Origin of the sequence: Apilactobacillus micheneri, assembly GCF_002993975.1 — a bacterium.
GTDB lineage: Bacteria > Bacillota > Bacilli > Lactobacillales > Lactobacillaceae > Apilactobacillus > Apilactobacillus micheneri.
Map to the genome: position 1 here is coordinate 115,343 of NZ_POSO01000001.1, position 57,671 is coordinate 173,013.

At 30.8% G+C, this 57,671-nt stretch carries 50 protein-coding genes, 7 pseudogenes, 3 riboswitches and 1 other annotated feature (2 of these 61 running past the window's edge); of the genes and pseudogenes, 30 read left to right on the forward strand and 27 right to left on the reverse strand.

The window, feature by feature from the left end:
* Nucleotides 1-508 carry the 5' portion of a peptide ABC transporter substrate-binding protein gene (locus tag C7N41_RS00645; RefSeq protein WP_105963817.1) on the reverse strand. 1,121 nt of this gene lie to the left of the window's left edge, so 508 of the gene's 1,629 nt are visible here — the first part of the coding sequence; it begins with the start codon at nucleotides 506-508; the stop codon falls past the left edge of the window.
* 317 nt (nucleotides 509-825) lie between these two features.
* Here C7N41_RS00645 and hflX point away from each other — a divergent pair, with 317 nt between their 5' ends.
* Nucleotides 826-2,094, forward strand: a complete 1,269-nt coding sequence (gene hflX, locus C7N41_RS00650; RefSeq protein WP_105963818.1) for a GTPase HflX — start codon at nucleotides 826-828, stop codon at nucleotides 2,092-2,094.
* Nucleotides 2,095-2,136: 42 nt separating this feature from the next.
* Here hflX and C7N41_RS00655 read toward each other — a convergent pair whose 3' ends face one another.
* Nucleotides 2,137-3,156 carry a YeiH family protein gene (locus C7N41_RS00655; protein ID WP_404799005.1) on the reverse strand — a complete coding sequence of 340 codons (1,020 nt, stop codon included), beginning with the start codon at nucleotides 3,154-3,156 and terminating at the stop codon, nucleotides 2,137-2,139.
* A gap of 107 nt (nucleotides 3,157-3,263) precedes the next feature.
* Between C7N41_RS00655 and C7N41_RS00660 the strand changes: the two genes are divergently transcribed.
* Nucleotides 3,264-4,121, forward strand: coding sequence for a LysR family transcriptional regulator (locus tag C7N41_RS00660; RefSeq protein WP_105963820.1), 858 nt, complete (start codon nucleotides 3,264-3,266; stop codon nucleotides 4,119-4,121).
* A gap of 31 nt (nucleotides 4,122-4,152) precedes the next feature.
* Here the strand turns inward: C7N41_RS00660 and C7N41_RS07885 are convergent.
* The 3 genes and pseudogenes from C7N41_RS07885 to C7N41_RS00670 all read right to left on the reverse strand — a co-directional run.
* A pseudogene (locus C7N41_RS07885) lies at nucleotides 4,153-4,506 on the reverse strand (guanylate kinase); the annotation flags it as partial.
* 8 nt (nucleotides 4,507-4,514) lie between these two features.
* On the reverse strand, nucleotides 4,515-4,712 hold the full coding sequence (locus C7N41_RS07890; protein WP_318530553.1) for an AAA family ATPase: 198 nt from the start codon (nucleotides 4,710-4,712) through the stop codon (nucleotides 4,515-4,517).
* 1 nt (nucleotide 4,713) lies between these two features.
* On the reverse strand, nucleotides 4,714-5,130 hold the full coding sequence (locus tag C7N41_RS00670; RefSeq protein ID WP_105963821.1) for a bis(5'-nucleosyl)-tetraphosphatase: 417 nt from the start codon (nucleotides 5,128-5,130) through the stop codon (nucleotides 4,714-4,716).
* A gap of 146 nt (nucleotides 5,131-5,276) precedes the next feature.
* On the opposite strand from C7N41_RS00670, the pseudogene C7N41_RS00675 reads away from it, so the two are divergent.
* From C7N41_RS00675 to C7N41_RS00685, 3 genes and pseudogenes are all read left to right on the forward strand, one after another.
* A pseudogene (locus C7N41_RS00675) lies at nucleotides 5,277-7,696 on the forward strand (Xaa-Pro dipeptidyl-peptidase).
* Between the two features lie 36 nt (nucleotides 7,697-7,732).
* Nucleotides 7,733-8,644: a proline iminopeptidase-family hydrolase gene (locus C7N41_RS00680; protein WP_105963822.1), complete on the forward strand. Its 912-nt coding sequence runs from the start codon at nucleotides 7,733-7,735 to the stop codon at nucleotides 8,642-8,644.
* A 107-nt stretch (nucleotides 8,645-8,751) separates the two neighbouring features.
* Nucleotides 8,752-9,564 carry a hypothetical protein gene (locus C7N41_RS00685; RefSeq protein ID WP_105963823.1) on the forward strand — a complete coding sequence of 271 codons (813 nt, stop codon included), beginning with the start codon at nucleotides 8,752-8,754 and terminating at the stop codon, nucleotides 9,562-9,564.
* A 38-nt stretch (nucleotides 9,565-9,602) separates the two neighbouring features.
* On the opposite strand, the gene C7N41_RS00690 is transcribed toward C7N41_RS00685, so the two are convergent.
* Nucleotides 9,603-11,153: an ABC-F family ATP-binding cassette domain-containing protein gene (locus C7N41_RS00690; protein ID WP_105964070.1), complete on the reverse strand. Its 1,551-nt coding sequence runs from the start codon at nucleotides 11,151-11,153 to the stop codon at nucleotides 9,603-9,605.
* A 181-nt stretch (nucleotides 11,154-11,334) separates the two neighbouring features.
* On the opposite strand from C7N41_RS00690, the gene C7N41_RS00695 reads away from it, so the two are divergent.
* The 5 genes and pseudogenes from C7N41_RS00695 (at nucleotide 11,335) to C7N41_RS00715 (ending at nucleotide 16,569) form a co-directional block, all read left to right on the forward strand.
* On the forward strand, nucleotides 11,335-11,718 hold the full coding sequence (locus C7N41_RS00695; protein ID WP_105963824.1) for a VOC family protein: 384 nt from the start codon (nucleotides 11,335-11,337) through the stop codon (nucleotides 11,716-11,718).
* A gap of 171 nt (nucleotides 11,719-11,889) precedes the next feature.
* Nucleotides 11,890-13,514, forward strand: a pseudogene (locus C7N41_RS00700) (APC family permease).
* Nucleotides 13,515-13,917: 403 nt separating this feature from the next.
* Nucleotides 13,918-14,913, forward strand: a complete 996-nt coding sequence (trpX, locus tag C7N41_RS00705; protein ID WP_105963825.1) for a tryptophan ABC transporter substrate-binding protein — start codon at nucleotides 13,918-13,920, stop codon at nucleotides 14,911-14,913.
* Nucleotides 14,910-15,806, forward strand: coding sequence for an ABC transporter permease (locus tag C7N41_RS00710; protein ID WP_105963826.1), 897 nt, complete (start codon nucleotides 14,910-14,912; stop codon nucleotides 15,804-15,806). The genes trpX and C7N41_RS00710 overlap by 4 nt, the downstream gene beginning before the upstream one ends.
* On the forward strand, nucleotides 15,799-16,569 hold the full coding sequence (locus tag C7N41_RS00715; protein WP_105963827.1) for an ABC transporter ATP-binding protein: 771 nt from the start codon (nucleotides 15,799-15,801) through the stop codon (nucleotides 16,567-16,569). Before C7N41_RS00710 ends, C7N41_RS00715 begins: the two co-directional genes overlap by 8 nt.
* A 43-nt stretch (nucleotides 16,570-16,612) precedes the next feature.
* Here C7N41_RS00715 and C7N41_RS00720 read toward each other — a convergent pair whose 3' ends face one another.
* Entirely contained in the window at nucleotides 16,613-17,473 is an 861-nt protein-coding gene (locus tag C7N41_RS00720; RefSeq protein WP_105963828.1) for an NAD(P)-dependent oxidoreductase, read from the reverse strand.
* A gap of 157 nt (nucleotides 17,474-17,630) precedes the next feature.
* Between C7N41_RS00720 and C7N41_RS00725 the strand changes: the two genes are divergently transcribed.
* Nucleotides 17,631-18,161, forward strand: coding sequence for a hypothetical protein (locus C7N41_RS00725; protein ID WP_105963829.1), 531 nt, complete (start codon nucleotides 17,631-17,633; stop codon nucleotides 18,159-18,161).
* A 64-nt stretch (nucleotides 18,162-18,225) separates the two neighbouring features.
* On the opposite strand, the pseudogene C7N41_RS00730 reads toward C7N41_RS00725, so the two are convergent.
* Both C7N41_RS00730 and C7N41_RS00735 read right to left on the reverse strand, forming a co-directional pair.
* A pseudogene (locus C7N41_RS00730) lies at nucleotides 18,226-19,607 on the reverse strand (DHA2 family efflux MFS transporter permease subunit).
* 24 nt (nucleotides 19,608-19,631) lie between these two features.
* Nucleotides 19,632-20,033 (reverse strand): MarR family winged helix-turn-helix transcriptional regulator, encoded by a 402-nt coding sequence (locus tag C7N41_RS00735; protein WP_225362827.1) that lies wholly within the window; start codon nucleotides 20,031-20,033, stop codon nucleotides 19,632-19,634.
* A gap of 108 nt (nucleotides 20,034-20,141) precedes the next feature.
* Here C7N41_RS00735 and C7N41_RS00740 point away from each other — a divergent pair, with 108 nt between their 5' ends.
* The gene (locus C7N41_RS00740; protein WP_105963830.1) at nucleotides 20,142-20,651 is read left to right on the forward strand and encodes a YbhB/YbcL family Raf kinase inhibitor-like protein; all 510 of its coding nucleotides are present in this window, start codon (nucleotides 20,142-20,144) and stop codon (nucleotides 20,649-20,651) included.
* Nucleotides 20,652-20,688: 37 nt separating this feature from the next.
* On the opposite strand, the gene C7N41_RS00745 is transcribed toward C7N41_RS00740, so the two are convergent.
* The gene (locus C7N41_RS00745; protein ID WP_105963831.1) at nucleotides 20,689-21,015 is read right to left on the reverse strand and encodes a hypothetical protein; all 327 of its coding nucleotides are present in this window, start codon (nucleotides 21,013-21,015) and stop codon (nucleotides 20,689-20,691) included.
* A 121-nt stretch (nucleotides 21,016-21,136) separates the two neighbouring features.
* On the opposite strand from C7N41_RS00745, the gene C7N41_RS00750 reads away from it, so the two are divergent.
* Nucleotides 21,137-22,981: an FAD/NAD(P)-binding protein gene (locus tag C7N41_RS00750; protein WP_105963832.1), complete on the forward strand. Its 1,845-nt coding sequence runs from the start codon at nucleotides 21,137-21,139 to the stop codon at nucleotides 22,979-22,981.
* A 39-nt stretch (nucleotides 22,982-23,020) separates the two neighbouring features.
* On the opposite strand, the gene C7N41_RS00755 is transcribed toward C7N41_RS00750, so the two are convergent.
* Together C7N41_RS00755 and C7N41_RS00760 are read right to left on the reverse strand one after the other, a co-directional pair.
* Nucleotides 23,021-23,638: an LVIS_2131 family protein gene (locus C7N41_RS00755; protein ID WP_105963833.1), complete on the reverse strand. Its 618-nt coding sequence runs from the start codon at nucleotides 23,636-23,638 to the stop codon at nucleotides 23,021-23,023.
* Between the two features lie 119 nt (nucleotides 23,639-23,757).
* Nucleotides 23,758-24,744, reverse strand: coding sequence for a D-alanyl-D-alanine carboxypeptidase family protein (locus tag C7N41_RS00760; RefSeq protein WP_105963834.1), 987 nt, complete (start codon nucleotides 24,742-24,744; stop codon nucleotides 23,758-23,760).
* Between the two features lie 75 nt (nucleotides 24,745-24,819).
* Nucleotides 24,820-24,910: riboswitch (TPP riboswitch) on the forward strand.
* A gap of 84 nt (nucleotides 24,911-24,994) precedes the next feature.
* On the opposite strand from C7N41_RS00760, the gene C7N41_RS00765 reads away from it, so the two are divergent.
* The 4 genes from C7N41_RS00765 to C7N41_RS00780 all read left to right on the forward strand — a co-directional run bounded on the left by C7N41_RS00765 (nucleotide 24,995) and on the right by C7N41_RS00780 (nucleotide 27,869).
* Nucleotides 24,995-25,549 carry an ECF transporter S component gene (locus C7N41_RS00765; protein WP_105963835.1) on the forward strand — a complete coding sequence of 185 codons (555 nt, stop codon included), beginning with the start codon at nucleotides 24,995-24,997 and terminating at the stop codon, nucleotides 25,547-25,549.
* Nucleotides 25,550-25,564: 15 nt separating this feature from the next.
* Nucleotides 25,565-26,971 (forward strand): ATP-binding cassette domain-containing protein, encoded by a 1,407-nt coding sequence (locus tag C7N41_RS00770; RefSeq protein WP_105963836.1) that lies wholly within the window; start codon nucleotides 25,565-25,567, stop codon nucleotides 26,969-26,971.
* Complete coding sequence (locus tag C7N41_RS00775; protein ID WP_105963837.1) at nucleotides 26,972-27,613, forward strand: ABC transporter permease; 642 nt, start codon at nucleotides 26,972-26,974, stop codon at nucleotides 27,611-27,613.
* A gap of 73 nt (nucleotides 27,614-27,686) precedes the next feature.
* Nucleotides 27,687-27,869 carry an LBP_cg2779 family protein gene (locus C7N41_RS00780; RefSeq protein ID WP_105963838.1) on the forward strand — a complete coding sequence of 61 codons (183 nt, stop codon included), beginning with the start codon at nucleotides 27,687-27,689 and terminating at the stop codon, nucleotides 27,867-27,869.
* 48 nt (nucleotides 27,870-27,917) lie between these two features.
* Here C7N41_RS00780 and C7N41_RS00785 read toward each other — a convergent pair whose 3' ends face one another.
* Both C7N41_RS00785 and C7N41_RS00790 read right to left on the reverse strand, forming a co-directional pair.
* Nucleotides 27,918-29,081, reverse strand: a complete 1,164-nt coding sequence (locus C7N41_RS00785; RefSeq protein WP_105963839.1) for a hypothetical protein — start codon at nucleotides 29,079-29,081, stop codon at nucleotides 27,918-27,920.
* Between the two features lie 18 nt (nucleotides 29,082-29,099).
* Nucleotides 29,100-30,074 carry an asparaginase gene (locus C7N41_RS00790; protein ID WP_105963840.1) on the reverse strand — a complete coding sequence of 325 codons (975 nt, stop codon included), beginning with the start codon at nucleotides 30,072-30,074 and terminating at the stop codon, nucleotides 29,100-29,102.
* 123 nt (nucleotides 30,075-30,197) lie between these two features.
* A riboswitch (purine riboswitch) is annotated at nucleotides 30,198-30,297 on the forward strand.
* A 73-nt stretch (nucleotides 30,298-30,370) separates the two neighbouring features.
* On the opposite strand from C7N41_RS00790, the gene C7N41_RS00795 reads away from it, so the two are divergent.
* From C7N41_RS00795 to C7N41_RS00805, 3 genes are all read left to right on the forward strand, one after another.
* Nucleotides 30,371-31,681 carry a nucleobase:cation symporter-2 family protein gene (locus C7N41_RS00795; RefSeq protein WP_225362828.1) on the forward strand — a complete coding sequence of 437 codons (1,311 nt, stop codon included), beginning with the start codon at nucleotides 30,371-30,373 and terminating at the stop codon, nucleotides 31,679-31,681.
* 104 nt (nucleotides 31,682-31,785) lie between these two features.
* The gene (locus C7N41_RS00800) at nucleotides 31,786-32,121 is read left to right on the forward strand and encodes a hypothetical protein (RefSeq protein WP_105963841.1); all 336 of its coding nucleotides are present in this window, start codon (nucleotides 31,786-31,788) and stop codon (nucleotides 32,119-32,121) included.
* A gap of 89 nt (nucleotides 32,122-32,210) precedes the next feature.
* Nucleotides 32,211-32,900, forward strand: coding sequence for an aquaporin (locus C7N41_RS00805; protein ID WP_105963842.1), 690 nt, complete (start codon nucleotides 32,211-32,213; stop codon nucleotides 32,898-32,900).
* On the opposite strand, the gene C7N41_RS00810 is transcribed toward C7N41_RS00805, so the two are convergent.
* The 3 genes from C7N41_RS00810 to C7N41_RS00820 form a co-directional block, all read right to left on the reverse strand.
* Nucleotides 32,897-33,745, reverse strand: coding sequence for a DegV family protein (locus C7N41_RS00810; protein WP_105963843.1), 849 nt, complete (start codon nucleotides 33,743-33,745; stop codon nucleotides 32,897-32,899). The two genes, C7N41_RS00805 and C7N41_RS00810, sit on opposite strands and share 4 nt — an antisense overlap.
* A 133-nt stretch (nucleotides 33,746-33,878) precedes the next feature.
* Nucleotides 33,879-34,358, reverse strand: a complete 480-nt coding sequence (locus C7N41_RS00815) for a DUF2798 domain-containing protein (protein WP_105963844.1) — start codon at nucleotides 34,356-34,358, stop codon at nucleotides 33,879-33,881.
* An 86-nt stretch (nucleotides 34,359-34,444) separates the two neighbouring features.
* A complete protein-coding gene (locus C7N41_RS00820; RefSeq protein WP_105963845.1) occupies nucleotides 34,445-34,645 on the reverse strand; it encodes a hypothetical protein in 201 nt (66 codons plus the stop codon).
* Between the two features lie 41 nt (nucleotides 34,646-34,686).
* Between C7N41_RS00820 and C7N41_RS00825 the strand changes: the two genes are divergently transcribed.
* A complete protein-coding gene (locus C7N41_RS00825; RefSeq protein WP_105963846.1) occupies nucleotides 34,687-37,056 on the forward strand; it encodes an ATP-dependent DNA helicase in 2,370 nt (789 codons plus the stop codon).
* Between the two features lie 15 nt (nucleotides 37,057-37,071).
* Here the strand turns inward: C7N41_RS00825 and C7N41_RS00830 are convergent, their stop codons facing one another.
* Complete coding sequence (locus tag C7N41_RS00830; RefSeq protein WP_105963847.1) at nucleotides 37,072-38,109, reverse strand: lactonase family protein; 1,038 nt, start codon at nucleotides 38,107-38,109, stop codon at nucleotides 37,072-37,074.
* A gap of 156 nt (nucleotides 38,110-38,265) precedes the next feature.
* Nucleotides 38,266-38,499: a binding site (T-box leader), on the forward strand.
* Between the two features lie 42 nt (nucleotides 38,500-38,541).
* On the opposite strand from C7N41_RS00830, the gene C7N41_RS00835 reads away from it, so the two are divergent.
* The 4 genes and pseudogenes from C7N41_RS00835 (at nucleotide 38,542) to C7N41_RS00855 (ending at nucleotide 41,873) form a co-directional block, all read left to right on the forward strand.
* A complete protein-coding gene (locus C7N41_RS00835; RefSeq protein ID WP_105963848.1) occupies nucleotides 38,542-39,912 on the forward strand; it encodes an amino acid permease in 1,371 nt (456 codons plus the stop codon).
* 59 nt (nucleotides 39,913-39,971) lie between these two features.
* Nucleotides 39,972-40,831, forward strand: a pseudogene (mmuM, locus tag C7N41_RS07930) (homocysteine S-methyltransferase).
* A 57-nt stretch (nucleotides 40,832-40,888) separates the two neighbouring features.
* Entirely contained in the window at nucleotides 40,889-41,317 is a 429-nt protein-coding gene (locus C7N41_RS00850; RefSeq protein ID WP_105963850.1) for a hypothetical protein, read from the forward strand.
* A 106-nt stretch (nucleotides 41,318-41,423) separates the two neighbouring features.
* Nucleotides 41,424-41,873, forward strand: coding sequence for a Fur family transcriptional regulator (locus C7N41_RS00855; protein ID WP_105963851.1), 450 nt, complete (start codon nucleotides 41,424-41,426; stop codon nucleotides 41,871-41,873).
* A gap of 41 nt (nucleotides 41,874-41,914) precedes the next feature.
* Here the strand turns inward: C7N41_RS00855 and C7N41_RS00860 are convergent, their stop codons facing one another.
* From C7N41_RS00860 to lysA, 7 genes are read right to left on the reverse strand one after another with little or no spacing between them, the layout of a single operon-like run.
* Complete coding sequence (locus C7N41_RS00860) at nucleotides 41,915-42,994, reverse strand: aspartate-semialdehyde dehydrogenase (RefSeq protein ID WP_105963852.1); 1,080 nt, start codon at nucleotides 42,992-42,994, stop codon at nucleotides 41,915-41,917.
* 11 nt (nucleotides 42,995-43,005) lie between these two features.
* Nucleotides 43,006-44,184, reverse strand: a complete 1,179-nt coding sequence (locus C7N41_RS00865; protein WP_105963853.1) for an aminotransferase class I/II-fold pyridoxal phosphate-dependent enzyme — start codon at nucleotides 44,182-44,184, stop codon at nucleotides 43,006-43,008.
* A gap of 15 nt (nucleotides 44,185-44,199) precedes the next feature.
* Nucleotides 44,200-44,976 (reverse strand): 4-hydroxy-tetrahydrodipicolinate reductase, encoded by a 777-nt coding sequence (dapB, locus tag C7N41_RS00870; protein ID WP_105963854.1) that lies wholly within the window; start codon nucleotides 44,974-44,976, stop codon nucleotides 44,200-44,202.
* Nucleotides 44,973-45,887, reverse strand: coding sequence for a 4-hydroxy-tetrahydrodipicolinate synthase (gene dapA, locus C7N41_RS00875; RefSeq protein ID WP_105963855.1), 915 nt, complete (start codon nucleotides 45,885-45,887; stop codon nucleotides 44,973-44,975). The genes dapB and dapA overlap by 4 nt, the downstream gene beginning before the upstream one ends.
* 9 nt (nucleotides 45,888-45,896) lie before the next feature.
* Nucleotides 45,897-47,039, reverse strand: coding sequence for an N-acetyldiaminopimelate deacetylase (locus C7N41_RS00880; RefSeq protein ID WP_105963856.1), 1,143 nt, complete (start codon nucleotides 47,037-47,039; stop codon nucleotides 45,897-45,899).
* Between the two features lie 5 nt (nucleotides 47,040-47,044).
* The gene (gene dapD / locus C7N41_RS00885; protein ID WP_105963857.1) at nucleotides 47,045-47,749 is read right to left on the reverse strand and encodes a 2,3,4,5-tetrahydropyridine-2,6-dicarboxylate N-acetyltransferase; all 705 of its coding nucleotides are present in this window, start codon (nucleotides 47,747-47,749) and stop codon (nucleotides 47,045-47,047) included.
* A gap of 14 nt (nucleotides 47,750-47,763) precedes the next feature.
* Nucleotides 47,764-49,071, reverse strand: a complete 1,308-nt coding sequence (lysA, locus tag C7N41_RS00890; protein WP_105963858.1) for a diaminopimelate decarboxylase — start codon at nucleotides 49,069-49,071, stop codon at nucleotides 47,764-47,766.
* Between the two features lie 133 nt (nucleotides 49,072-49,204).
* Nucleotides 49,205-49,390: riboswitch (Lysine riboswitch) on the reverse strand.
* 184 nt (nucleotides 49,391-49,574) lie between these two features.
* On the opposite strand from lysA, the pseudogene C7N41_RS00900 reads away from it, so the two are divergent.
* From C7N41_RS00900 to C7N41_RS00910, 3 genes and pseudogenes are all read left to right on the forward strand, one after another.
* Nucleotides 49,575-50,932, forward strand: a pseudogene (locus C7N41_RS00900) (aspartate kinase).
* Nucleotides 50,933-50,944: 12 nt separating this feature from the next.
* Nucleotides 50,945-51,919 carry a diaminopimelate epimerase gene (gene dapF, locus C7N41_RS00905; protein WP_105963860.1) on the forward strand — a complete coding sequence of 325 codons (975 nt, stop codon included), beginning with the start codon at nucleotides 50,945-50,947 and terminating at the stop codon, nucleotides 51,917-51,919.
* Between the two features lie 95 nt (nucleotides 51,920-52,014).
* Complete coding sequence (locus C7N41_RS00910; protein WP_105963861.1) at nucleotides 52,015-53,421, forward strand: MFS transporter; 1,407 nt, start codon at nucleotides 52,015-52,017, stop codon at nucleotides 53,419-53,421.
* A 42-nt stretch (nucleotides 53,422-53,463) separates the two neighbouring features.
* Here C7N41_RS00910 and ppcA read toward each other — a convergent pair whose 3' ends face one another.
* Both ppcA and C7N41_RS00920 read right to left on the reverse strand, forming a co-directional pair.
* Nucleotides 53,464-54,975 carry a phosphoenolpyruvate carboxylase gene (gene ppcA, locus C7N41_RS00915; protein ID WP_105963862.1) on the reverse strand — a complete coding sequence of 504 codons (1,512 nt, stop codon included), beginning with the start codon at nucleotides 54,973-54,975 and terminating at the stop codon, nucleotides 53,464-53,466.
* Nucleotides 54,976-54,995: 20 nt separating this feature from the next.
* A pseudogene (locus C7N41_RS00920) lies at nucleotides 54,996-56,170 on the reverse strand (aminotransferase class I/II-fold pyridoxal phosphate-dependent enzyme).
* A 344-nt stretch (nucleotides 56,171-56,514) separates the two neighbouring features.
* Here C7N41_RS00920 and C7N41_RS00925 point away from each other — a divergent pair.
* Together C7N41_RS00925 and C7N41_RS00930 are read left to right on the forward strand one after the other, a co-directional pair.
* The gene (locus tag C7N41_RS00925) at nucleotides 56,515-57,201 is read left to right on the forward strand and encodes a VIT1/CCC1 transporter family protein (protein ID WP_105963863.1); all 687 of its coding nucleotides are present in this window, start codon (nucleotides 56,515-56,517) and stop codon (nucleotides 57,199-57,201) included.
* Nucleotides 57,202-57,216: 15 nt separating this feature from the next.
* On the forward strand, nucleotides 57,217-57,671 hold the 5' portion of the coding sequence (locus C7N41_RS00930; protein WP_105963864.1) for a VIT1/CCC1 transporter family protein. The gene runs 232 nt beyond the window's last position; the window shows 455 of its 687 coding nt (coding positions 1-455); the start codon lies at nucleotides 57,217-57,219; the stop codon falls past the right edge of the window.

The window sequence follows — 57,671 nt, forward strand, 5'->3', positions numbered from 1 at the left end:
ATTGTGGCTTAGTTAAGCTCACTATTAGTTTATAATTACCATCTGCTTTAACCCCTAGTGAAGATAATGAAGCTTTATTTTCACCAATTTGGCTAGCATTTTTTATATGATCAAATAAATATGAATATTGAGAAGCTGTTTTTGGATTAACCGTTCGTTGCCAAGCATATACAAAATTATTAGCAGTTACTGGTTTTCCGTTACTCCATTTAGAATGGCGTAAATTAAAGGTATAAGTTTTACCGTCTGGAGAAACTTGATAACTTTTAGCAACTCCTGGTTTCACTGTGTTATTTTTTGCAGCCATTAATAGGCCCTCATTACTATTATTTAAAGTCCCAAAAGAAACGTTATCGGTAGCTTTGGAAGCATCCAAGGTAGTTAAATTGGTTGGTTGTTGCCATTGCACTAATTTACTACTTGATTGTTGTTTATTACCACATGCTGAAAGTAAACATAACGATGAAACACTGACAGCACCAGCCATGATAGCTGATTTTATCTTCATAATTAATTACCCCCAATATAACTATATCTATATAAATTAATTTTTATAGATACATTAATAAAATGTTAACACTGCTTTATAATCCAAAGCAATAACTTTTATAATATTATTTTAATTTTATGCAAAAAATAGCGGCTACATGTAATATCTTATTACAAATGCCCTATTTTCAACCAAAGAATTTGGTTATAAATCATTAAAACGGCTAATTAATATTATTATTAAAAAATAAATTCTCATATTTTTATAATTTGTCATAAATAAATTAATTCAAGAATAGAAATGTTATAATATAGCAAATCAAGGAGGATGATCGAGTGGATAACAAGCAAACAACCGCAATCACAATCGGATTAAATTTAGATAATGAAGAATTCGATTATTCAATGGATGAACTAACAGCACTAGCAAATGCTAATAATATTGAGGTACTTTCTACATTAGTACAAAAATTAGACCATCCCGATTCAGCAACCTATTTTGGTAAAGGAAAAGTTGAGGAATTAGCAACTGATATTATTGATTACGATGCCGATATGATCATCGTTAATGACGAACTTTCACCTAGTCAATTAAGAAATTTAGAAAAGAAAACTAATACTAAAGTTATTGATCGTACTGGATTAATTTTAGAAATATTTGGTACTCGTGCTCAAACTCATGAAGCCAAACTACAAGTTCAATTAGCCAAATTAGAATACCAATTACCTAGATTGCACACTAGTGCCAGCCAACGCCTAGATCAACAAGGTGGCGGTGGTTTTGCCAACCGTGGTTCTGGTGAATCACAAATTGAATTAAACCGTCGTGCGATTGAAAGAGACGTTACTCATATTAAAAATGAGTTAAAAGCAATTCAAAAATCAGACAAAACACAACGTAAACAACGTGATTCAACTAATATTCCAACCGTTGCTTTAGTCGGATATACTAATGCTGGTAAATCAACTATTATGAATCAACTAGTTGGTCGTTACGGTGAAAATGTTGATAAACAAGTAATGGTTAAAAATATGCTATTTGCTACTTTAAATACAAGTGTCAGAAAAATAACCTTCCCAGATAATAAGGATATGTTGCTTTCCGATACTGTTGGTTTTGTTAGTAAGTTACCCCATCAATTAGTTCAGGCCTTTCGTTCTACTTTATCAGAAGCTGCTAACGCTGATTTATTGATTCAAGTAGTTGATGAATCTGATGAAAATAAAGAATTAATGATGGATACTACTATGAAGACTTTAAAAGAAATTGGTGTTGAAAACGTTCCAATGATTACAGTCTTCAATAAAGCTGACTTAGCTAATGAAAAACGTCCAGAACATGTAGGTGAAGATTTAATCATCTCAGCTAATGAAGATGATTCTATCGATGAATTAGTCAAAATAATTAAAAAGAACAGTTATTCTAATTATGCTGTTGCTGAATTCATAGTGCCATTTGATAAGGGTGAAATTATTAATTATTTAAATAATAATGCAAATGTATTGGCAACCGACTATCTTGCTGAAGGAACTAAAATTAAAGCTGAACTTCCAGCTTCACAAATGGACAGATTTAAAGATTATATTATTAAAAATGAAGATTAAAAAAATGCCGCTAAATAATTAGCGGCATTTTTATTTATTATTTTAAAAGAATATTTTACTAACAATAATGACAAATACTAATAAAATAACTGAACTTGTAAATGAAGCAACTAATGGCTTAACTCCACGGTTAAGTAAAACCTTAAAGTTAACGGTCATCCCTAATGCTGCCATAGCCATTCCTAAGAAAATATAAGCGGCATTTACTAAGATGGACAATAAGCCCGCACTAAAATGAGCATATGTCCCAATAATACTAGTTAGAATAAATCCGGCCATAAACCATGGAATTGGTAGTTTGCGTTTACCGCTAACTTCACCATTAGTAGTAGTTTTTTGATACCAGATTCCAATAATTAATGCAGCTGGTGCTAACATTAGTACTCGCGATAGCTTAGTGATAATTGCAATGTTTAAAGCAACTGGGCCATCAGAACTACCAGTTGCCACTGCATGCGCAATTTCATGTAAAGAGCCACCCGCCATCACACCAAATTGATCTGGTGCCATGTGTAATAATGGTTTAATGGCAATTTCAATTAAAGTAAAGACTGTTCCCATAATGGCAACAATAGCGACTGCAAGGACTTGATCTTCTTCTTTTTGTGCTTGTTTGTCTGAACTAACTTTAATTTGTGGTGAAATTCCCATAACCGCAGCAGCTCCACAAATACCTGTTCCACTAGCAGTTAAAATGGATAGCTCCTTATTCACCCCTAATTTACGATTAAGTAAATAAGTTCCAGTAATTGTTCCTAAGACTACTAAAATTGCTAATAAAATGGTTTTAATTCCTGAAGACATTAAAGTATTAAGGTTTAATTTAAAACCTAACAAAATAATTCCTAAACGTAGAAATTTATTAGAAATAAATCCAGCTTCAGCTTTTAACCCCCTAGTAATTTTAGGTTGAACTTGTAATAACATTCCAAAAATAAGTGCTAAAACCAATGAACCAATAATATTTAAATATGGCATGCCAGCTAAATATGTACCAATCATTGTACAAATAAATGTAATAATAATGGTTACCCAAAATTTAGGTGTAAATATAATTTTCAATCTAATTTCCCCCCTATTAACTTATGTTTTAAGTATATCGGTGTGTTAATATAAAATAAAATTATCATTTTTAATTATGATATTAATAATACTTATAAGGAAGAATCATGTTAGATCAACGATATATTACTTTTCAAATTTTATCTAAAACTAAATCGTACACAAAGACTGCAGAAAAATTGTTCATTACTCAGCCAGCAGTCACTCAACAAATTAAGAGTTTGGAAAATGAATTAAATTTAAAATTAGTTAATTATCAACAACCATTGTTACAAATTACTAAAGATGGCCAAAAATTGGCTGAATTTATTAATAATATTAATGTACAGAGTAATAAGTTCATTCATCAACTAAAAGAAACACCTAAAAAACGTAAATTAGTTTTTGGATCAACTAGATCTGTAGCAATTTTTATGACCCCCAATATAATTAAGAAATTGGAAAATCAATTTCACAATATTGAATGTGTTGTTACTAATACCAATGAAATATTAAAAATGATTGATAATGGTAAATTAGATTTTGCAATTTTAGAAGGTAATTTTAATAAACAAAAATATAGTTATCATGTTATTAAAGATGAACAATTTATTTGTGTTGCTGGGATTGATAATCCGCTAGCCAGTAATAAAACATTTAAGATTCAAGAACTATTAAAACAAAATTTATTGTTAAGAGAAATGGGGTCTGGTACTCGTTTCATCTTTGCCAACTGGTTGGAATCTTTAAACATTACCGAAAACGATTTTAATAAAGTAATTAATGTAAACGAACCCACTGTTATTAATAACCTATTACAAAATAATTTAGGTATTTCATTTATGTATAAGTCATTAGCTGAAAAAGAAATTAATGCTGGTCATTTAAAAGAAATTAAAATTAAAGGTTTAGATATTGTTAGACCCATTAACTTAGTTGCCTTAAAAAATAACTACTTTAATGAGCTAGTCAATTTAATAGAATAAAAAAGGAGTTATGTTTAAAACATAACTCCTTTTAAAATAGCTCATGCATTAATTTATCAACAGTATGCTTGGCAGTTTGCCAATTACTATTATCAATAATATGTACCGATGAACGTAATTCAATCGGAATCTTTAAATCACGTTCATACTCAGCACTACATAACCTTTGTTTAATTTTTTCTTTACTATCACCACGTTCAATCATCCGTTTTTTCAAACTATTATGATCATTAACTTGAATAAAGAAAATAATTGCTTGATTTCCTAATTTATTCAGATAAGTAATCGCACCTTGGGTATCCAAGACAATGGAAGCGATTGGATTATTATGCCAAGCTTTTTTTAATCCCTCATATGAAGAACCATATTTAGCATTAGCATATTCAACATGTTCTAAAAAGTGTTTTTTAGCGAAACTGGAATCACTTTCAAAATAATAATCAACATTGTTTTTTCATTCTTACGTGGAGATCTAGTAGTATGCGTGATTACTTTTCCCACATGGTATTGATCTACTAAATAGTTACGAACCGTGGTTTTACCACTACCAGTAGCTCCTGTAATTACAATTAATTTTTCTTTTCCTTCCATATTAAGACCACTTACTTGCTACATAGTCATTTGTTTTGTCTAAAATTTCTTTCAAATTATCATAAGTTAAAGTCTTACGAGCATCTGCATAATTTTGCCAAACATAATCACTAATTTCTTCTTTTTGTAAAGTTACTTTAGGATCTTCTACTTTAGATGTATAAAAAGTAACTATTTTATGATGCCCATTCTTCATATCATACTCAGCATCAACACTAAAATTAGTATCAATCGTTGCATCAATATTGGTTTCTTCTTTGATTTCTCTGACTGCAGCTTGTTCTAATGTTTCTTTGCCTTCGATATGACCTTTAGGAAAACCCCAAAAATCACTAGTTGCACTTTTTTCCAATAAATATTGTGGTTTGTTATCTACCATTTTATAAACAATTGCGCCACCATCAATTTCAGTAACCATAATCATGCCTCCATTAAGATTTATTATCTATTTATATTATATCATTTTGAAAATCAGGTCCTAAATAATTAACTATTGATTTTCTCCTCATTTTCTTCTAATTTACGATATAATGTAAAATATATATAAATTTTAGGAGGACTTTCATGAAAAATCATCAATACGCAATTGCCGACTACAATTTAAAAATTGTTAAGAAAGAACTAAGAGATATTCATTTCTTAGATGATTCAACTGACGACATCGATAATCCAGCTGAACTATTAAAAACTTTCTTGTTAAAATCATTTTTAGATCAACAAAGCTTGGCAATTAGAGGGCAAAAAATTGCAGGAATGTTAGCTAGCTTTGAAGAAAATGCATTAACATTTCTCGATAAAAATGCCCCTATTTCAAAAATTGGTTTTTACAATATCGCGCTACAACTATTACATTTTGAAGTTGGCGAAGATTTTTTAATTGATAATCCAATCACTAAAATGAAGACTCTTAATTTGCCTGTCGCTAATGTTCATGACAATATTAATTTATATGACACCATGACAGCATGGTATTTATTATTAAACACTCATAACAAGTATGGTACTACTTTTATTGATGACTTAGCATCTAAAGGTTATTTCGCACAAAATCTAAATAGTTTTAAAAAACCATTAATCTTTAATGGTAAGGCTATGCCAGTTTATGATACCAATAGTTTAATTCGTGAAGTGGTTTATGTAGAAGCCGATCAAGACAATGACCATGATGGTAATTTAGACTTATTAAAAACAGAAATTATCAGACCAAAAGAAAGTAATAAAAATAAAGTTCCTGTTATCTTCACTGCTAGTCCTTACAATCAAGGTACTAATGATAAAGATGGTGAACAATTAACACATAATGTTAATGTAAGTTTAAAACACAAAGAACCTAATAACTACTCATATTCAGATATTGAACATCATTCTAAAAAAGAAAAACTACCTGAACCTCGTCCAATTGAAGGTAAAACTAGAAAAGCAGAACAAACACTCGATCGTGAACAATCTTATACATTAAATGATTACTTTTTAGCACGTGGTTTTGCCGTCGTTTATTCTGCTGGAATTGGAACTTATGAATCAGATGGTTTTAGAACTACCGGTGATGATGATGAAACCTTATCAGCCACTGCTGTTATTGAATGGCTAAATGGAAAAAGGACTGCTTTTACTAATAAAACTGACAACAATCAAATTGAAGCTTATTGGTCCAACGGTAGTATTGCGATGTCTGGTCGCTCATATCTAGGAACTCTTCAAATTGCTGCTGCTACTACTGGTGTTGATGGCTTAAAAACTTGTATCGCTGAAGCTGCTATTTCTAATTGGTACGATTACTACCGTGAAAATGGATTAGTATTAGCTCCTGGTGGCTTTCAAGGTGAAGATGCTGATGTCTTAGCAGCTGAAACTTATAGTCGTAAACAACAAGCAACTGAATTTTATAAAAATAAAGATGCTTGGGAAAAGCAATTAAGTTCAATCACAGATGGTCAAGATCGTAATACTGGTAACTATAATGAATTTTGGGATGCTCGAAACTACTTAAAGAATGCTAAAAATATCAAAGCCGATATGTTCTTAATCCATGGTTTAAATGATGATAATGTTAAGCCTAAAAATGTGGAACAAATTTGGAACGCAATTAAACCATTAAATATCAATAAAAATTAATTTTGCATCAAGGAAAACATATCTACATTAATGCATTTCAATCAATTGATTTTACCGATATGATTAACTTATGGTTAACTTATAAATTATTAGATGTTGATAACAATGCTGATGAACTTATTCCAAACGTGCTAATCCAAGATAATGTTAAGGCTGAAACTTGGAATGCATTTGATGAATGGGAAAATCCTGATGATGTAAAAACTCTTCACCCTTCCAATAACAATGAATTAACTGATGAATTCGATCATGGACGTAAAGAGTTTAAAGATCAACTATCAGTTAATGACTTTGAAAAATATTGTTTGGATTACAAACAATGGCGTGATGATTTAGTATTAGACCATGAAAATAATCCTTTAACAAACAATCGAGTTATTTTTAAAACTACTCCTGCTAAAGAGGATTTCACAATTGATGGTAAAGTTAAAATATCATTAAATGCATCATCAACACAAAACTATGGAATGCTAAGTTGTATGTTAGTTGATTATGGTGAAGCATACCGTTTAACCGAATCACCAAAGAATCTGGGTCATCGTATTAATGAAGGCTATCTATGGCGTGAAGATTCCTTAAGAGAATTTAAAATACAAAATAAGAAAACTCCTTATAAAGAAATTGCAGAAGGTCACATTAATATGCAAAATCGTAAGAATAGCTATCATGTTGACGATATGGAAGCCAATGAATTTTATGATATGGAATTAGAATTACAACCTACTTTTTATCATGTTCCTGCGGGTCATCAATTAGGCTTAATTATTTTTGCAACTGACTTTGAAAATACTATTCGTGGTAATCAAGATCTTAAATACAGAATTAGTTTAGCTGAAACAGATATTAAATTGCCTATCCGTAAACAATAGTGTTAGGATATTAATTAAAAGAAATGAGGGATTGTCATGAAACAAAAGACTAAAATTATTACTTTAGATAGCGGATATCATTTATGGACTCACACCTCAGGTGAAGGTAAAATTAATTTACTTGCTCTCCATGGTGGCCCTGGTGGTACCCATGAATATTGGGAAAATACTGCTGACGAACTAAAGAAACAGGGATTAGATGTTTCAGTAACTTATTATGATCAATTAGGATCATGGTATTCAGATACTCCTGACTTTTCCGATCCTGAAGTTGCCAAAAAAGTTTTAACATATGATTACTTTTTAGATGAAATTGAAGAAGTTAGACAAAAACTTGGCTTAGATAATTTCTATCTAATTGGTCAATCTTGGGGTGGCCTATTAGTTCAACTATATGCTCAAAAATATGGTAAGCATTTAAAAGGTGCAATTATTTCATCAATGGTTGATGAAATTGATGATTATACTGCTCACTTAGATGAAATTCGTGAAAAAGAATTTGCCCCTGATGAACTAGCATTTATGAAAAAATGTGAAGCTAATAACGATTATGACAATGACCGTTATCAAAAAGATGTTGATAAATTAAATAAGGACTATATTGATCGTAAACAACCTTCAAAATTAGATCATTTAATTGGTCTTTCTAACACTGACATTTATAACGCATTCCAAGGTGACAATGAATTTGTTATTACTGGTAAGTTAGGTGAATGGCACAATACTAAGAACTTAAAAGATAATCATGTTCCTACCCTAGTTACTTTTGGTGAACATGAATCAATGCCTGTTGAAACTGGTAAAAGAATGGCTAAGATGATTCCAAATGCTCAATTTGTTTCTACTCCAAATGCTGGACATCATCATATGATCGATAATGCACCTGTTTATTATGATCATTTGGCAACTTTCATTCGTGAAGTTGAAAATAATACTTTTAATAAATAAAAATTAAAGCATAACTACTTAATTGTAGTTATGCTTTTTATTTTTTATGTTTATTTTAATCATTTAGTGGTATAACTAGATTTAGATATTTTAAGGAGTTTATGCTTATGAATAATCTTTATAATTTAGTTATTAATCGGACTAATAGTAATAGTTCTGAAAAATTCATCAATTTAATTCGTGAAGGTGCTATTTTACTAGTTACATTAGAAATATTGGGTTATCGAATTCCAACATTTCTATCTACATCTATGAACACCTTTTTATTAAATATTTTCTACTTATTAACCGACTATAAAGTCCCTTTCCTTTTAGTTATTGTTTGGCTATTTTCAATTGCTATATCAAAAATTTCTACTAATCATCATTATTTTGAAAACTTACATTATAATTTTTTACATCAAGTTACCAAAGTTTATAAATTCTATTGGATTATTATCTTTATTATTTGTCTTTTGGCTACCAATCTACAAAGTATGATTGATTTTCGCTTCTTATTAACAATTACTAAGAATACTAACCTTGTAACTCAATTTTTCCCAATTCTATTTAGAAATATTTTTTCTTTATTTTTATTAATTGCAAATATATATTGGTGTTTAATGTATTTCTGTAAAACTGATAATATCATTTCAGAGAAACATCCCCGCGAGAGTCATTTAGATTCAAAAGAATACATCAATTTAGCAAAACGTGAATTTACAATTAATGATAAACAAATATTCTTACAGATATTTGTTAAAAATAATGAATTAAAACCTTTAGATGATATCAAAGAATACTTCTTAATTAAAAAAGTAACTGATTTAAGATTAAAAAGACATAATTCTAAGATTACAATTATTAGCCAATTCCCTTCTTACAGTGATGCTAAAGCTTTTATGCATGACTATGCAGATGAACCTAAAAATTTCAAATAAAAAAGTGCACTTCTGAATGAAGTGCACTTTTTTATTATTTAATTACTTTGACCATTGGCTTTTTCAATTTCATCTTTATCACGTAAACTAAGTTTTTCAACATCTAATACCTTATCAACTAAGCCATTATAAAAACTAGTTTCATGAGATACGATAATTGCGTTACCAGGGAAATTATTAATTGCTTGTTTTAATGATTCCTTAGTTTCATCATCCAAATGATTAGTAGGTTCATCCATAATCAAGAAATTACTTGGTGTAAATTCTAGCATGGCTAATTTAACCTTAGTTTGTTCCCCACCTGATAATTCACCAATTGGTTTCATTGCATTTGCAGCATCTAAACCACATTTAGCTAATTTAGTACGAATTGGTTTTTGTTCCAACTTAGGGAATTTATTTTGAATAATTTGTAATGGGGTTTCTTTATCATTAGACCAGATTAAATCTTGACTAAAGTAACTAACTTTAGCAGATGGTGAAAAGTCCGCTTTACCACCCATTGGTTTTAATAAACCTAAGATTGATTTAATTAAAGTTGATTTACCAACCCCATTAAATCCTTCAAAACCAACTTTTTCATCAGTATTCACTGAGAAGCTAACTGGTTTTAATAATGGTTTATCGTATCCAACTGATAGTTCATCAACTACCAAGGCATTTTGTGAACCAGTATCTTCATATGGAAAGTTGAATGAAGCATGAATGTTAGTTGATGGTGGATCAACAACTTCCATATGTGATAGCATTTTTTCACGTGATTTAGCCATTGTTGATCTAGAACCAGCTTTATTTTTACGAATGAAAGCTTTGGCCTTTTCAATTTCAACTTGTTGTTTGTCATATTCTCTTTGTTGCACTTTTTCACGTTCATCACGTTGACGCATAGCTGCTTTAAAATCACCACGATATTTAGTAATTTTACCAAAAGCAATATTTACGATACAGTTAGTAACTTTTTCCAAGAATTCATAATCATGAGAAATTACCATAACTGCACCATCAAAATTATTTAGATAATCTTCCAACCATGAAATGTGCGCAGTATCCAAATAATTGGTTGGTTCATCAAGCAAAATAACATCTGGATTTTCTAAAATTAATTTAGCTAAAATAATCTTAGAACGTTGTCCTCCTGACATATGAGCGATTTGTTGATCACGCTTAACATCATCTAAACCTAAACCAGTGATTACTTGTTCAATTTCAGTTTCAATATCATAGAAGTTGTTAGCTTCTAGATTTTCTTGAATGCGACCTGCTTGTTCTAATAATTTATCATCAAAATTTTCAGCATATTTTTCATATAATTTTTGCATATGATTTGATTGTTCATATAAGCCTTTATAAGCAGTGTGTAAGAAATCAATTAATGTCATACCATCTTCGATATCAGCATATTGGTCTAAGTATCCTACACTAACGTTGTTTTGCCACTTAATTGATCCAGATACTGGTAATTCGACTCCAGTAATAATTTTAATAAGTGTACTTTTACCAACACCGTTTTGCCCAACAATCCCCATATGTTCACCTTTGTTTAAGGTGAAACTGGCTTCATCGTATAATTTCTTGTCAGCAAAGCCCATACTTATATCCTTAACATCAAGTAAAGCCACTATTTTTCACTCCCTATAATTTTTGTAATCGTACTTATACATACCTTTAAAAGTACCACACTAAAAAACGTTTAGTCAATTTCATTTCCAGATAAATTTGTTTATAATATTATAGTTAGGTTTAATATTAATTTTAGAAAGGAACTTAAAAATGAAAGTTAAAGATATTGATCATATCACCATATTTGTGGATGATTTAGAAAAATGCATGCGTTTTTATCATGAAGTATTTGATTTACCTATCCTAAAATTTGACGATAAGCAATTGGAATTTCAATTAGGTAAACAAAAATTAATTTTCTTACCTATTGTTTATGATGAAAAAAACAATCCCAAAAATCCAACCGCTGGTTCAGGTAAATTTTGTATTATTGCAAAAGATTCATTATCAGATATTACATCGCACCTAGCAAATTATGGTGTAGATATTATTGATGGTCCTAAAAAAGTACGTGGTGCTAATGGAGAAATGAATTCCATTTATGTTAATGATCCTGAAAATAATATCATTGAAATATGTGAATATAAAGACTAGTAATATTAAGTTAAATTAATAGTATTGATTATTAATTTAATTATTTGTAAATGCTTTGAAATGCTATTATTATAGTAAATGGGAGCTTAAAAGCTTATCACGCTGGTCTTTTATCAGTTTACACTGATAATTATTTTTGATAATATACTTAAAGACCATGAAAGGAGTATTATGAAAAAAAATAATAATTCAGGAAAGATAGGTTTATTTCAGATTGTAATGTTGGGACTTAGTTCCATTATTGGTTCAGGTTGGTTATTCGGATCTTGGGAGGCTTCTAAGGTTGCAGGACCAGCTGCTATTCTATCTTGGATCATTGGTGCCGTTGTTATTGGTGCGATTGCATTCAACTATATTGAACTTGGTTCTATGTTCCCAGAAAGTGGTGGAATGAGTAAATATGCTCAATACACCCACGGTTCTTTACTAGGATTTATAGCTGCTTGGGCTAACTGGGTATCATTGGTTACTTTGATTCCAATTGAAGCCGTTGCAGCGGTACAATACATGGGTTCTTGGCCTTGGAAATGGGCACATTGGACACATGGATTCTTGGTAAATGGTGAAATATCCAATACCGGTTTATTTGTCGTTTTTCTTTTCATATTAGTCTTTACACTATTAAACTATTGGTCTGTTAATTTATTAGCTCGATTCACTAGTTTTATTTCAATTTTCAAACTAGGAATTCCATTATTAACAATTATTATGTTATTAATGTCCGGTTTCCATTCAGGAAACTTTACTTCTCAAGGATTTATGCCTTATGGTAGTGCTGCTATTTTCTCAGCTACAACCGCTTCTGGTATTATTTTCTCATATAATGCATTCCAAGTTGTTATCAACATGGGTAAGGAAATTAAAAATCCTAAGAGAAATATTGCATTGGGAATTACAATTTCACTTGCAATTAGTATTGTAATTTATGTTCTATTACAATTCACATTTATTGGTACCATCGTACCTCAAGACTTAGCTAATGGTTGGCATGGAGTTGATTTCCAATCACCATTTGCTGACTTAGCTATCTTGCTAGGTATTCATTGGTTAGCCGTACTATTGTATTTTGATGCCTTTGTATCACCATTTGGTACCGGAGTTTCTTTCGTTGCTCAAACTGGTCGTACATTAGCAGCTATGGTGCAAAACGAACATATGCCTAAGTTTATTGGTAAAATCAATAAACGTTGGGGTGTCCCAAGAATGGCTATGGTTGTTAACCTTGTTATTAGTGTATTATTAGTAGCAATATTCAGAAGTTGGGGTACACTTGCTAGTGTTATTTCCACTTCTACTCTAATTGCTTACTTAACTGGTCCTGTTACTGTTACTGCACTAAGACAAATGGCACCAAACTTTAAACGTCCTATTCGTTTGAAGTTATTAAAAGTTATGGCTCCAGTAGCTTCGTACTTGCCAGTTTGGCAACTTACTGGGCAATGTGGCCAACAACTGTTAAAGTAATTCTTGTTATCTTACTAGGTTTACCATTCTACTTCTACTTTGAATGGAAAACTGGTTGGAAGAAAACTAGAAATCAATTTACTGGAAGTTTCTGGATGATTGGTTACTTAATTTTCATTTCAATCATTTCTTACATGGGATCAACACCATTTGGTGGTCAAAATTGGATTCCATATCCATTAGACTTTGTTGTTATCATTATTTCATCACTTGTATTCTACAAATGGGGAATTTCAAGTGCTATGGTAACTAAAGATCTTCACAATGCCAAAGAAGTAAATGATGAAATCAACTTAGAAGATTTCGAAGATGAAGACAACAAAGATAAATAAGACAAATAAAATAAATCTGCAAAAGAGTAAGTTATAATGCTTACTCTTTTTATTATGCTTGACTTTTATAAGTCTTAATTTTAAAATTAGTATTAATAAATGAAAGGAGAAAGAGACCATGAGAAATATTTTACAAAATTTATTATTAGTTTCTACTTGGCAAAGCTGGTGTTATTAAATCGCATTAATATATACAGATGCGATTTAATTAGATGTCTATATAATTAAGCGCATCTGTACCGGCTTCTTTCTCACGAATAATAAAAAGCCTGTGCGGAGTGAATTCAAAACACCACAGGTATTGCTAAAACTTTTAATTAAGCGGATGACCTGTAGTGTTTGGGTTATCCGCTTTTTTATTGGAATAATTTATTAATAACATCAAGTAAAGGAGTTTACATAAATGAAACGTTTATATTCAGCAATTATATTACTATGTTTAATACTGGCATTTGGTTATTACAAAGAACAACAACCAGTTAAAATTAGTCGAGATCATATTCCAGAAGTTGGCATTCTTCAATTAACTGAACACCCTGCTTTAGATGCCATTCACCATGGAATCATTCAAGGATTAAAGGAATCTGGTTTTAAACCTGGTAAAAATATTAAAATTGATTTTCAAAATGCCGAAAATGACCAAAGTAATTTAAAAACTATGAGTACTAAATTTGCTAACGAAAATGTTGATTTATCCATTGGAATTGCTACCCCTTCAGCACAAGTTTTAGCAAATACTGTTAAAAATAGACCATTAGTTTTAGGTGCTATCACTGATCCTAAATCAGCTGGATTAGTTGATTCTAATCAAAAAACGGGTAGAAATACTACTGGGGTATCTGACTTACCACCTATGAAACAACAAATAGATTTAATTAAACAAATCATGCCCCATATGAAAACCCTTGGTGTTATTTATACTTCTAGTGACGATTCAGCAACTAGTCAATATCAGAGATTTACTCAACTATGTAAACAAGAAGGTATTAGAGTTAAAGGATATTCTATTGCGAATACTAATGATTTAAATCAAGTGGCTACACAAATGGTACAAAATGTGGATGCTGTTTATGTTCCAAACGATAATACTGTGGCTTCAGCTATTCAAACTTTAGTGGCAGTAGCAAATAAACGTAATGTTCCAATCTTCCCTACTGCATCTAATGTTGTTAAAAACGGTGGATTGGCAACATATGGACTAAACCAATTTAAATTAGGTGTTGAAACTGGAAAAGTTACCGCACAAATTTTAAAAGGTAAAAATGCTTCTAACATGCCTATTAAAACATTAAGCCGTGGCGATTTAGCTATCAACTTAAATCAAGCTAAAAAGCTAGGCATCCATATCCCACAATCATTAATTCAAAAAGCTGAAAGACAAGGAGTGATCTACAAATGAGTTTAATAATTTCTGCAATCGGGCAAGGTCTATTATGGGCAGTTATTGGTGTCGGCCTTTATTTAACATTTAGAATTTTAGACTTCCCTGACATGACTGTTGAAGGAACATTCCCAATGGGAGCAGCTACTGCTGTGACCGCTATTGCACATGGTGTTTCACCTATTATCGCAACGCTGCTTGCATTCTTAGTTGGTTGTGTTGCTGGACTAGTAACGGGGCTTTTGTACACAAAAGCAAAGATTCCTGTATTATTAGCTGGTATTTTAGTAATGACTGCTTCTTATTCCATCGATTTAAGAATCATGGGTAAACCTAATCAATCATTACTTGGTATGCCTACATTATTAAGTGGTAAATTTTTCCAATCTTTACCACCATACTTTGACAGTGTTGCCTTAGGATTCATTGTTATTGTAATTGTCACAACAATTCTAGTTTACTTTTTACAAACAGACTTAGGACAAGCTTTTATCGCTACTGGTGATAATGAAAATATGGCTGAATCATTAGGTATCAATACCGATAATATGAAAATCATGGGTGTAAGTGTTTCAAATGGTCTAATTGCACTAGGTGGTGCGTTAGTCGCCCAAAATAACGGTTACTCAGATGTAAATATGGGAATTGGAATCATTGTAGTTGCCCTTGCATCAATTATCATTGGTGAAGTTATTTTTGGTGATTTAACCATGATTCAAAGATTAATTGCCGTCACTATTGGTAGTATTATCTATCGCTTGGTATTATTATTAGTTCTACAATTAGGCTTCAACGCTACTGATTTAAACTTAATTTCATCAATCTTATTAGCAATTTTCATGGGATTACCAGCATTAGAAAGTAAATTCCATTTAAAACATGTCTTGAAACGGGGGTTAAAAAATGACTAAACCAATCTTTCAATTAAAAAGCATTGTTAAAACAGTCAATGAAGGTACGCCAGAACAATTAAATATTTTAGATAATGTCAATTTAGATATTTATCCAGGAGATTTTATTACCATTTTGGGTTCTAATGGAGCCGGTAAATCGACCCTTTTTAATACGATTGGTGGTAATTTAAAACCTGATTCTGGACAAGTAATTTATAATGGTAAAGATATAACAAGAATGTCAGTTGTAAGAAGAACTGAATTTTTGAGCCGTGTTTTCCAAGATCCTAAATTAGGTACCGCTCCTCGAATGACCGTTGCTGAAAATTTATTATTAGCAGAAAAACGTGGTAAAAAACATTCATTAGTTCCCCGTAATCTTAAAAGTCAGATGCGTAAATTTAAAGAAATCACTGCTAAAATGAATAATAATTTAGACGATCGACTAGAAACTGCAACTGGTAATTTGTCTGGGGGGCAAAGACAAACTTTAAGTTTCTTAATGGCTACGATTAATAGACCTGGCATGTTATTATTAGATGAACATACGGCGGCATTAGATCCTAAAACTTCAGAACAATTAATGAATATTACTGATAATACTATTAATAAAGAAAAATTAACCTGTTTAATGATCACTCACCATCTAGATGATGCTATCAAATATGGAAATCGTTTATTAGTTCTACATCAAGGTAAAATATCATATGATATTTCTGGAGAAGAAAAGAAAAATTTAACTAAAGAAAAATTATTAACTTTCTTTAATGATATTCAATAAAAAATAGCTATATTGACTAACCCAGTCAGTATAGCTATTTTTATTATTTATATAATTTGATTAATCCTTGAGTTCCATCACTACCTAAATCCATCTGATCAACCATTTTTTCATATAATTGTTTAGCCAATTTAGTAGCTGGTAAATCTATATGCATTTCATTTGCACATTCCAAGGCAATACGTAAATCTTTCAGAAAGTGTTTAGCTGCAAAACCCGGTTTAAAATCATCTTTTAATACACGAGGACCATAATTTTCAAGGCTCCAGTTATCACCACCACCTTGGCTAACAATTTTGATTAATGATGATAAATCAAGGTCTGCATGTTTACCATAATCAAGCATTTCAGTTAGGCCTGTCATATTACCAGCAATCATGATTTGATTAGCCATTTTAGTATGTTGGCCCTTGCCGGCTGATCCAAATATTTGAATGTTACTACCCATGGAATTTAATACAGGTTTAACTTCATTAAAGATGGCTTGATCACCACCAACCATAAAAGTTAAGTTACCATTTTGGGCACCAACGTCACCTCCGGATACAGGTGCATCTAATGATTCAACACCTAATTTTTTACTTTCATTATATATTTTTTCATCAATTTTAGGTTTACTAGTAGTAGAATCAATTAAAATTTCACCTTTACTAGCACCTGCTAATAATCCATCATCACCAAAATAAACTTGCTCCACATCATTTGGAAATCCGACAATCGTAATTACAACATCAGAATTTTCAGCAACCAATTTAGGACTATCTTTCCAGTTTGCACCATTTTTAATTACAGTATCAGCATGAGCCTTAGTTCGATTAAAAACGTTCACTTCATAATTATTTTTAAGTAGGTTATTAATCATTCCAGTGCCCATAACACCAGTTCCTATAAAACCAATTTTCATACAATATGCCTTCTTTCTTTTATTTAGGTTAAATCTATCATTTTAATATTTCAAATAATGTGTTTAGGTTTCAATAATTATACGAAGATGGATAAACTTTGTTATAATATAAAATGTTGTAATTTATTTTACTTGAAATGGAGTGGAATATTCATATATGAATAATGACGAAAATAATCGCATTAAGAAATATGACTTTAATGAAGAAGAATATGGAAATAAAAAATCAACTTCTTCCAATGTCAGTATTTGGCCAATTATTATTTTTATCGTTGTAATCGCTGCCTTAATTATTGGTGGAGTAAAAGCAATAACCCATTTTACCTCCGGCAATAATAATCCAAAAACAGAATTAACATCTAACAAAAGGAATACTCAGAACACGACTAGCCAGGAAACTAATAACAAAACTTATAAAAAAGAAAATAGTAAACAAGGTTCTGATTCTGAGGCAAAAGATAATAAAGTTAATGACAGTAACGAAAATAATGCCGATAAGCAAAATGACAATAACCAGAATAATGATAGTAATGATGATATGTTTGCACAACCACATACCTTTAGTTCAGTAACAGATGCACAAAATTATGCTAAAGCTACACAAAGTAAGTGGTTAAACGATGGATATAAGACTTATACTGTCAGTTCTGATAGTCAAGGCTACTATACTTTAAAGTTTGTTAAATAAATGGAAATAAAAAATAACCTTAAATATTAGAAATCAATCTAATACTTAAGGTTATTTTTATTTATTATTTTGTTCTTCTTACGACTTTATTTAAAATAATTGCAGCTAATAATAACAATATAATTAATAAAATAAATCCATGTTCTGATCCAATTGCAGTACCTAATTGTTTGCTGTAATTTGGATTCATTTGGCTAATCGCAACTACTGCAGAAATAATAGAAGTACTAATAGCTCCAGATATTTGTTGAACTGTATTAAACACAGCATTCCCATCTGACTATCGTTAGCATCTAATGTGCTTAATCCACTAGTCATAATATTACCAAACGAAAGCCCTAGACATAGCATATAAACTAGGTAGAATACTAAAATCATCGTATTTGATAAATGAGTTCCAAAAATGGTAAACAATAGTAATCCAGCTAATCCGGCAAACATTCCAAATAAAATAGGTTTGTAAGCACCCACTTTATCCATAATCTTCCCAGACAATGGTGCAAATACAGCTCCTAAAGCAGCACCGGGTAACACAATTAATCCAGCAACAAATGCAGATTGATTATTTACTATCTGAACATAATTAGGAAGGATGAATGACATCCCTAAAGTAATAAATTGTAAGATAAAGAAAGCTATCACGTGACCAGAAAATTTAGTGTTTTTTAATATGGATAAATTAACAATTGGGTTATTGATATTAACTGAACGTTTGTATAAAACAATAACTGCAATCAAACCAATAATAATTGGTAATATTACTTTCAAGCTGAGAATACTACCGCTACCCATACTACTGAAACCATAAACAAGCCCAGCAAAGGTAATGACAATCAATAATAAGCTAGGCAAATCTAACTTAGTATGTTGAGGCTTACTTTTTTGTTCAATTGAAAAGCTACCCATTAGTAAAGAAATAATTAATATTGGTAATAAAATCAGAAAAATATAGCGCCAACCAATTGAAGAAACCACAATTCCACCAAAAGTAGGCCCAACTGCTGGTGCAATTGCTGTGATAAGGTTACCAACTCCCATCATCAAACCGATTTTCTTACTAGGAACTTGTTCCAATATGATATTAAACATCAATGGTAAAGCAATACCTGTCCCTAATCCTTGAATTACTCTTCCGATAATTAATAGCGCAAAACTAGGTGCTATTAAATCAATTAATACACCTATTATAAATAATACATTTGCCGTTATAAACAAAGATTTGGTTTTAAAAGTTCGTTTTAAAATGGCTGACAATGGAATAACAATTGAAACTATTAGTAAATACATAGTAGTCATCCATTGGACAGTACTTGTATTAATATTAAAATCATTCATTAAGGTTGGAAATGTAATGTTCATCGAAGTTTCAATGACCACACCACTAAATGACATAATTCCCGCTGCAATGACTGATAATAATACTTTTAAAGAAATTTTATCATTCATCTTTTTGATCCCCCATAATATAAATTATTTTTTTAATCCTTTAGTTAATTCATTTAAATCTTTATCAGAAAAATTATCATTAATTAATTTTTGATTTTGATTCATAAAATCATTGATTTTAGATTGTAGTTTTAATGATTTATCAGTAAGAATAACTTGTTTTTTTCTTGCATCTACAGAAGAAGGAATACGCTTAATTAATTGCTTCTTTTCCATCCTTTTTAGTAAAACTGAAGCAGTAGAACGTTGAATATAAAATTCTTCTTCAATATCTTTTTGAAATATTTCTTTTTGCTTGTTTAGTCTAAGAAAATCAATAATCGACATTTGAGTACTGGTTAAATCGTATTTTCTTGCCATGTTATCGAAATGTCTGACGAATTGAATAGATGCTACCTTTACTAAACGACCGATATCTTCTTTCAAATTAATTTCACCTCAATTTTAGTTAGCTAACTAACAATTATTATAAACGATTTGTTTTTATTTTCAAGATAAATTGGTTAAAATCAAGTTAAATGGAGGTTTTTATTTATGGATATTAATATTCCAATGAAAAATGGTAATTTATTAGATAAATATACTAAACATACAGATAACCAGTACAAAGAAAATGGAAGACCTTCAATATCATTCCCCGTTGATATTGATAATATTCCTGCCGATACTAAGTCATTAGCATTTTCCTTAACTGACTTAGATTCAATTCCAGTGTGTGGATTTGAATGGATTCACTGGATTGGTGCTAACATTGATCCTAAAATTAAACACATCCCAGAAAACGCTGCTAAAGATAATTCAATTGAATACGATCATGGATACAATAGTTTAGCCGGTGGTTTATTAAACATGAAAAATGATCCTATGAGTTTAGGTTATGTCGGCCCTACTCCACCTAATAAAAAACACAATTATACTTTTACAGTATATGCGTTGGATGAAAAAATAGATTTAAATAATGGTTTTTGGTATAACGAAATGATTCATAAAATGAATGGACATATCATCGAACAAGAAGTTTTAAATCTTCCAGTTGAAAACTAAAAAAATAAAAAACGGCTAGTTCATAACTAGTCGTTTTTTACATTTTAGCAATTTTAATTGCCTCGTCTTCTAATCTAAAGCAAAGGGCCATGGCATCTTTTTTAAAGTCTGAGATAAAATCTTTTTCTTTGGATTTGAATTCAGTAATCTTATCACCCGTTACACCAACAACGCTGATTGTATCCACATCCAAGCTACCAGTATCATAGTGACCCTCTTCAGCTTCGTCTAAATAATCTTGAAATAAATCACTAACTGCTTTAGTGATAATGTCATCTTCGCTTATATCTTCATGAACATCAATTTTTAAACGTGCCATTTTCAATTTTACTTCATCCATATTTTCTGGAATTGATTCGCTCATTTATAACACCATCCTCATTTATAATTTTATCACATTGCTAATAATTATTTTAAAATCAAAAATACAAATTTTAAATCATTTCATGTTAATATTGTTAATATAATAAAGGAGTGCTAAATATATGGATATAGCAATTATTGGAGCTGGTCCAAGAGGACTACTCTTATTAAATAATTTAATACAAAACAATAATCAACAATTAAATATTCATTTGTTTGATCGAAAAAACATTGGTGGTCGTGTTTGGAAAATAAATCAACCAATTGACTTAATTATGAACACCCCTGCTAATGAATTAACATTATTCAATGATGAACAAGCAAATAGCTATTCAATTGCTGATTGGATAAAATCAGATCAATCTAGCAAATTTATTCAATCATTAGATGAAAATAAATATCCAAATAAAAATGAATTGCTTAATGCAATTAATAATCTTCAAGAAAATAGTTATGTTCCTAGAGCAATTTGTGGAGTTTACTGCACTTGGTTCTTTGAGTTGTTAAAAAATAAGATTAGCAAAGATAACAATATTAATCTTTCATTGCATCTCAATCAAACAGTTAATGATATTCAAAAAGATAGTAAGCAATTCATTGTAAAATCACAGAAAGATTATACTGTTGATAAAGTTGTATTTAGTTTAGGACAACAAGAAAATCAGCTATCTAACACTGAAAAGTCTTTTAAAAAGTATGCTAATGAGAACAAGTTAACTTACATTCTCCCTGAATATGCAGATGAAGTTGATCTATCAAGCATTAATCATCAAAGTACCGTGATTATTCGTGGATTAGGGCTTAGCTTCAATGATTATGTAAGTCGTTTAACTAAAGAACGTGGTGGTAAATTTATCAAGGATGAAAATGGTAAATTAAGTTACCATAAATCTGGGAATGAACCAAAAATCTTTGCTGGATCAAGACGTGGCATTCCATACTATCCCAAAGCAATTAGTCAAAAACAATTTAATGAGAACTACCCTGCTTATTTCCTAACCAAAGATAATATTAATAAACATCTTAAAGATGGTAAATTGCCATTTGAAGCTTTTCAAAAGCTATTAAGATTAGATGTTGAATATCGCTATTATACATTTTTAATCCAAAAAGATTATCCTAAGATTAACTTAGAATCATTTCAAAATGAATTTTTAAATAGTGATAATCCAATTGAGGTGGTTAAAAAATCAGGATTATCGAGTGAAGCTATGTTCAATTGGGATTTAATTTTAAATCCTGTTGCTGGCATCAAAATTACTAACATGGAAGATTACCAAGACCATGTCAAAACATGGTTATCAACAGTAATCAATGATGCCAGATTAGGATCTAAGACAGGCCCTATTATTGGTGCACTGGAAATGTTAAGAGATTTAAGAAACAATATTAGATACGTTTTAGCTAATAATTTATTATCAAATGAAGATTATGTAAGTAAATATAAAGGACAATTTTCATCAAATATTAAATTCTTATCAATGGGTGCCCCAGTAATTAGAAGTGAAGAACTTTTAGCATTAATTAACGCTGGTATTGTTGAAATTTTACCTCCTCAAATGCAAGTTATTGGTGCTAACCATAAATTTATAACTCGTTCTGCATTCTATGGACACCAAATTATTCAAGGTGATGCCTTAATTGAGGCCAGAACAAATGCACCAAACCTCAATATTACAGATAATCCGTTATTAAATAATTTAAAGAAAAATAATATTATCAAACCACAAGTCATTAAATTAGCAGATGATGATGTTAATAATTCATCTATCGATATTAATGTTGAAAATGATCAAGTAAAAGGTGAACCTAATATGTTTACTTGGGGATTAAATACTGAAGGTTTGTATTTCGTTACAAGTGCTATTCCTAGACCTGGAGTTAAAGATGATATTTTAACTGCAGCTGACAATATCAGTAAAAATATTTTAAACTTTCCTGTTAAAAATCCAACTAAATATATGTAAAAATAGTCCAACAATCATTAGATTGTTGGACTATTTTAATTAATTTTTATAAATGAATGAGCTATCGGGCACTCTGATTAAAGTATATTCATGTGCTTGTCTACCTGCATGCATCCCTATACCATTCAAAAAGTTGTTTTTATAAGTAGCTTTAACTTTAATTACCCAAGCCTTTTGATAACGATCATCTAATTTTTTAATGCTTTGTTTTTTCCAATCAAAAGCAAAATTAGGAATATTAATTGCATTATTATCCCCCATTAAAACATTGGATGAATTACTAGAAACTTGATTTATTTTATTTTTAATTAAATATGAATAAGACTGATTCAAATTAGGAGTTTTTTGCGTTAATACTTTAACATAGTAAGAATTTTTACCATTGGTATCCAATACTAATGGATTATATTCTCTTTTAATTGAAACATCTTTAGCTCTAATATTTGAATTAAAAGTTTCAAATATCATGAAACCTAATCCCAAAAACAAAATAATAAGCTGTGCTAAAGTTTTGTACAAATGTTTCCATGAAAAGGAATAATTGTTGTTTAAAATGATTCTACTTCTTCTTACACCAATATTATGTACTACAAATGCAGCATAAATAATTAGAGCAATCCAAAAAATCAAACCAATTAAGTTCCAGCTCGATTTCATAAATCTTCTCCTTCTATAAAGTGAACTAAATAAAAACGTAAAATTACATAATAAGTATTCTACACTATATCAGTAAAATTACCAAATTATTATTATAGAAATTAGAAGTATTATCTTATTTATTTGTACAACGCAGAATTCTTGTATACAAATTTCATTAATTTAATAGTATTACTAAATTCATCATCATCATTCAAAGTAACTGTTACTAAGCGATCTTTGCCTTTTACTTTACCTGTACCAACAAAACATAATCCCGCAGAATCAGTATAACCAGTCTTTAGTCCGTCCACACCTAAACTAGGATCATAAAATTCTTTTCCGGGTAATAAGCCATTCTCATTATAAATAGTTTGGTCACCATCATAAGTGACAGCTTGGCTTGAATCATCAACAATGGATGGATATGCTTTTAAAATATAAACTGCAATTTTACCAATATCTTTTGCAGAGACCTCATTACCATCATTATCATTGCCAACTTGATTATAGCCATAATGCTTAAGGTCACTATTCTCCAAACCAGATGATGATACAAAATGTGCTTTCAATCCCCAAATTTTAGCTTGTTGATTCATCATATTAATAAACTTTTTATTACTACCTGCTACCCATTCACCCAGAGCAATTGCAGCATTATTAGAGGAGCGAATTAAAGCTGCCTTATAAAGTTCCTTAACTGTATACTTATGATTTTTCTTAAAATCAAAGCCACCTAAATCATAACTATGACTCATTCTAACTAAATTAGGATTAGTGGTATTAACAATTTGATTCCAGCCATTATTTTTTTGTGCTTTTTGAATTACCAAATATAAAGTCATTAATTTAGATAATGATGCGACTTTTTCTGGTTTGTTTTCATTATGTGCGTAAACTATTTGACCATTTTTGGCATCAATGGCTATCATAGCTTCTGGTTCACCTAAAAATTTGGGTTTTATTTTATGCGAAATTAAATTGTATTTAAAATCAATATTATGATTTTGATTCTCAATCTTATTAAAAGATTTTGTAAAAATTGAACCTTTACTAATAAATCCGAGACCTAGTATAAAGGCAATTATTATAGCAACAAAAAAGACTAATTTTTTTCTATTCATCATCGATTCTACTTTCTGTATATAAATATAGGTTGATTTTAGTTTAATTTAATTGTATAGTACTTATGAAATAAATATTATTAATGTTTGGGGTGCCATTTAGGCTGAGATAAACCCATTGTACCTGATTCAGGATAATCCCTGCGAAGGAAAACAATACCTTTTACCTTATATCGTTGTGCATTCAACAATAATTTAAAGGGCTCCAAACTTTTTGGGGCTCTTTTTTTATGCCCCCGGAAGGAGAAACAATATGCAAAAAACTTGGAATTTAAGAAATATTATATTACTAACCTTAATTTCTATTATATGCGGAATTATTTTCTTTGCTACTGGTTTTATATATAATTCTTTATCATTAATGTTAACCCCATTTGGTTTAGCACCATTTGCCAATGACATATTAATTGGTTTGTGGATTATGGCAGCCCCATTAGCTAGTTTTATTTTTAAGGCTCCTGGAGCATCCATATTATCAGAAGTTTTGGGATCAGTTGTAGAAATGTTTCTAGGTGGGCAATGGGGTGCCGCCACTATGATTGGTGGATTTATTCAAGGTATAGCCTCTGAATTGGGCTTTACTCTAACTAAATATAAACATTACGATTGGATTGGAATCATTAGCACCACTTTAACTACAACCATTATCACATTTATATGGGACTGCTTCAAAAATGGTTATAGCGCTTATAGTATTCATATGCTAATTTTATTATTCATCACTAGAATGATATCAATATTTATATTTGGTGGTATTTTAACCAAATTAGTTACTAACATGTTAACTAGAAGCAATGTAATTAAATAATAGGAGTAAAATAACTTGGCTACATTAACTATTAAGAATTTAAAATTTCATTATGCAAAAAATAAAATACCAATATTTAATGATGTAAATTTAAATTTTGCACCTAAAACACTTTCAATAATTCACGGACCTTCTGGTTGTGGTAAATCCACCTTGTTAAAGATCATTGCGAGACTATATCCAAAATATAATGAAGGTATTTCTTCTGGTAAAATATTTTTAAATCAAAAAGATATTAATTTAATTAATGAACTTTCATTTAGAAAACAAATTGCTATGATGTTTCAAAATCCCAATCAACAGTTTTGCATGCAAAACGGATATGACGAACTAATATTTACCATGGAAAATTTGCAATTACCAAAGGATAAAATCAGCAAAAGAATTAATGAAGCCATTCAATTTGGTAATACAAGTAATATTATATATCATCCCTTTGATACTTTATCAGGTGGTGAAAAGCAAAGAGTAGCATTATCCATAATATATGCAATAAATCCCAATATTATTTTATTGGATGAACCTTTTGCTAGCGTTGATTATGAAACTAGAAAAATATTGATTGGAAAATTAAATCAATTAAAAAATATGGGAAAAACGATTATCGTCGTTGACCATGATTTGTCTTTGTACGAAAAAATATTTGATAATTTAATTATATATAATAATAATACTTTTAAGTCTATTTCATATAAAGCATCTATTAGAAAGTTTGAAAAGTTTCAAATATCTCCTGCGATAAAATGTTCCATACCAAATAAGCAGCCTATTACCCTAGAGCTTAAAAATATATCTATAAATAATGGTGATAAAAAATTAATTCAGAACAATAGCATTAATTTCTATCAAGGATATACGACGCTAATTACTGGTAAGAATGGTTCTGGTAAAACATCATTATTTAACACTCTAATCAAAATGCACCCCTTTAATGGTGAAATTAGACTTAATCAAAAAAATATCAGAAAAATAAGAACTGCTAAATATTACAAAGACATTGGTATTATCTTTCAAGATTCAGACAAACAATTTATTAAATTAACTGTCAAAGAAGAAATTCAATTATCAATAAAAAAACATAATCATAAACTATTTTCCATGATAGAAATCGATAATTTCATCAAAAATTTGGGATTAGAATCCTTATTAGATCAAGTAGTATACTCGCTAAGTGAAGGTCAACAAAAAAAGTTGCAAATTCTATCAATGCTGATTATGGGTCATTCAGTTTTACTACTAGACGAACCCTTTAAGGGTGTGGATTTAAAATCAATTAAAGTTATAAACGACATGATAAAGTTGGCTAAAACAAGAGGGCAAACTCAAATAATTATTAGCCATCAAAGATATGAACTAAAAGAATTAGTAGACTTTCATGTAACCTTAAGCAATAGAAAATTGGAGTATAAGGAGTCTTTTTAAATGGATCCAGCGCTTAAATTAATCACTATATTAATAATTGCAATTGAGATATCATTTACGCAAAATTTGATATTAAATTTTATCATTATAATTGTTAGTTTATTAATACTAATCTTAAACAAGATCAGTTTAAAAAGTTTACTGTACATTTTTTTAGTACCTATAATTCCAGCAATTGGAATTTATGCTGCTCAACTAATAAATGGTAGTACAAATTATGGTATCATCCTTGCAACAAGGGTTTATGCATATGTCTTTTTAGGCACCACTTTTACTAAAACTGCATCGATTAAAGATTTGATTTTTACACTTGAACAAAATTTTAAGTTACCTGCTAAATTTGCATATGGAGTCCTAGGAGCATTTAATTTAACTGAAACTATCCGAAAAGAAATCAAACAAATTAAATTAGCCGCCGCAATGCGAAATGTTCATTTAACTTTCTTTTCCCCTACTTTATACTTTAAGAGTATTATGTCGGCATTGAACTGGTCTAATTTATTGGCTGAAGGCATGACATCTCATTTATTTGTTGAAGATAGTCCTAGAACTCACTTTAAAAATATCAATATCAATAAATTGGATTACGTCAAAATGATTATTATAATTTTTCTTGTTCAAATAGTGTTAATCAAATTTTGAAACTAAATTAATGTGTAAATTCATAATTACGTTATAATGAAATTAGATGCTAATTACATAGGGGGCATTTCAGATGGAACGTAAAATGAACAATATTTCTGAAGAAATCATTAATTATCAAAAGGATCATGATATCCCAGATACTTTATTAGCTTTTAAATTACATTTTAGTGTAGAAGAATTACACGATATTAAAAGTATGGAAAAATCACCAAACCAAGACGAAGTTAATATAATTAAACAAACTTTAGCTTAATCTGAAATTCATGAAAAAAGGTACTACGCATATGCGTAGTACCTTTTTTTACAAATCACCATTTAATTTTAATCGTCGTTCATCTAAATAAGCTTGAATATAATCAAATCCAATTTCAGCAATATCATTTACCGGAATCTCCTTATCATTAATAAAGAAAGTTCTAGTTTCATCTAACAAATTAAATTTAATATATTCATTCGTAATTAAAGAAGGATATCCTAAAAATACATTTCCATTTTTTAACTGTAGTCTAATTAAATGTTTCATCCTTAACGATTGATTTAACAATAATAATAAATTATTTTCGGTTATATCAAATTGACGATCCGCATTTAAAACCGGTTGTCTCTCAATTTTTTGCTTAATATTATTTTGAACCATCAATTGCATAATCTTTAAATAGTCAGTATTAATGGTGACACTATCAATAGCTAACATCCGCATTAATACATATCCACCAAATTGTCCTGCCATATCAACAACTTTTAGGATAATGCTATCCTCATTAATCATAATAACTTTTCCAACATAAAAGTAATTATGATTATATCTAGCATTAACTTCAATAAAACTTTGTTGATCAAAAGAATGCGTTAACATTTCAATAATGTGATTAATAGATTTAGCTGTGTGCGCAACAGAATCACTAGGGCTAACCTTATCAATAACTTTACTCATTGTTTCAAGTTCACGCCCTTGAAATTCTATTAATCTAATATTACTAAATGCAAAATTCTTTGAATAATTTTCAGACAATTTAAACTTATTAATGACTAAAAATTCAATGCCATCATTGTTAACTTTTTTGATAATTCCTGTATAAAATTTTTCTGAATCATTTTCTTGAATTAACATCATTTGTTTATCTAGATAGCTTTGAATTAAAATTTGTTGAAATAAGTTAATCTTACTAGCAAAATGCACTGGTTTTGGAGAAAATTGTAGTAAGTTATCGTTTTCGACCACTACCATTTTTTCTTCTATGCGATCTAAATCTTCGCTTTTATGCTCAATACTTTCAATTGAAAATAACTTAATTGCAACAAAGCCATCAGCCATTGCGGTTGATTCATAAGTTTTAACCAAAACTTCATGTTCATTATATCGGTCAATATAACCAGTATAAAAAATATCACCTGATACTAGATAAATATTAACTAACAAATGATTTAGGTATGCTTTCCTTATTTCTTCTAGTACATACTCCATATTTAAAAACCTCAAATTTTAAGAAATTGCGTTGCCCATAAAACGAGCTAATTCTTGGCCTGATTTACCAGCACTAAGGCCTACTATTAATTTAATTCTGGCCTTTTGGCCATTTAACCCATGACAAATAGTTAGTCCCATATCTTGCAGTTCAATTCCACCACCATGATAAGCGTAGATATCTTGAGCAACTCCATTAATACATCTTGATACTAAAATAATTGGAATGTGACGTTTTAATAATTTTTGTATTGCAGGTAAAGTTGCAGGTGGTAAATTACCAGCTCCAAGCCCTTCAATGACTAATCCCTTAGTTGTTTCATTATCTAAAGCCTCAAATAAAGTTCCATCCATGCCGGCAAAACCTTTAATTAAATAAACACCATCAACGACATTATTAATATCTACTACTTCACTTTGAATTAATTCTTGGAAAAATGATGGATGATGTTTACTAATAATTCCAATTGGCCCAAAAGTTGGGGTTCTAAAGGTTGCTACATTTGTAGTATGCGTCTTAGTTACATATCTAGCAGTATGAATTTCATCATTCATTACTACTAAGACACCCTTACCTTTTGCATCTTCACTGGCTGCAGTAGCTGCAGCATTCAATAAGTTATAAAGTCCATCAGATCCAATTTCGTTAGAAGAACGCATTGCACCTGTGACAACTACTGGCATATCATTTTTTAATGTTAAGTCTAAAAAGTATGCAGTCTCTTCCAAAGTATCAGTACCATGCGTAACAACTACACCATAGTATCCTTCATCTTCTGCTTCTTTAATACGTTTAACAATTTTCAACATTACTTTTGGTGTAATGTGTGGTGAAGGTAAGTTAAACAATTCTTCATTTACAATTTTAATATTACGACCTAATAAATTATCTTGATTCGCAATAGGATTCTTTTCATTTTGAACTACTTCTCCACTATCATCTTGAGACATAGAAATAGTTCCACCTGTATGGATTGCTAAGATTTTCTTCAAGACTAAATGCCTCCTAATAATATAGAAACTAATACTTTATATTGTACATTTAATTAATTACTATCACAATTATATAATATGGTAAGGTTGCTTTTTTAAATATTTTAATATATTATTTATTTTAATAATATATATTTTGTTGCCTATATAATTACTAAAATATGGTTAGTAAGTTTCTACCTGGAACCTTAAATTTCAGACTATAAGCGAAATGATCTAAATCCTTTTGCTTATGCATAGGGGTTTTTTTTTGCTTATTTACATATAGGTCAATAGTAAAATTTAGGAGGATTATTTTGAATAATAGTGAAAAAGGCTTAAAGCAAGTTTCACATTTAAAAGCCGCTATTTTAGGTCTACAACATTTATTAGCTATGTATTCTGGTGATATCATAGTGCCGTTATTAATTGGAGCATTTCTACATTTCAATGCTGCTCAAATGACTTACTTAGTTTCTGCAGATATTTTTATGTGTGGAATTGCCACCTTGCTTCAACTTAAACGCACCCCTATTACAGGAATTGGATTACCAGTTGTCTTAGGATGTGCAGTCCAAGTTATTACGCCACTTGAAACAATTGGCGGTACTCTGGGTGTTACCTATATTTATGGTGCAATTATTTGCTCTGGATTGTTTGTCTTCTTAATTTCTGGACTATTTTCAAAATTAAGAAGATTTTTCCCACCAGTTGTAACTGGATCATTGATTACAATTATTGGATTTTCATTAGTTCCAGTTGCCGTGCAAGATTTGGGTGGTGGTGATGCTAGTGCTAAAACATTTGCAAATGCTCAAAATCTAACTGTTGGTTTAGTTACAATGGTAGTTGTGTTACTAATTAATATTTTTGGTAAAGGCTTTTTAAGATCAATCTCAGTATTAGTTGGGATGATTGTTGGAACTGGTTTAGCTGGTGCTATGGGCATGATTTCATTAAGCTCAGTTTCAAGTGCTAGTTGGTTCAAATTACCACAGCCATTTTACTTTGGTACCCCTCACTTTAGTTGGTCAGCTATTTTAACAATGATTTTAGTATCATTAACTACAATGGTTGAATCTACTGGAGTATTTTTAGCTTTAGGTGATTTAACTGGTCGTAAATTAAGTAGTAAAGAATTAGCCAAAGGATATCGTGCAGAAGGAATTGCAGCTATGCTTGGTGGAATTTTTAATACTTTTCCATACTCAACATTCTCTGAAAATGTTGGAGTTGTCCAATTATCAGGAATCAAAACTAAGCGCCCTATTTACTATGCTGGTTTGTTCTTATTAATTTTAGGATTGTTACCTAAGGTTGGCGCTTTTGCTACTGTTGTACCAAGTTCAGTTCTTGGTGGTGCAATGATTGTAATGTTTGGAATGGTTGGAGTTCAGGGTATTAGAATTCTTCAACAAGTTGATTTCAATAAAAATGCTAACTTATTAATCGTTGCAATTGCCGTAGGATCAGGAATTGGTGTGACTGTTTATCCTCAAATATTTAGTTCATTCCCTAAAGCAGCACAAATTATCTTAGATAATGGGATTGTTGTTGGTGGATTCATGGCTGTACTACTAACTGTATTGTTCAGTATCAGTGGACAAATTAAATTAGATAAAGAATAATCAAAATAATCACTATACAAAATGTATAGTGATTATTTTTTTACAAACAACCTACTTGATAATAAATGAAAGCTAGAACTAGAATTAAGTATGAGGTGATTGAAATGACCAAAAAGAAAATACTTAATATGGAAGAAAAAATTATTCATGATATGGATGACTTTTTGGTAGAATATGGAGCTAAAAAATTAGGCAACGATGTTGATGTTGCTAATAAAATTTATGAAACTGGTAAAAGTAATATTAAAAACTTAGATAACTTATTCAATGATCAAGGATTTGGTAGAACTGAAAAGTTTTACAATATTGGTGTTGGATACTTAAACGACGTTTACGATCACAATAGTGAAATTGTAAATCAAAAGGCACCTGAAATTGCTAAAAAAGCTTTCAATTACTTAGGTAAAAATGAACAAGCATTAGATGCTTGGGAAGCATAAAAAAGCAAGCCTATATTTATGGCTTGCTTTTTTATGATAAATATTATTTAATTTTAATATAAAATATTTAGCAAAGGAGGAATCAATCAATGAAATCATTATTAGGAGAGTTTATCGGTACATATATTATGTTATCGCTTGGACTAGTAAGTAGTGTTGTAGTTAATTACTTCTTATTTCCAAAGCATCAAAACCGTTTCCTAACGGGATTTTATTGGGGACTTAGTATCCTAATTCCTTCATTCATAACAACTATTTTCTTTGGAACTGCTGGATTTAATCCTGTAGTTTCATTAACATTAGCTGTCAGCGGAAAAATAAGTTTCTGGATATTTGTTGGTGAAGTCATTACACAAATTTTTGGAGCTTGGTTAGCATCATTAACAGTTAAACTAGTTTGGTCTAAATGGCTTAGAAGCTTACCATTAAACCTTAACTTTTATGCCACTGTTCCAAGAAACATTAATAATTGGCGTGCTAATTTTGGATGGGAAATATTTGGTACATTTTTAATTGTGGTAAATACTCAAACATCATCTAATTTACAAAGTCCCTGGTGGATTAAGACTATTTGGTCATCCATCTTGATGACTATTATCATTTCGGTTATCGCACCAATTACTGGTGCTGCCTTTAACCCTACTCGTGATATTATCCCTCGTTTCTTCTTTTCAAGAACTTATGATAAAAGATTATCACAATGGAAATATTCGATTGTCCCACTATTAGGACCAATTATCGGTGGTATTTTAGGTATAATATTTAGCTTTTTCCTTTAAGACCATTTTTTGCAGGTCATAACAGCAAATGCATCGTTACCAGTATGTGTGGCAACAATCGCAGAAGTATATAACATTGAAATCTCAGCGTCTGGGAACATTTCTCCTAGGCGTTTTTTTATTACTAATGGGAAAGTATCATCACCTGTATAACTAATGCCAATAAATTCAAATTGTTCATCTTTTACACTTTCACAATATTTATCTAACCATTTAGTAAATGTTTTCTTCCCACGACCTTTAACTTGCAAATCCATGTCTTTGGGTAAAACTTCGAAAATAACATGAAGATTAATTAACTTTGAAATAATCCCCTTGGCTTTACTAATTCTACCGCCTCGAACCAGGTTTTCTAAAGTACTAGCACCAATATAAAGATTACTATTTTCAATCATTTTATCTACTGCTGCTGAAATTTCATCAAGATTATATTCATTTGAATTAGCTAACTTAGCAGCACTAGTTACAATATGACCTAAACTTTGATCAATAAAATGAGTATTAATAACTTTAACTGTCCCATCAGCAATTTGCGCTGCTTGTTGGGCAGCATGTACAGTTCCACTTAATAAATCTGTCATATGAATTGATAATACAGTATCCCCATTAGCGGTCAAACTGTTATATAATTCAACAAAATCACCAATTGATGGTTGACTAGTAATTGGGAAATCACCTTTGGGATTATCTTCAAGATTTTTAATTAATTTTTTACCATTGATATCAATATCATCCTTAAATGATTGCTCACCAATGCTTACATTAAGAGGAATAACTTTAATTCCTAATTCTTCAACTATTTTATCTGGAATTAATGCTGTTGAATCAGTTACAATTTTAATCATTTTAATTCTCCTTTAGCTTACGTATTCATATATCACTATGATAAAGGTATTTAAATATTTTTTCACTATCTTTTTATAAGTATCAATCTAAAATAAAAAGAATAGACAGCTAAAGATAGCCATCTATTCTTAATTAAACTTCGCTAGAATTGCTACTGGATTGAATTTTGTTTAGTCCCATACGACTAATAGGACCAACAATAATTAATTGTAATGGTAAAGCAACGATTAAATTAAAAATCCATGCATGTGCATAAATTCCAAAAGAAATATTTCCTAAACCAAATGTTACAATAATCCCAAATAGTGACATTAATGTTACCATTCCTAAGACCATTAGACATGAAATCCATAAAGCAATCTTAATTGGTGTTGCTTCCCATTCAGGTTTAAAAATAAATTTAAAAAAGACTCCTTTAACGATTGGTCCTACTAATACTAAGTCCAAAATAGCAGCAATAATTAACGCTAATGGGTAACCTTTTAGAACATCTAAAATAAAACCTGAATTAACACCACTTGCAATAGCAATATTATATGCTTCCATAACGATAACCATCATTCCAGCCATCATTCCAGTAAACATTAATTCTTCTTTAAAATTTCTTGGCATTAATACAATCTCCTTATTAAAATAGTACTGTTATCAACAATTTCAACCATACCATGCTAAAAAATTCTTCGTAAGTTACAATTATGTTACAAATTCCACATGTCTTTAATAATTTGCGTTTGCATAAATTTACATATTAATTCCACCATTTGATCTGGCATGTAAGTACCAGCATCTAATGTTGCTGCTTGCTGATTAATTTGAGTAATCATTAAACCACTATGCTCAATTTTTATATTATATTTTGCAAATACTAAAACTAATTTTTTTAATTCATTTTCATTCATACATAAAACTACTTTCATAATTTATTTTTCAGAGGTGATTTATCATTAATAAAATTGGTGTCCGTGACTTAGTAGAATTCACTCTTAAAAGTGGTGATTTAAATAGTAAGCTAAATAGTAATAATACTGCTCAACAAGGAGCTAAAATTCATCGTAAACTACAGAAAAAACATGGCAAAGAATACCAAGCTGAAGTACCCCTTACCAAAAATATCAAAATGAATAATATTAATTTTCAAATTGATGGTCGCATTGACGGTCTTATTTTAAAAGAAAATCAGGCTGAAATTGAAGAAATCAAAACTTCAGATATTATCTTTGAAGATTTACCTAATAGTATTTTGCAACTTTATTGGGGACAAGCACAAGCTTATGCTTATTTATTAATGGATGCGAATCCTAAGATTAAAAAAGCTACACTTAAATTAACATATGTACAGACCCCTGACGAACAAATAACAGTAAAGTTTAAAGAAATTGGTCAAGCTGAGTCTAAGCAATTCTTTCAATCATTAATTAATGAATATGAAGAATGGCTAAAATTACGTAGTGATATTGTCGACAAACGTAATAAATCAGCTCAAGCAATGAAATTTCCCTTTACAAGTTTTCGTAAAGGTCAACGTGAATTATCTGCGGCTGTTTATAAAACCATTGCATTCAATAAACATTTATTTGCCCAAGCTCCTACTGGAACTGGTAAGACCATTTCCACATTATTTCCAGCCATTAAAGGTATGGGTGAAAAATTATGTAATCGTATTTTTTATTTAACCGCTAAACAAAGTACCCAAAATATCGCTGAAAATACAATGAATTTGATGGAAAAGAAAGACTTATATATCAAAAGTATTACCGTAACATCAAAAGAAAAGATTACTTTTGATGAAGAAAAAGAGTTAAAACCTGAGGATAATCCTTATATGGTTGGATATTATGACCGCTTAAAACCGGCTATGAAAAAAGTATTGGAAAATGAAAATCAAATAACCAGAAATGTTGTGCAAAAATATGCAAAAAAATACACGCTAGATCCATTTGAATTTTCATTAGATTTAAGTCTCTTTTGTGACGTTATTATTGGCGACTATAATTACTTATTTGATCCACAAGTATATCTACAAAGATTTTTCGCAGTAGAAGATTCAAATAACGTATTTTTAATTGATGAAGCTCATAATTTAGTAGATCGCTCTCGTGATATGTATTCTGCTGAATTGAGTGACAGTAAATTAAATGAATTAATAAAAATGAGCAAAAATAATCCTGATATTAATGATAAGTTGCATCGGGCCCTAAAGTCCTTTAAACAGTCTTTTAATATTAATACTAAAGTGCTAAAGGATAATAATGTTGATCAAATAAACATCACAGAACCACTAGATGCATTTAACAAACAAGTAAACAAATTAGTAGATAAAATTCATGCTTGGCTAAAGAAAGATCATCCAGAAGATAAGTTAAATGATGAGGTTTTGGAATATTATTTTAAGTTACTGCATTATCAAAAAATCAATGAATATTATGACGACACTTATAAAACTAGAATTTATCATGATTATAATAACAATACTATAATCAAACTTTTCTGTATGGATCCCAGTCCTCATTTAAGTGAATCATTACAATTAGGTGGCAGTGCAATTTTATTTTCTGCAACCCTATCACCTATGAATTATTACCAAAGAGTATTAGGTCATGAAGATGATAGTTTAGCCTTTGAAATTGAATCGCCATTTCCGATTAATAATCAACAATTAATTAGCACTAATTATATCGAAACTACTTATAAACAAAGAAATAATAGTATCAACTTAATCATCGAAAGCATATTCGACATGATCAGCAGCAAAAAAGGTCATTATATTATTTTTGCCCCATCAAATAAATATTTATTAATGATTGTCGAAGCCTTTGAAAAAAGATATCCTCACATACAAACAATTGTACAAAAAGCATCGATGGATGATGAAGAAAGACAATCATTTATTGATCAATTTAAAAATGATAAGAACGAAAACTTAGTTGGTTTTGCCTTATTGGGTGGTATTTTTAGTGAAGGAATCGACCTAAAATATGATGCTCTAATTGGGGTAGGAATTGTTTCTGTCGGGCTGCCCGGATTAAGTGCCGAAAATAATTTAATTAGAGATTATTTCGATAAAGAAAATGGCCACGGCTTTGAATATGCTTATCAACTTCCTGGATTAAATAATGTGATGCAGGCAGCCGGCAGATTAATTAGAACTAACCATGATTTAGGAAATATTATGCTTATGGATCGTAGATTTAGTCAGCAAAGATATCAAAAATTTTTCCCTAACAATTGGAATGTAAAAATTTCTTATAATAAAAATAATACTAAAACCTTAATAGATAATTTCTGGAATAATAAAAATAACGCACTTTAAAGTGCGTTATTTTTATTAATATTCTTGAGCTACACAAACGCCTTCTGGAACCATAAAGTCTTTTTGAATAACTGATAATTTACCAGATTCCTTATCACGAGCATATAATGTAGCATTATCACTATTTTGATTAACAGCAATTACGAAACTTTCATCTGAATTGAAGTTAAAGTCACGTGGAAAATCGCCTTCAGTTGGTATTAATTGAACACGTGCAACTTTGTCGTTATCTTTGGCTTCAAAAACAGCTAAACTATTATTTCCACGGTTTGAAACATAGATAAAACGGCCATCTTCAGACATTCTAATAGCAGCAGATCCATTATGATCAGCCCAATCATGAGGAATCGTATCTACAATATGTTTAACTTCAAATGAGCCATTTTCAGCATCGTATCTTAGAACCGCTAACTTACTACTTAATTCTCCTACCAAGTAAGCAAGATGTTTCTTTGGATCAAATACAATATGTCTTGGACCAAATCCTGGTTCCATGTGTAAACATGAAACTTCAGTTAAACTACCATCTTCATCATTAATATCATAAACGTAAACACGATCTTGTCCTAAGTCAACAACAACTAAACGATTATCTGGAGTTAAATCTGCATAATGAGGATGTGCCCCATTTTGTTGCTCAGGTCTTGGACCAACATGTCCTTCATGAACAACTTTATTTTGAAAATCAATTGAACCATCTGATTCAATTTTATATACCATTACTTCACCTGTATGATAATTAGCAGTATATACAAATTGACGTTGTTCATCAACAGTAATGTAAGCCGGATTAGTGGCTTCATTAATACAACGATTAATTTCTGTAGTTGGACGAGTAGAAGCATCTAAAGCCATTGCTCCACCAGCACCGTTTTCAGCTTTATCAACTGAATAAATTTTATTATCCTTTGACATAGCTACATATGTAGGATTTCTACCTTTAGCAACGAATTGTAAATTCTTTAATTCTTTTTTGTCAGTGTCTAAATCAATTTCATAAACACCTTTACTAAGTTTCGTAGTATACGTTCCAATTAAGAACTTTTCAATCATGTTAAAATCTCACTTTCAACTAGAATTATATTATTATAATGTATACTTCTATTATACATATTTTTATATCAATCAGAAATGGTTTGATAATCTTATTATCTATTTTATGTTGACTATTCATAAATTACAATTATAATTATTAATAATTGATTAAATAATTAAGTTTTGATGAGAAAAGTAGTTAATTAATAATTTTTTAGAAAGTTCATGGTTGATGAAAATGAGCAAATTATTATTAATGAAAATGGTCTCTGAACTTTTATGGGTGATATTTAACTCATAGCGGTAAGTGCCCGATATAGCACAAAGGAATATGTAAGAAGTTCTGGATAAGGTAGTCTAAAATAAGGCTATAAATTAAGGTGGTACAGCGAAGCATTCGCCCTTTTCAATAAGGGACGGATGCTTTTTTATTTTAAAGGAGTGATGAAAATGAGCAAACAAAAGTTATCTAAAGATTTGCAAAGTCGACACTTAATTACTATGTCATTAGGTGGAGTTATTGGTACTGGTATTTTTATGAGTACTGGATATTCAATACAGTTTGCTGGGCCCATTGGCACCATTATTGCTTACATTATTGGATCATTATTAGTGTGTATGGTAATGGCATGTTTGGGCGAACTATCGGTGCATGATCCTAGTACAGGAGCATTTCATACTTATGCTAGTAAATATATTAGTCCAGCAATGGGGTTTGTTGTCGCTTGGATGTATTGGCTAACTTGGACAATTGCATTAGGTTCTGAATTCATTGCTCTTTCTACCATTGCTAAACAATATATTACATTTATTCCTGTTTGGGGATATAGTTTAATTTTTGCCATTATTATTTTATTGTTAAACATCGTTAATATGAATTTATTTGCTAAAAGTGAACTTTACATGTCATTAATCAAAGTAATCGCATTAGCCCTATTTTTAATTATTAGTGTTTTAATAATTTTTAAGATTCTACCTTTTCACCACCAAAACTTTACTCCATTTTTTGGTCAATTATCCAAAAATGGGATTTTCCCAAATGGAATCTCACCAGTGATTTCAATTATCTTATCAGCTAATTTTACTTTTTCAGGAACTGAAATGATTGCTGTAGGTGCTGGTGAAAGTAAAAATCCTAAAAAATCAGTACCTAAAGCTATTCGAAAAACACTAATTACTCTAATTGTATTATTTATTGGCACTATTATTGCACTGGGATCAATTTTACCTCAGAGTTCTTCTTCGTTATCACAAAGTCCATTCGTGACTATTTTACAATCAATCAATATTCCTTATGCATCAGATATTATGAATATTATTTTATTTATCACTATTTTTTCAGGTGCAAATTCAGGTGTTTATGCTGCTTCTAGAATGATTTGGTCATTAGCTGAAAAGAAAACGTTACCCAAAAAATTATCCAGATTAAGTAAAAATGGCATTCCGATATATGGACTGAGTTTAACTATTTTAGGTGGATTCCTAGCATTGTTTTCCAGTATTTATGCACCTAATACTGTTTACTTAGCATTAACAGCTATTTCGGCATTTGCAGTTGTCATAGTTTGGCTAATTATCGGTTGGGCCCAATTAAATTTTCGTAAACAATTTATTAAAAATGGACATTCAACAATTGAATTATCTTATAAAGCCCCATTTTATCCAATTTTGCCATGGTTAGTAATTGTCATCTGTTCATTATCACTTATTGGAATTGCTTTTGATCCTAACCAAAGGATTGCAATTATAATTGGGATTCCTTTCTCAATTATTTGCTATGTATCTTATAAAATATTTTACTCAAGAAAGGATGCTGAATAAAAATGAATAACTTTACAGAATGGTCAAATCAACAAAAACGAATCTTAATTGATAGTTCAATGTCAACCGGTCTAGAAGAACGTGGCTTAAAGCTTAATGGCAAATTATGGACAGCTAAAGCATTAAAAAATCATAGTGATTTAATTAAAGATGTTCATAAATCGTATTTTGATGCTGGTTCTTCAATGACTACAATTGATACCTACCAAGCCAGTGTTAGTGGATTAATGAAAAATGCTGGCTATAGTCATACAGAAGCTCGTAAATTGATTAAAAAGGCTTTTGATGTTGCTAAAGATGCTCAAAAGCTTTCAAGAAATCATCCAACTTGGTTGCAGCTGGAATTGGTCCATATGGAGCATGTTTGGCTAATGGCTCAGAATATACTGGTAACTATCATTTAACTGAAAACGAATATATACAATTTCATAAAGAAAGAATTGAAATATTGGTAAACGCTGGAGTTGATGTTTTATTGTTAGAAACTTTACCTAATTTTCAAGAAATAAAAGCATTGGTTAAATTTACCAAACAATTTAATATTCCATCAATAGTCGCTTGTTCTATGAAAGATGCTACACATTTAGCAGATGGAACTAATTTTAAATTTGTACAATCATTCTTAGAAAAACAAGCCAATGTGATTGCCTATGGATTAAATTGTACTGACCCTCGAATCGTAACAAATGCATTAAAGGCAATCATTCATAATGAGCCTGCACACAAAGATCTAATCGCTTTTCCCAATTCTGGTGCTCATTACAATCCAAAGATTAAAGAATGGGATAATCAAGGAATTAGCATTGAAGAATTTAATAAACTCGTTCAAGAATGGCTAAATATCGGATTAAAATATATTGGAGGATGTTGTTGTATGTCTGAACAACAGACTGCTTCTATCAATGAACATTTCTTTTAAAAACAATTTTTATGGAATATAATTAAGCTATGAACTTAATAAAGGAGATTAATTAATATGAAAAGTTTTGAAGGCATACACCCAATTTTAACTAACCATTTAAGGTTAGATTGGTTAACAGAATTTAAACTACAGGATGTTATTGATTTTCAAAAAAAATTTGATAAAGATGCTGATATTAAATCAACTGGCGATTTTATCAATGAGGCCATGAAAGATGTTATGAGACAAAAAGCCCTTTTATGGGGAATTGAAAATAAAGAAACTCATGAATTTATGGGTATGGGTGGTATTGCTAATATTAGCGAGGACGATACTGCCCCTACTATTTATATTCAAGCTATTGATAGCATGGACACTGGTTTAGAATTAGAATTAATCAATCGTATTCATATATTAGCTAAAAACTACTGGCCTACTGCTAAATTCAGTTATAACGTTTATCCATCTAATGCAGAAATTGAACGTCATCTAAAACTTTACTAATTTCAGCTTTATTTAATAGCTATTTGTTTGATTTATTATATAATTAATTTTATTATTAAGATAATAATAATTCTAAACTAGCTTATTATTTAAGGAGGGATATTAGATGCCCAATGAAACATATCAAAAAGCTTTAGATACTTTGCGGGAAAGTAAGATTCGAATTACTCCCCAAAGACAAATAATTTTAAAGTACTTGATTAATCATGATAATCATCCTTCTGTAGATACTATTTATGAAGCATTAAAAAAGGAATTCTCTAATCTGAGTGTTGCCACTATTTATAATAGTTTACAACTATTCGAAAAATTGGGAATTATTATTGAACTACCAGCTGAAGATGGTGGTATTCGTTATGATTTCTTTGGCAATCCACATTTCCATGCAATTTGTGAAAACTGCGGTAAAATTATTGATGTAGAATATCCAGATTATAAGAGTTTAGAACAATCATTAAGTAAAACTACAGAAGAACAAACTGGATTCAAAGTTAGACAAAGTCATGTTGAAGTTTATGGCTTATGTAAAGAATGCCAAGCAAAACTAAGCAAATAAAAATAGTCATCAGATAAATTCTGATGACTATTTTTATTTAATTAGCCTTGATAATGATCTTTAGGTACTCTAACCAAATCTTCATCAACTAAGCGTTCTGCATTTTCAACCGTATTCCAAGCAGCTCCTTTTAGGAGGTTATCTGCAACAACCCACATATTAAAACATCCCTTATTTTCTTGGTCGGGACGAATTCTTCCAGCGAAAGTTTCACGCTTACCTTCAGCGTTTAATGGTTGAGGATATACTTGATGATCTGGGTCATCTTGTAAAGTTACTCCTGCAGCATCACTAATCGTCTTTTTAATATCATCTGCACTAGCATTCTTATCTTCAACTTCGAAGTACACAGATTCACCATGTGAAATAGGCACTGGAACACGAACACAAGTAGCAGTAACTTTTAAATCAGTTGCATTCATATCATTAAGCATAATCTTCTTAGTTTCATGAATCATTTTCCATTCTTCATGTGTATATCCTTCATCTTCAAAAACATCAATTTGAGGAAGTAAGTTAAATGCTAATGGATAGTGTTTCTTATCACCGGCTGTTGGTAAAATATCAGCAGACATTTGTTTACCATCTAGGTAATCCTTTGCTTGTTGATAAAATTCATTTAAAGCAGATTGACCAGCTCCAGAAGCAGCTTGATATGTAGAAACAATAACTTGCTTTAAACCATACTTCTTAAACACTGGAGCTAAAGCTACTACCATTTGAATAGTAGAACAGTTAGGATTGGCAATAATCCCTTTATGATTCTTCAATTGTTCCGGATTAACTTCAGGTACAACCAATGGTACTTCTGGATCCATTCTAAATGCACTTGTATTATCAACACAGACAGCTCCACGCTTAACAGCTTCTGGTAAGAATTTTTTAGAAGCAGCTCCTCCAGCTGAAGCTAATACTAAATCAACATTATCAAATGAATCATTTGTAGTTTCTTCAACTGTTATTTTTTCGCCCTTAAATTCCATTTGCTTCCCAGCAGAATGAGCTGAAGCTAATAGTTTTAATGATTTAACTGGAACAGTTGAATTAGCTAATTGATCCACCATTCTCATTCCAACAGCACCAGTTGCACCTAAAATTGCTACATTGTATTCCTTCATTATAATTACCTTCTTTAATTATTTAAAAATTGTTCGATTCTATTCATTGATTCTCTGATATTTTCATCTGAAGCAGCATAAGATAAGCGAATGTATCCTTGGCCACCCTTACCAAAACAGCTTCCTGGAATTACTCCAACTTTAGCTTGTTTAGCCAAAGATAAAGCAAATTTGGTATCGTCTTTACCAAAACGGTCAGGGATTTTAACAAATACATAGAATGCCCCACTAGGCATTGCCATTTCAAAACCAAAACTAGTTAATTTTTCACTAATAAAGTCGCGACGACGTTTATAAATATCACGCATTTTTTTAGGATCTTTTAAACCATTTTTAAGCGCTTCATAAGCAGCTATTTGAGTTACGTCTGGTGGACATGTAACCATAAATGCATGTACCATTAATAACTTCTTAATAAATGCATGGGGTCCACAAACATAACCAACTCGCCAACCAGTCATAGCATGTGATTTAGATAAACCATTAATATAAATAGTTTGTTCCGGAAGAAAGCTAGCTAAGGACTTATGCTTAACATCATATGTTAGTTCACAATAAATCTCATCAGTAATTGCAAAAACATTATATTGTTGAATAACATCTGCCAGTGACTTAACTTCATCCGGTGAGTATTCAATACCAGTAGGATTTCCTGGATAGTTAAGTAATACTGCTTTAACTTGATTACCATATCTATCCAATACTGCTTTTAATTGATCTGGTTGCAACTTAAATCCATTATTTGAAGTATCTAAATCAATGGCTTTACCACCTAATAAAGAAATAATGGGTTCATATAGTGAAAACAAAGGTGTAGGTAAGATCACTGCATCCCCTGGATTAAGCAATGTTTCAAAGGTAGCATAAATCGCTTCAGTAGCACCAATGGTAACTACAATTTCATCTTCTGCATTATAATTTAATTCATAGTTTTTAAACAAATAGTTATGAATGGCTTTACGTAATTGTAATTTACCTGCCTGATTTGAATAATGAGAATCATCAGCATCAATGCTCTTTTTAGCAGCATCCTTAATGTGATCAGGAGTATTTAAGTCCGGTTCACCAATCGTTAGTTTAATAATATCTTTTATTTTAGAAATTTGGGTATCAAATCCTCTAATGTTAGAAGGTTGAATTGAATTCAAACGTTGATTATAAGTTTGCGTTAATCCCACAGATAATTCCGGCATTTTGTATCATCTTTTCTATAGAATATTTTCTAGTCCAATTACTAAGTGGTCTAAGTCACTAACTTTTTGAATTGCAACTTTAACCCCTTTCATAAATGAACCGCGATCAAATGAATCTTGACGAAGAGTTAAGGCTTCGCCAGCCCCACCAAATAAGACTTGTTCATGGGCAACATATCCTGGCAAACGCACTGCATGAACATGCACACCATCATATGTACCACCACGTGAACCAGATAAATTATCTTTAGTTTCGTCATCACTAACTGCACTATTATCACGATTTTGACCAATAATTTTGGCTGTATTTAAAGCAGTTCCCGATGGTGCATCTTTTTTGTCTTGGTGGTGCATTTCAATTACTTCAGCATCAGGAAAGTATTTAGCAGCTTCACCAGCAAATTTCATTAATAGAACCGCTGATAAGCCAAAATTAGGTGCAATAATACCACCGACCTGTTTATCCTTGGATAAGCTAATTAGTTCTTTTTGGTGTTCATCACTCATTCCACTAGTACCAATTACTGGATGGATGTTATGTTCAATAGCAAATTTAGTATTTTCATAAACCGCATCAGGTTGAGTAAAGTCTACCCAAACATCGAAATTATCAGTAATTTGATTTAATGAATTATAAATATTAACTTCATTGGACAAATTATATTTAGCATGATCTTCAGTACAATGTGGTGCATAAACACCACTCAACTGCATATCATCATTATTATTTATTAAATTAATTGCTTTTTGTCCCATTGATCCAGTAAAACCAGCTAATAAAATTTTAATCATAGTTTTAACTCCTTTGGTAAAGAATTTAATAATGCATCATGACTTAAGCCTAAATCATCGGCTAAATGTTGTTTTTCTTCATTATTTAATGAAAGAATTGGTAAACGACAAGCACCCACTTGATATCCTTGCGCACTCATAACTGCTTTTACAGGTGATGGTGATGGATACATAAACAATGCTGACATCTTTGGCGTTAATTTTCTTTGCATCGCACCAGCAGCTTTATAATTACCAGAATCTAAATCATCATACATTTCACGCATTGCATTTCCATAAATATGAGATGCAACTGAAATAACTCCATTTGCACCAATTGACTTAGCAAATAATGCTTGTGCATCTTCACCGGTATAGATATTGAAATTATCATCAGTATGTTCAACTAGATATTCCAAATCTTCCATTGAAGTACATTGTTTTACTCCCACAATGTTTTCATTGTGAGACAATTCAATCACTGTTTCATTACTCATAGTGACACCAGTTCTACCAGGAATATTATAAATAATAATTGGTACATTAGATTGCTTAGCAACTTCTTCAAAATGAGCCTTCATACAACGCTGATTAGGTTTATTATAATAAGGAACAACTACTAAAGCGGCATCAATACCATTAATCATACTAACTTCCTTAGTAAAATCGATGGTTTCTTGAGTGTTATTACTACCAGTTCCCGCAATAATTGAACCGCGACCGTCAACAATGTCAACAAAGCGACGATATAGTTCAATTTTCTCGTCATGAGTTAATGTAGGAGTTTCTCCAGTAGTACCACCAATAACAAATCCTCGACTACCTGTATTTAAACAATGATCAGTAATTGATTTTAAGGTATCAAAATCAATTTTGCCGTCATTATCAAAGGGCGTAATAATTGCCGTCATTAAATCTACATTTTCAAACATAATTATCACCTATTCTTTCATTCGATTTTCTAAGAAACTAGTAATTGCATTAACCCCTTTATCAATCGCACTTTCATCAGGAGTTAAAGTGGCTGTATGCAATGATGAATCATCACCCACTCCGAGCCAAAACATCGTTCCTGGAATCTGAGATAATAAGTAACCAAAATCTTCTCCAGTCATCGCTGGCTTGGTTTCAATAAAATCAACATCTGAATTATTTTTCATAAAATGAATAAAGTCTTTAGTTAATGCTGAATTATTTTCCACTGGATAATAACCACCTTGATTTAACTCTAAATCAACTTTACAGTTATAGCTCAATTCAATGCCATGACAAATATCTTTTAATCTTTGATCAATTAATTCAATCATTGATTGGGTTAATCCTCGAATAGTGCCTTCAATTCTGGCATGGCCAGCAATTACATTTCGAATAGTTCCAGCCTCAATTTTTCCCAAAGTGATAACTCCGCTTTGAATGGGATCAATGCTCCGAGAAATAATGGTTTGCACTTGATTAATTAATTGAGCGGCTGCTACTACCATGTCATTAGCATTTTGAGGATAAGCAGCATGACCACCCTTACCAGTTAAATCAATATTAATTTCAGTAGTACCAGCAAATAAAGTCCCCATTCGACATCCGATAGATCCAGCCGGTAAGCTAGGATTGTCATGTAAGCCATAAAATTCATCAATCTTGAATGTTCCGCTAAATGCATTCGCTTCATATGCTAAACGGCCACCACTTTCACTTTCTTCAGCTGGTTGAAAGAAAAATACTAAATTATCTTTAGGCTGATGTTCAGTAAAATAATGTAAAATACCTAAAGCAACCGTCATATGTACATCATGTCCACAGGCATGCATAATACCTGGATGAGTTGATGAAAATGGCAAATTAGTTTTTTCTTCTATTGGTAATGCATCAATATCAGTTCGATAACCAATAGTTCGTTTAGGATTACTCCCCTGAATTCTTACCAAAATAGCAGTAGGTAAAGCTTCGATGCCACTAATAGTTACATTTTCTTGATTAAAACTTCCTATTATATGCAATAAATAATCGTGAGTTTGATTTTCATGTAATGCTAATTCAGGAATCTGATGCAAATGACGCCTAATATCGATTAAATTAATTTCAGCCATTTAAATCACAACTTTCTTAAATCATCTTCAAGACTAGTTTTAGATTGAGTTTTAGCATCAACGTCTTTAATTTTACGAGCTGGAGTACCAGCAACCATTGTATATGGAGCAACGTCTGAAGTAACAATTGCACCAGCTGCTACAACTGCACCTTTCCCAACATGGACACCTTCAATAACTACTGCATTAGCACCAATTAAAACATCATCATCTATTTGAACTGGCTTAGCTGATGCTGGTTCAATTACCCCAGCCAATACAGCACCGGCACCAATATGAGAATGGTTACCAACAAGGGCACGTCCCCCCATTACAACTCCCATATCAATCATGGAACCTTCACCAATTTCACAACCAATATTTATAATTGCTCCCATCATAACGACTGCATTATCAGCAATCTTTACTTGATCACGAATAACTGCACCCGGTTCGATTCGTGCATTTACATTCTTTAAGTCTAATAAAGGCACTGCGGAATTGCGGGCATTATTTTCAATTTCATAATCTTCAATCAAAGCAGATTTAAGCAATGGCTCTACATCTTTCCAATCACCAAAAATGGTAGCTGTGTGTTGTTCTTTAAAAACTTTAATTGAATTTGGAAAATCAATTTTGTCCATTTGGCCACTAATATAAACTTTAACTGGAGTTTTCTTTTCTGCATTTCCAATATAATTAATAATTTCGTGTGCATCTAAATTTGCCATTTTTATGTCTCCTTTTATTTCAATTGATTATCTAGCGCATATAAATCTGTATAATTTTGACGTCGAGTGACTAATTGTGCTTTACCATTTTCAACAAAAACAATTGCTGGTTTAGGATTCAAATTATAATTAGATGCCATGGAATAACCATAAGCACCAGTATCCAACATTACAATTACATCCCCTGGTTTTGTTGATGGTAATGGTTGATCTTTAATTAAAACATCCCCTGATTCACAATACTTACCAACCAGATGAACATTTTCAATTGCACTACGTAATGGATGATCAGCCATTACTGCTTCATATTTAGCGTCATACAACATTGGTCTAATGTTGTCACCCATACCACCATCAACTGAAACATATGATTTAATACCGGGAACATCTTTTCTAGAACCAATGCGATATAGATTATATCCGGCATTTCCAACAATTGAACGCCCTGGTTCAATCCAAATAGCTGGCATCTTTAAACCCTCAGCTTTAGTTCTATCCTTAACAGTCTCAACAATCTTTTGAACGAAAGCTTCTGGTTTTAATGGATCATCTGCATCTGTATATTGAATTCCAAAGCCACCACCAACATTAATCACTTGAGCTTCATATCCATATTCTTGTTTCCATTCAGCCGCTAAATCAACTAGCTTACTAGCAGCCATCTCAAAACCCTTTAATTCAAAAACTTGTGAACCAATATGTGCATGAATCCCCAATAAATGCATTGATTTATTGGCATGCACAATTTCAAAAGCTTTTTTAGCTTCGCCAGATTCTAAATCAAAACCAAATTTACTATCAGTTTGACCAGTTTGAATAAATTCATGTGTATGTGCTGAAATGCCAGGTGTAATTCTTAACATGACATCGCAATTAGTGTTAATATCAGTCAACAATTGATTTAATAAGTTAATTTCATGAAAATTATCTAACATGATTACGCCGACATGATTTTCCAAAGCCATTCTTAATTCATCTTTAGATTTATTGTTACCATGAAAACTAATTCTGCTTGCTGGAAAACCTGCATGTAATGCCGTTGCTAATTCTCCACCTGAAACTACGTCAATATGGCCTTGTTCTTGATTAACTAATTGATACATTGCTGTATTTGCAAAAGCCTTACTGGCATAACAAACAGCATAATCAGTATTACTTTGTTCAAAAACAGCCTTAAATTTTCTAAATTGTGATCTAATCTTTCCATTGTCATATACAACTAGTGGAGTCCCAAATTGATTTGCTAAATCAATGGCATCACACCCACCAATTTCTAAATGACCTGCTTCATTAATATTTTGCTTTGTTATTTGTTTCGTCATAATAAACATGCCCTTCTATCGAATGTATTCGTTCGATTTCGGCCAATTGAAAACAAAAAGGATTCCTTTGCATGAATGTGGTTACACTCGTACAAAAGAATCCAAATTTAATGTTCTTCTCATTTTCGGTTTCAATTGTCGAAAGCGCTCCACAAGAAATATTTTCTTGTGACAGTCCATGATCTATTAAATCATGTCCCAGCAAATAACTACCCACAAGTAATCTTTGCTTCGGCAACCTTGCCTTTCAACAAACTTTAAAAATCATTGTAGTGACTGAGTTTATCTAATATTCTCGGTTGCGACCTCTTCGATTAGTTACATAATAAAACTATTTACCTACTTAAGTCAACTACTTTTTCTAACATATTTTTTTATATTTTTTATTTACTATATATACATTTTAAAAATGCATCCATCAAATAAATATGCTGCTTGTCTAATTTTATTTTAATGTTAGAATGCAAATTAATTAGAAAGATTAAATTGTGAGATGATATTAGATGACAAAGTTAATAAAATTTGGTGGCAGTTCACTAGCTAATGGTGATCAATATAAAAAAGTAATTAATATAATCAAAAAAGATAAAACACGACAAATCATCGTCTTATCAGCTCCTGGTAAAAGATTTGATGATGATATTAAAGTAACCGATTTATTAATTCAATATGCAAAAGCTGTGATTAATAAACAAGATTATAAAGATATCTTAAATAATATTATTGGACGATATAAAGATATTGCTGATACATATGATATTAGTGATGATGAATTTGCTCCAATTGTAAGTATTTTTAATAATCTACCTAAACAAAAATATCCTAATAACGAATATTTATTGGCGGCTTTTAAAGCACACGGTGAAAGAATGAATGCTAAATTAATGTCAATTGTGCTAAATCACTTAAACATTAAAGCTAAGTTCGTGGATCCTAAAGAATTGGGAATTGTTGTTTCCAAAGATGATCCTAATGCTGCCGATGTGCTCAAAGAAACATATGAAAATTTGGGGCACTTTGGTTATGGTAATGAAAAATTAGTTATTCCTGGTTTCTTTGGATATACAAAAGATGGAAATATGGCAACTTTTGCACGTGGTGGTTCAGATATCACTGGATCCATTATTGCAAATGGATTAAACATCCCTATGTATGAAAATTTTACTGATGTTAGTTCAATTTATTCCGCTAATCCAAAAATTATCAATCACCCTGCTCCAATTAAAAAGATGACTTATCGTGAAATGCGTGAACTTGCATATGCTGGTTTTTCTGTTTTTAATGATGAAGCTATTATCCTGCAATTAAGGGGAATGTAACCATTAACGTTAAAAATACTAATATGCCAGATGAACCTGGAACATTAATTGTGCCAGAAGGTTCATTTCAACCTGAGCATCCTATTACCGGAGTGTCATCATCGAAACATTTTTCAGCACTTTATTTACACAAATACTTGCTAAATAAAGAAGTTGGAATAACTTTAAAATTATTGCAAATTTTTCAAAAATATAATATTTCATACGAACATATGCCATCTGGAATCGATGACTTAACCGTTATTTTTAATAAAGAAAGTTTAGACAAAATTACAATTAAAAGCTTATGTAAAGAAATTCAAGAAAGTATCAAACCTGATAAATTAAATTGGATTGACGATTATGCTATTATCATGGTGGTTGGTGAAGGTATGCGTGATGCTGCAACTACTATTAGTGACATTATTGATCCAATCACTAATGAAAACATCCCTATCCACATGATTAACCAAGGTGCTTCTCAAATTTCTATCATGATTGGGACTAGAGAAGCTAATGCTAATCAAGCTGTTAAAAGTATCTACAATGAATTCTTTGAATAAGGAGTAATTAATATGATTAATTTGTTTTATGTCCATGGTTCTGAAAACCATTTTTATATTTTAGATCAAACATTACTCAATAATAAGCTTAATGATAATGAACTAATAAAACTAACAAGATTAATAACTAGTACAGATAATGATTTACATCCGGCAGATGGTTTATTAGTGGTTGATGAATCAAGTCATCAAGATGCTTTAGCTCAAATGAGAGTAATCAATGCTGATGGTAGTGAAGCCTCAATGTGTGGTAATGGCTTAAGATGTGTAGCTAGATATTTAGCTAATAAATACCATAAAGATAGCTTTAAAGTAGAAACTAAATCAGCTGATTTGCTAGTAAACCGACATGCAGACTTAGCGCATAATGTTGCTGCTTTTAGTGTCGAAATATCACCGGTTTATTTTGATGGTAAATATTTTCCATTTCAAAATTTAAATACTACTAGCATTTTAAACACTGCATTACCACAATTAAGTGACCATTTAAGATTTACTGCAATTGCAGTTCCTAATCCACACCTAATTAGTTTTGTAGAAAATGATCATGATTTAAATGAAACTTTAGGAGCAATTGGTAAAAAATTGAATGACCCTAACCCTTATTTTACTGATGGTGTTAATGTCAATTTTGCTAAAATATTAAGTCGCAATAAGTTATTTGTACATACTTATGAGCGTGGTGTCGGTTTTACAAATGCTTGTGGAACTGGAATGTCAGCAACTTCATTAGCGTTTGCAATTAATTTCCCTAATTTAGTAAATACAAAAGAACCTATTGATGTATATAATCCTGGTGGAATGGTACAAACTAAAGTTCATAACACGCCTAATAGCCAGTGGATTGAACTAATTGGTAATGCCACTTTTGTTGGAAAATTATCAATTTCAGAAGAAAATTTACATGCTGCTAAAATTGATAATATTAACTTTACCGATACTGGTGAAGAATTAGATTATCAAAAATTTGTTGATTCAATCAAATAAAAAAAGGCATTCACTCAAAGTGGATGCCTTTTTAGTTAATGCAACTACATTTTATCTGATACAATATTAAATAAATAACTTAAGGGAGTGAAAATATGAAGCATAAACAGATGCTTATTATTTTATCCGTAGCAATTGTTTCATTTTTAGGAACTGTGGATATGAGTATTGTAAACACCGCATTACCGCAAATTTCTAAAGATTTGAACGTGCCAATGAATCAAGCAGAATGGATTTCATCAGCATACTTAGTTCTAATATGTATGTCATTGATTCTTTTTGGTAAACTTGGTGACCAATTAAGTAAGGCTAAAATTTTTCAACTTGGAACTTTAGTTTTTACAATTAGTTCATTAGCTTGTGGAATTAGTATGAACCTAGTTGTCTTGTTAATTGCTCGTTGTCTACAAGGATTAGGTGCCTCCATGACTATGGCAACCAATTTAGGTATTATTACTGAATCAGTGCCATTTAGTTCACGTGGTAAAGCATTAGGTATTAATACCACAATTGGCCAATTAGGATACATCGCTGGTCCGGCAGTGGCTGGAATCATCTTGTCAGTGGCTAGTTGGAACTGGATCTTTTTATTCAATGTACCAATTGGAATTGCAGCTTTTATCTTTGGTGAATTTGTTTATAGTAAACCTGATAAAAGTAAACCTAAACTTAAATTAAATATTGATTATTTAGGTTTTATAACATTAGCACTGGCTATTGGTCTATTCTTTGTGGCAATTTTCACCGGCCAAGAAATTGGTTTTAGTAATTTAGGAGTGATTATTGCATTCATTATTACTGCTATTTTAATTATTGGCTTTATCAGAATTGAGTTAAAAGTTTCAGAACCAATTTTAGATTTATCTTTATTTAAAAATCCTGGTTTTACAATCAGTATTATTTCTTTAATGTTCATGTATATTATTATTTACTTTAATAACGTGTTATTGCCATTTTATATTCAAGATAATCTGAAATTCTCACCTTCACAAACTGGTTTCATGATGAGTGTGCTACCAGTTGTAAATGTATTTACAGCTTATTTAGGTGGTGTGCTTTGTGATAAGTATGGTGCTGTTAAAATGTCATTTAGAGCATCCATTATCTTTGTGATTGCAGAAACCATCTTTGCAGTTGTTCAACCAACTTGGCCAATAGCAATGCTGTTATTTGGTTTTATGGTATTTGCTACAGCTAATGGATTATTCCAAAATAATCCAATGGTAATGGAAAACGCCAGCAAGGAACAACAAGGTGTTGCCGGATCAGTTCTCGCATTAAGTCGTAATATCGGCTTTACCGTTGGATTATCTCTATCAACATCGTTGTTATATACTGGAATGAGTTTTAAAGCTAATCGCTCAATCACGACTTACCCATTTGGACATGATGATTGGTTCTTATTTGGAATGCATTTTACTTACTGGATAGCTGCTTTAATTATGATGGCAGTTACGATAATGCTAGTTTGGTTAATGCACCATCGTAAAAATGTAAAATAAAAGAGAAAACCACTACTAAAATTAATTAGTAGTGGTTTTTTATTAACCTAAGAAATGTCTTAACTTAGCCATTTTTTCAATTAAAATATTACGAACTTCTGCATCATCAATTCGAACTAAATCATTCGCTAATTTAGCATGTTCTACTTCATCTTCATTAGTTGGTCCGGCCGTAATTCCAAAGATATCTTGAATGGCATCAACATCTTCTTTTACGCCTTGCCAATTACTATTTTGTTTAATTAATGAATCTAAAGCATCTGTACTAAAGTATTTTAATACATGTTTAAAATCATTTTTAATATTTGGATAGTATTGAGTTAAAGTTTTAAATTCTGCTTTATCTAATTTTTTCAAAATACGACCAGTTCCAAGCACTTCTGGTGGCACTCCAACTGAATATAATGATCCGGTAAATGTAATTGCACGGGGCATTTTATAACCATCAACGTCACGAGAATATCCAATAATTCCAACGTGTTGGTGACGATCACGACGCTTTGGAAAGGCATCAAATACGGATTGTAAATCATTTATCAATGGGTCCAATGTTTTATGATATTCAGCTGCTGCTTTGTCAGCAACATCCAATAAAGTTTTTTGATCATCGTCATTAATAATCTTAAATGCATTATGTTGTAGTCCATCACGCAATTTAGCAATTGCTGGTTTAACGACTGATTCTAGTGGATAGTCATATCTAAATGCTGATTGAATGGTTGCTGTTTTCAATCCAGGAAATTCTTCTAGATAACGATCGACTAACTTAGGAGATAATCCACCTCTAAAAATAGTACTACCAGTACCAGCAATTGGATAAATATCAATTCCAGATTCAGTTGAAAATTCACCTAATTTGGTCAAAGCTAATTTATTTCCAATAATACTGTTTAAGAAACCATTTGATAGTGCTGAATCAGAACCAGCTAAAAATACACGCATATATTTTAAATCTTCACCAAAGTTTTTCTTATAAAGTTCTACATATTTTTGCAAAATTTTAGGTGCATTATATTGAGCTTCAAAGCTTTCGAATAATGGAATCATTCTTAAACGATCAGTATTTTTGTGACCATTACCAAATTCTTGGTCTTTAAAATGAGCTAAACTAGAAAATTTTTCTTCCATTTTTAATAATTGATCAGCAGTTCTAGCCATTGGTAAGATTGCTTCAAATAGTGGACGATTTTTAAAATTCAAATCATCAGCAAAATCCTCAGCTAACAAAATGGTTGTCATGGCCTGCATGAGACTATAACCTTTTTCCTCCCAAATATTAGGCAATCTAAAAGTAAGAAACTTGTCATTACCTAATGGATGTTGCTTAAAGTATTCATAATGTTCTGAATATAATCGATCAATTACTGAGGAATCAGCATATTTACCTTCCCAATCCCACATATATTCATCAGCATCCAAAACAGCATAATTTTGATATGCTTCATTAATTTCATTAAATGCTGAAACAAATGGTTCGCCATCCTTTTTAAAAAATGGAACGTTAGCGTTATCTGGGTGTTGAGTGCCCATAATGTTTGGTATTCTTCTATCCATAATATTTACCCCCAAATAATCTAGTTTAAATATGCTTTTAGTCTTTTTAGTGCTTCATTAATAGTTGCATCAGATGCGGCATAGGAAAATCTAATATGCCCTTCACCACCAGGTCCAAACGCACTTCCTGGAATTACACCAACTTTAGCTTTTTGAGCTAAATCTAATGCAAATGCTTCATCATCTTGACCAAATTGTTCTGGAATTTTGGCAAACATATAAAAAGCACCTTTAGGTTGTGGCATATCAAAACCTAATTCAGTTAATCCCTTTTGCAAATGTCACGACGTTTTTGATAAATTTTGGTCATTTCAACTGGATCTTGCATTCCATTTTTTAACGCCTCTGCTGCTGCAATTTGTGCAGAATTAGTAGTGGCTGTAACTAAAAATGCATGCACCATTGATAACTTCTTAATAATTGGACTAGGACCACAAATATAACCCACTCGATAGCCTGTCATAGCATGTGATTTTGATAATCCACTAATATATAGCGTTTGTTCTGGTAACATTTCAGCAATCGAATAGTGTTTTACATTATAAGTAATATCGCTATAAATTTCATCAGAAACAACAAATAATTTACGTTCTTTAATAACATTAGCTAATTTTTGTAAATCATCCTTTGAATATTCCACTCCAGTTGGATTACCAGGATAGTTTAATAAAACGGCTTTGACTGATGAGCCTTCTTTATCTAATGTTTCTTTTAATTTTTCTGGACTTAAAACAAAGTCATTGTCAGAAGTATCCACTTTAATAGGAGTTGCTCCTAAAATCTTAATAATAGGAAAATACAAAGCAAATGTTGGCGTAGGAACAATTACTTTATCACCCTTATTTAAAATAGTTTGAAAAGCTGCATAAATTGCTTCAGTAGCTCCTACAGTGACAACAACTTCAGATTCAGCATCATAATTTAAATTATGCATTTTATTTAAATAATTAGAAATTGCATCTCTTAATTCTGGCTTACCAGTTTGAGTGGCATAATGAGAATCATTATTCATGATGCTATCGGCACCCGCTTTTTTAACATGTTCAGGAGTATTTAAATCAGGTTCTCCAATTGTTAATTTAATAATTCCATCAATATTAGAAATCTTTTTATCAAAACTTCTAATTCCAGAAGGCGCTAATGAATCTAAACTTTTATTGTATACATTGTTTAATGATGAAGCTAATTTTGGCATTACTTTTCCCCCTAAATTAACAAAAAGAGACCCTTGTTTTTTGCATAAAAACAACGGGTCTCTTTTCAAATAACAATTCACATTTTAATGTTAATAAAATCATAGTATAACTTATTAATAAAATCAACATTGTTTTATAACCATATTATCATCAACAATTTAGTTTTCATTATTATGCCTTATTGTATGGGGATTTTAACTAATTTCACACTTCTTTTTCGGTTTGCCTAACTTTTTCTTTCAATATACAATATTTTATAAAGGCTTTACAAGATTGTAATTTAATAATATAGTTATAATTGTTATCAATTAATAATCATTATAAACTAAAGGGTGAATATTTAATGAAAAATAAAAAAAGTTTAGCTCAAAAAATAAACGTTATTAGAGCTAGTGTGATGGGTTCTAATGATGGCATCCTTTCAGTCGCTGGAATTGTCATCGGAGTTGCTGGAGCAACTACTAATACTTTTTCAATTTTCATTTCAGGAATTGCTGGAATGATTGCTGGAACTGTTTCAATGGCAATGGGTGAATATGTATCTGTTAATACCGAAAGTGATTCTCAAAAACGAGCTGTTATGAACGAAAAATATGCTTTAAAAAATAACTATGATGAGGAATTTAATTTCGTCAAGAATAAGTACATGCAAAGTGGTATTTCTGAAGCACTATCTAATAAAGCAACTAAAGAAATGATGAACAAAGATTCTTTAGTTACAACTGTTCGTGAAAAATATGGCTTTGTTGTTAACAATTTTACTAGTCCATATGATGCAGCTATTGCATCAATGATTTCATTTCCAATTGGATCCATACTACCATTGTTAGCTATTTCATTATTTCCATCAGGAATAAATATTATTGCTACCTTTATTGCGGTAATCATTGCTCTTGCAATTACTGGTTATATTGCAGCTATTCTAAGTCATGCTAATAAAATTAGGTCAATGATCAGAAATGTTACATCTGGAATGTTAACAATGATTGTTACATATTTGATTGGTTTATTAGTCGGAATGTTTAGTTAATAGGAGTAATTTAATATGAAAAATAAAAAACAAACTATGAACGAAAAGTTAAACACCCTAAGAGCTGGTGTTTTAGGATCAAATGATGGAATCTTAACAGTTGTTGGAGTTTTATTCTCAGTGGCTGTTGCTACCCCCAATATATTTACTATTTTTATTGCTGGTCTTTCTGACTTGTTAGCATGTGCTTTTTCAATGGCTTCTGGTGAATATGCGTCAGTTAGTTCGCAAAGAGATGCTGAAAGTGCTGCTGTAAAAGTTGAACAAAAATTATTAGAAGAAGATATCGATAGTGAGATCAATGATGTTAAACAATACTATCTAAAAAGAGGTATTAGTGACGAAACATCTACTGAAATTGCTAAAGAATTAATTGCTAAAAAACCATTAGATACGGTAGTTAATACCAAATATGGTATCCAATTAGGTCATTACATGAGTCCATGGAATGCCGCTTTTTCGTCACTAAT

Bases quoted from the DNA above. Each gene is read 5' to 3' on its own strand.
- C7N41_RS00830 (WP_105963847.1), bottom strand. From the start codon at position 38,109: ATGATTGAAAAGTTCTTAATTGGAACGTATACTACGAAACTTAGTAAA.
- C7N41_RS00785 (WP_105963839.1), bottom strand. From the start codon at position 29,081: ATGGAGTATGTACTAGAAGAAATAAGGAAAGCATACCTAAATCATTTG.
- C7N41_RS00670 (WP_105963821.1), bottom strand. From the start codon at position 5,130: ATGGTTACTGAAATTGATGGTGGCGCAATTGTTTATAAAATGGTAGAT.
- C7N41_RS00725 (WP_105963829.1), top strand. From the start codon at position 17,631: ATGAATAATGACGAAAATAATCGCATTAAGAAATATGACTTTAATGAA.
- C7N41_RS00780 (WP_105963838.1), top strand. From the start codon at position 27,687: ATGGAACGTAAAATGAACAATATTTCTGAAGAAATCATTAATTATCAA.
- C7N41_RS00880 (WP_105963856.1), bottom strand. From the start codon at position 47,039: ATGGCTGAAATTAATTTAATCGATATTAGGCGTCATTTGCATCAGATT.
- C7N41_RS00865 (WP_105963853.1), bottom strand. From the start codon at position 44,184: ATGCCGGAATTATCTGTGGGATTAACGCAAACTTATAATCAACGTTTG.
- C7N41_RS00690 (WP_105964070.1), bottom strand. From the start codon at position 11,153: ATGGGCTTTGCTGACAAGAAATTATACGATGAAGCCAGTTTCACCTTA.
- C7N41_RS00685 (WP_105963823.1), top strand. From the start codon at position 8,752: ATGAATAATCTTTATAATTTAGTTATTAATCGGACTAATAGTAATAGT.
- C7N41_RS00710 (WP_105963826.1), top strand. From the start codon at position 14,910: ATGAGTTTAATAATTTCTGCAATCGGGCAAGGTCTATTATGGGCAGTT.
- C7N41_RS00815 (WP_105963844.1), bottom strand. From the start codon at position 34,358: ATGCCAAGAAATTTTAAAGAAGAATTAATGTTTACTGGAATGATGGCT.
- dapF (WP_105963860.1), top strand. From the start codon at position 50,945: ATGATTAATTTGTTTTATGTCCATGGTTCTGAAAACCATTTTTATATT.
- C7N41_RS00850 (WP_105963850.1), top strand. From the start codon at position 40,889: ATGAAAAGTTTTGAAGGCATACACCCAATTTTAACTAACCATTTAAGG.
- ppcA (WP_105963862.1), bottom strand. From the start codon at position 54,975: ATGGATAGAAGAATACCAAACATTATGGGCACTCAACACCCAGATAAC.
- C7N41_RS00680 (WP_105963822.1), top strand. From the start codon at position 7,733: ATGAAACAAAAGACTAAAATTATTACTTTAGATAGCGGATATCATTTA.
- C7N41_RS00810 (WP_105963843.1), bottom strand. From the start codon at position 33,745: ATGATTAAAATTGTAACTGATTCAACAGCATTAATTCCAGATAAAATA.
- C7N41_RS00745 (WP_105963831.1), bottom strand. From the start codon at position 21,015: ATGAGCGAATCAATTCCAGAAAATATGGATGAAGTAAAATTGAAAATG.
- C7N41_RS00750 (WP_105963832.1), top strand. From the start codon at position 21,137: ATGGATATAGCAATTATTGGAGCTGGTCCAAGAGGACTACTCTTATTA.
- C7N41_RS00765 (WP_105963835.1), top strand. From the start codon at position 24,995: ATGCAAAAAACTTGGAATTTAAGAAATATTATATTACTAACCTTAATT.
- C7N41_RS00820 (WP_105963845.1), bottom strand. From the start codon at position 34,645: ATGAATGAAAATGAATTAAAAAAATTAGTTTTAGTATTTGCAAAATAT.
- lysA (WP_105963858.1), bottom strand. From the start codon at position 49,071: ATGACGAAACAAATAACAAAGCAAAATATTAATGAAGCAGGTCATTTA.
- C7N41_RS00805 (WP_105963842.1), top strand. From the start codon at position 32,211: ATGAAATCATTATTAGGAGAGTTTATCGGTACATATATTATGTTATCG.
- C7N41_RS00695 (WP_105963824.1), top strand. From the start codon at position 11,335: ATGAAAGTTAAAGATATTGATCATATCACCATATTTGTGGATGATTTA.
- C7N41_RS00760 (WP_105963834.1), bottom strand. From the start codon at position 24,744: ATGATGAATAGAAAAAAATTAGTCTTTTTTGTTGCTATAATAATTGCC.
- C7N41_RS00925 (WP_105963863.1), top strand. From the start codon at position 56,515: ATGAAAAATAAAAAAAGTTTAGCTCAAAAAATAAACGTTATTAGAGCT.
- C7N41_RS00660 (WP_105963820.1), top strand. From the start codon at position 3,264: ATGTTAGATCAACGATATATTACTTTTCAAATTTTATCTAAAACTAAA.
- C7N41_RS00720 (WP_105963828.1), bottom strand. From the start codon at position 17,473: ATGAAAATTGGTTTTATAGGAACTGGTGTTATGGGCACTGGAATGATT.
- dapD (WP_105963857.1), bottom strand. From the start codon at position 47,749: ATGGCAAATTTAGATGCACACGAAATTATTAATTATATTGGAAATGCA.
- C7N41_RS00755 (WP_105963833.1), bottom strand. From the start codon at position 23,638: ATGAAATCGAGCTGGAACTTAATTGGTTTGATTTTTTGGATTGCTCTA.
- C7N41_RS00775 (WP_105963837.1), top strand. From the start codon at position 26,972: ATGGATCCAGCGCTTAAATTAATCACTATATTAATAATTGCAATTGAG.
- C7N41_RS00715 (WP_105963827.1), top strand. From the start codon at position 15,799: ATGACTAAACCAATCTTTCAATTAAAAAGCATTGTTAAAACAGTCAAT.
- C7N41_RS00835 (WP_105963848.1), top strand. From the start codon at position 38,542: ATGAGCAAACAAAAGTTATCTAAAGATTTGCAAAGTCGACACTTAATT.
- C7N41_RS00855 (WP_105963851.1), top strand. From the start codon at position 41,424: ATGCCCAATGAAACATATCAAAAAGCTTTAGATACTTTGCGGGAAAGT.
- C7N41_RS07890 (WP_318530553.1), bottom strand. From the start codon at position 4,712: ATGGAAGGAAAAGAAAAATTAATTGTAATTACAGGAGCTACTGGTAGT.
- dapB (WP_105963854.1), bottom strand. From the start codon at position 44,976: ATGATTAAAATTTTATTAGCTGGTTTTACTGGATCAATGGGACAAAAA.
- dapA (WP_105963855.1), bottom strand. From the start codon at position 45,887: ATGTTTGAAAATGTAGATTTAATGACGGCAATTATTACGCCCTTTGAT.
- C7N41_RS00910 (WP_105963861.1), top strand. From the start codon at position 52,015: ATGAAGCATAAACAGATGCTTATTATTTTATCCGTAGCAATTGTTTCA.
- C7N41_RS00800 (WP_105963841.1), top strand. From the start codon at position 31,786: ATGACCAAAAAGAAAATACTTAATATGGAAGAAAAAATTATTCATGAT.
- trpX (WP_105963825.1), top strand. From the start codon at position 13,918: ATGAAACGTTTATATTCAGCAATTATATTACTATGTTTAATACTGGCA.
- C7N41_RS00740 (WP_105963830.1), top strand. From the start codon at position 20,142: ATGGATATTAATATTCCAATGAAAAATGGTAATTTATTAGATAAATAT.